The organism is Paracoccus indicus, assembly GCF_003056335.1.
Taxonomy (GTDB): domain Bacteria; phylum Pseudomonadota; class Alphaproteobacteria; order Rhodobacterales; family Rhodobacteraceae; genus Paracoccus; species Paracoccus indicus.
The window spans coordinates 1-54,930 of sequence record NZ_PYWA01000005.1; the positions used below are offsets into that span (position 1 = coordinate 1).

The following is a 54,930-nucleotide window of genomic DNA, read 5'->3' on the forward strand; positions in this document are numbered from 1 at the left end:
CACGGCGATCCTGTCCGTGCAATCCAGCAAATTCCATCAAGAACAACGCGATGGTTGATTGGTTTGCGTCCATTCGGGGCGCGGATGGCCAAGATAAAACGCTCGTGAAACGCCTACTCTTCGTCCGACATCAGGTCTCGTGCCAAGCTGGTCTCCATCGCAGATACCAGCTTGAATCATGATCAGCGCGCCCTGTGAATCCCTTTCGTCAACATGACCTAGGCAATCAAAGCCGCCCTATTCTAGAAATCCCCTTGAGTGATCTGTGACGATTTCTTTCAATTGAAATCACAAGTATGATTTCGACATTCGCCGCGATGTTCTTGCGTCGGTTCTATTTTACATGGAGGTGAGGAGACCCACGCAATTCAACACATAACTTTCGAAGGATGCCAGCAAACTTGTACAAAGGTCGACCGAAGCCTATTGTTATACAATCCTTGGCCTCGGTCATTCAGAACAATCCTCCCGGTATCAAACCTCCGGAAGTTCCGGCTTCATGTTGTCGCGGATAATCCGTTGGCGACCAGCCTCCTGCGGGCGCGTGACAAGACGGGCGCCTTGGCGGCGGGTCAGCCAGGACCAGCACCAGTTTAAATAGACCGACAGCCGATTGCGGAAGCTGACCAGCAGGCCCAAGTGCACGATGGACCAGATCAGCCAGGCCACAAAGCCCTTCAGCTTGACCGTCCCAAAATCGGCGACCGCCTTCGACCGTCCGATCACGGCCATGGAGCCCCAGTTGCGATAGCGAAACGACTTCCCCTCGGGTCGGCCTTCGATGCGGTTGCGGATCAGCTTGGCCACATAGCGGCCCTGTTGTTTTGCCACGGGCGCAAGCCCTGGCAGCAGCGATCCGTCCGGCTGGCGGAAGGAAGCGACATCACCGATGGCGAAGACGTCCTGCAGGCCGGGCACCGCGCAATCCGGGCCGACGACGATGGCACCGTTGCGTGCCATCCCTGCCCCAATCCATTCACCCGATTTGCGCGCCTCGGTCCCCGCGCACCAGATCACGCAGGCACAGTCGATCCATTCATCGCCTGCCTGCAACCCCTCGGTCGTGATGTCGCGCACCGGGGTCTCAAGAACGACCTCTACGCCATGACGCTCCAATGCCTTCAGCGCGTATGCGGACTGTCTGGGGGTGAAGGTTCCAAGGATCTTGGGACCCGCCTCGATGAGCTTGATGCGGATCTCATCGGCGCGTATGTGGCGGAACTGGCCCGCTGACGACCGGGTCAGTTCGGCGATCGATCCTGCCATCTCGACGCCCGTCGGACCACCGCCGACGACGGCGAAGGTCAGAAGACGGCGACGCTCTGCCTCGTCCATGCAGTGTTCGGCGGCTTCCAGGCTGCTCAGCAACTTCTCGCGGACGCGCAATGCATCGTCCAACGTCTTGAGAACGGGCGCGACATCCGCCCATTCGTCATGCCCAAAGAAGCTGTAGTCGGCCCCTGCTGCCAGGATCAGGAAATCATAGTCGATCCCCTGCCCCGTATCGGTTCTGACCTTCCGTGCCGCGGTATCGACGCCTGTCACCTCGGCCATCAGGACGGTGACGTTCTCTGCCTTCAGCACGGACCGCGTGGTTTCGGCAATATCGGCCGGCGACAGGGCCGCGGTTGCAACCTGATAAAGCAGCGGCTGGAACAGGTGGTGATTGGTCTTGTCGATCAGGGTCACATCGTGCCCCGAGTTCTCCAGACCCTTGGCCGCTTCCAATCCGCCGAACCCCGCACCCACGATCACGATTTTCTTGCGCTGACTCATTGGACCCTCGTTCTTTGCGGCTGTGACACTAAGAGTGCTGCGCTACGCCCAATGCAAGGCATTGTAAAAGAACACCATTGTGACTGCTCAAACAGAAAGCAGACTGGCCGGGTCCGGGAAATCGGTGATGAATTATCGGGAAGAAATGGTAGCCCGTGACAGATTCGAACTGCCGACCGACCCGGTGTAAACGGGACGCTCTACCACTGAGCTAACGGGCCATACACATTGGCTTTTGCCATCAACATTGCGAATGATCAATGCCAGAAAATTGCAGGATCCGGAATCGACGTCCGGTCAGATGCAGGACGATTCCCTGACGCATAATCTCAGGGCCGATGGTGGCGAAATTTCGTCCGGTCCGGATGGCGAACAGCATCGCCAGGGTCACACCATGTGTCACGACGATCGTCGGGGCGCGATGTTCCTTCAGAAAGTCCCGGCATCGCTCCTGCAGGGCTGCCAAGCCTTCACCTCCGGGGCAATGGTCGTACCAAGACAGGTTTCCATCCCTGAAAAGTCGGGGATTTTCGGCCCGCAGCTTTGCCGCATCTTGTCCGGCAAAACTGCCGATGCCGATCTCGGATAAACGCGGGTCGCTGTGCCACGCCCGGCCCTCGAATACGATCGCCGCCGTTTGTTCCGCCCTGCCCTGCGGACTGCTGACGCGTACAGCCTCGATGTCACGCGTCAGTTGCGCCTGACACCGTGCCTGAGAAACACCCGTGTCGGTCAGCGGCGAATCAAGCGCCCCCTGCAGACGCCCCGCGACATTCCAATGCGTTTGACCGTGACGCATCAGGTAAAGATCGGGCAACGTCACCATGACGGCGCGCAAATCATCATTAGTCGTGGGATTGGAGCGGGTGAAGGGAATCGAACCCTCGTCGTAAGCTTGGGAAGCTTCTGCTCTACCATTGAGCTACACCCGCCTTGCCCTTCCGGTACCCCAAGCCGCCAGCCGCGTCAAGCACCGCTCAGCGAAGCCCCATTTCGGCCAGTACAGCGGCAATGGACGGGGGCAAGGCCTCCTCAGCCTGACGCCCTTTCGGCAGATCGGCGGGGGCATCCTCGGGCTTGAGGTAGCGCCAGCCTTGAAAGGCGCGACGCGGAATGGCGGCAACGCGGATCAGGTCGCGGTCCAGCACCAGGCCGCAGCGGCGGATGCCATCCTGACCGATGACCTCATCCAGCGACAAGATGCGCTGGCGGGCCAGCATGACGCCCTTGAACACCCAGAAGATCGAGCCACCGTCCAGCAGCTCCGCCTCGCGCTTGGGCCACATGCGGGTCACATGCATCGCCGCGGCCTTGCCAAAGCGCTGCTGCTGCCATGCGGCCAGATCGTCGGGCCCTTCGGCGCCGACGCAAAGTTTCATCAGGTGAAGTTTCGCATCCATGTGATGCAGTTAGTATCGCGCGCCGGCCAACTCAAGTAATGGGATGCAGGTGCGGCAAAGATGCTTGCGCCCATGAAAAAGGGCCGCATCGAAATGCGGCCCCATTCAGGTTTCAGATGTGACGGATCACAGCTGGTCCAGTGCCTCGACGGCCTTTTCCAGCTCTTCCTTGGTCACGGTCTTGGTCGAGGTATCGGCCTTGTCCGCAATGTGGTCGACGACCTTGTCTTCGAAGATCGGCGCGCGCAGCTGCTGCTGCGCCTGCTGGTTCTGCTGGATGAACTCGAAGAAGGCGCGTTCCTGACCGGGATACTGACGGGCAGCCTGCATGACGGCCTGGGTCATTTCCTGGTCGTTCACGGTGATCTCGGCTTTCTGGCCGATTTCTGCCAGCAGCAGGCCAAGGCGAACGCGGCGTTCTGCCAGGGTCTTGTGCTCTTCCGTGGTCTCGATCTCACCGTGGTTGTGATCGTGAACCTCGGGGTGCTCTTCGTGCCACAGCTGGTGGGCGATCTGCGACGCTTCCGCTTCAACCAGCGAGGCGGGCAGGTCGAACTTGACCTTCTCGTCCAGCTGGTCCAGCAGGCCGCGCTTCATCACGGCGCGTGCGGCACCGGCGTATTCGGCTTCCAGACGCTCGGCGATCTGCTTCTTCAGACCATCCAGATCCTCGGCGCCGAATTTCTTGGCCAGCTCGTCGTTGATCTCGGCGTCGACGGGGGCCTTGACGGCCTTGACCTTGCATTCGAAGGTCGCGTCCTTGCCTGCCAGATGGGCGGCGCCGTATTCCTCGGGGAACTTGACTTCGACCTTCACGTCTTCGTCAACCTTCACGCCGACCAGCTGATCCTCGAAACCGGGGATGAAGCTGTTGGAACCCAGAACCAGCGGATAGTCCTCGGCCTCGCCGCCTTCGAATGCTTCGCCGTCGACGAAGCCCTTGAAGTCGATCGTCACCTGGTCGCCGCTCTTGGCCTTGCTGTTCTTCTTGCGGTCCTCGAACGCCTGCGAGGATTTCGCCAGGTTTTCCAGCGCCTCGGTCACGGCGGCTTCTTCGGCCGGAACGGTCAGCTTTTCCAGCTTCAGGGTCGACAGGTCGACCTCGGGGATCTCGGGCAGGTTTTCGTAGGTGACGTTGACGACGACGTCATCGCCCTCTTTCCACTGCTCGCCGTTCTCCATCTCGACCTTGGGCTGGACGGCCGGACGGTCGCCCGAGGTTTCCAGGTGATCGCGCAGCGCGCCGTCGATGGCTTCCTGCATCGCATCGCCAAGGACGCGGGGGCCGAACTGCTTCTTCAGCATGGCCATCGGGACCTTGCCCTTGCGGAAGCCCTTCATCTCGACTTCGGGCTGGGCTTCTTTCAGCTTCGCATCGACGGCGGCGGCCAGTTCGGCGGCGGGCAGCGTGAACTGGTACCCACGCTTCAGGCCGTCGTTCAGGGTTTCCTTGACGTTCATCATCGTCCTCATAGCAAGAAGGGCCACCGATAAGGCGGCGGCCGGAAAATTTGGCCTGTTCTAATCTTCGCGCCCTTCGCCTGCAAGCAGATAGCGGGGGCGCTGGAACATGCCCCCCTTGCCGGTCTATGTTGCGCCCCGAAACGGCCGCCACAGGAGCGATGCAGATGACCCAAGACACCCCCGCCACGCCCGAACCGCGCCTGACCTCGCTTGCCCATGGCGGCGGTTGCGGCTGCAAGATCGCGCCCGGCGTCCTGTCGGGCCTGCTGCGGGGCAGCGCCGCCCTGCCCGTCCCGCCCGAGCTGCTGGTCGGGATCGAGACTTCGGACGATGCCGCGGTCTATCGGCTAAACGAACACCAGGCGCTGGTCGCCACGACCGACTTCTTCATGCCGGTCGTCGACGATCCCTTCCACTTCGGCCAGATCGCCGCGACGAACGCGATCAGCGACGTCTATGCCATGGGCGCGACGCCGATTCTGGCGCTGGCCGTGGTCGGCATGCCGATCAACGCCATCTCGCATGACACGATCGCCAAGGTACTGGATGGCGGGGCCGACATCTGCCGACAGGCCGGCATCCCCATCGCGGGCGGCCATACCATCGATTCGGTCGAACCGATCTATGGCCTTGTCGCATTGGGCCTGATCGATCCGGCCAAGCTGAAGAAGAACGCCGATGCGCAGACCGGCGATCTGCTGGTCATGGGCAAGCCTCTGGGTGTCGGCGTCATGTCCGCGGCCCTGAAGAAGGGCCAGCTGGACGATGCCGGTTACGCGCGCATGGTCGAGGTCACGACCAGGCTGAATCGCCCCGGACCCGACCTGGCCTCGGTCGAGGGCGTCCATGCCATGACCGACGTGACGGGCTTCGGCCTTGGCGGGCACGCGCTGGAAATGGCACGCGGATCGGGCTGCGACCTGCATATCGACTGGAACGCGGTGCCAAAGCTTCAGGGCATCCAGGCGATGATCGAGGCCGGGCATGTCACCGGCGCCTCGGGTCGCAACTGGGATAGCTATGGCCAGAGGATCACGCTTCCCGCAGGCTTCGGCGATGATGCGCGGGCGCTGCTGACCGACCCGCAGACCAGCGGCGGCCTGCTGGTCGCCTGCAGCCCCGATGCGCTGGAGCGGGTGATGGCCTGCTTTGCCGATCACGGCTTTGGCGATGCCAACGTCATCGGCAAGGTCGGGGATGCCAGCGATGCGCCGCGCGTGATTGTCGGCTAGAACCGCAAGCCGAAGTCGAAGGAGGCTTCCTCGCCCCCGAAACCGAAGCTGGCCGCGCCGAAGCTGATCCCGATCAGCGACCCGGCCAGCACCTGCGCGGGCGTATGTTCGCCCGCGTGGACCCGGCTGGCCGCCGTCAGCCCCGCCGCGCCATAGGCGGCCGCGCCCAATGCAGAGTCGTCGAAGCATTTGCCGGCCAGATCACCCGCGCCGAAACCCGCCGCCGCCGAATGCCCCGAGGGGAACCCACGACCCGCCCCCGAGGGTCGCATCCCGATATCGGTTCCGTCGAAGACTGCTTTCAGCCCCAGAACGAACACCGCCTGCGCTGCGCCCCGGATGGCAAAATCCTCGAACCGGCCCTGATCGACGGCACAGACCGCCGCCGCTAGCGGCAGCCCGTATTTCATCGTCGTCCCGAAATCCTCGAAGGGATCGGCGGTGGCAGGGGTCGCCAGCAGCGCCGCCGCGACCAAGGCCGCTGGCCGAAGCATCAGCGCTGAAGGCCCTGCAGGTAATCGGCCAGCGCCACCACCCGCGCGGGCGTCGCCACGGCCTGACCCGAGCCGTCGTCGAACATGACCGTGGGTCCATCGCGCAATTCGTCGAAGATCGGCATATGCGCCTCGCTGCGACCCATGGTGTTGCCGATCAGCTGACCCATGACGCGGGCCTTGGGAAAGATGCCCTCGTTCTGGCTGGCCAACAGGGTCAGGTCGGGCGGCGGCGGCGTCATGCCCACGGCTGCCGGACCGTTGCCGCGCCCGGCGGGGCCGTGACAGGCCGCGCAGTTTTCTGCGTAATCCTTGGCCGCGCCCGTCATGCGCTGTTCCGGCGCACAGGCCGCAACCAGGGTCGCCGCCCCGATGCCACCTGCCAAAACCATAAGTATTCCGCGCATTCTGCCCCCCGTTGCATCATCTTGCGGGACAAGGATGCAACGCCGCGCATGACCGTGCAATGGCGTTCAGCTGCGCGCCAGCCGAACGACCCGGTCCATGCGGTCGGCCAGCGCGTGGTTATGCGTTGCGATCAGCGCCGAAAGCCCCGTTTCGCGCACCAGCGACATCAGCACCTCGAACACCCGATCCGAGGTTTCGGGGTCCAGATTGCCCGTCGGCTCATCCGCCAGCAGCAGCGACGGGCCATTCGCCAGCGCCCGACAGAAGGCCACCCGCTGCTGTTCGCCCCCCGACATCTGCGCCGGACGGTGCGAGGCGCGATGCGACAGCCCCACATGGCCCAGCAGCATCTCGGCCCGCGAAGCCGCATCACGCGCCGAAACGCCATTCGCCAGCTGCGGCAGGATGATGTTTTCCGCCGCGCTGAATTCCGGCAACAGGTGGTGGAACTGATAGATGAAGCCCAATTCCTGCCGCCGGGCCTCGGTCCGGTCGCGATCCGGCAGTCCGGTCATGTCGCGACCGTTCAGCAGGACCTGCCCCGTGTCGGGCGTGTCCAGCAGCCCCGCAATATGCAGCAGCGTCGATTTGCCCGCACCGGATGGCGCGACCAGCGCCACGACCTCGCCCCGCGCGACGGTCAGGTCCAGCGCGTCCAGGACGGGCACCGGCGCGGGCCCCGCCTTGTCATAGGTCTTGCCCACGGCCTTCAGGTTCAACACGTCATTCATAGCGCAGCGCCTCGACCGGGTTCATGCGCGCGGCACGACGCGCGGGGAAGATGGTAACGATAAAGGACAGCGTCAGCGACAATCCGGCCGCGCGCAGGATGTCCCAGGCCCGAAGCTCCGCCGGCAGACGATAGATGCCGCGCACCTCGGGCTGCCATGCGCCGCCATTGGTCAGCGCATTCAGCGCCGCCATGATGTTGTCGACGTTCAGCGCCAGCAGGACGCCCAAGGCGACGCCCGCGATGGTCCCGATGATGCCCGTGAAGGCCCCGCAGAGGAAGAACACCCGCAGCACCGACCCTTCTGTCAGCCCCATCGTGCGCAGGATGCCGATGTCGCGGCCCTTGTTCTTGACCAGCATGATCAACCCGCTGGTGATGTTCATCGAGGCGATCAGAACCAGCACCGACAGGATGACGAACATGACGCCGTCTTCCATGTCCAGCGCCGAGAGGAACGACCCCGAGGCGTCCCGCCAGCTCCAGACCTGCGCACCCTCGCCCATGGCACGCATCAGCGGCAGCGCCCATTGATCGACGTTTTCGGGGTCGTCGACAAAGACCTCGATCTCGTCGGCGACGCCCTCGCGGTTGAAATAGCTCTGCGCCTCGGCGATGGGCATATAGATGCGCGTCCGGTCGATGTCATAGCGCCCGGCGCTGAAGATGAAGGTCACCTCATAGGCGTTGACACGCGGCGTGGTGCCGAATGCGGTCCGCGCTCCCTCGGGGGCGATCAGGCGGACCTTGTCGCCCAAGCCCACGTTCAACTCGCGCGCGATGCCCTGCCCGATGGCGATGCCCTTGTCGAAATCGGCCAGATCACCCTGCGAGGTCTCGGGATCGACGATCCGCGGCATCGCCTTCAGATCGTCCGCGGAAATACCGAACACCTCGGCCACATTGTTGCTGTCGTTGGCCGAGGCCATGACCTGCCCCTTGACGACCGCCGCCGCCCGCGTAACGCCGGGGATTTGGGCCAGCCTTGCGGCGGCATCCTGGTAATCCTCGATCTTGCCGGGCACGACATAGACGTCGTCGGTATATTCGTTCGTGACCTGACGGGGCGCCATATAGACGGTGGTATGGGCATTCGCCCCAAGGATGGTATCCACGAATTCGGCCCGGAACCCGGCCCGCACGGCCAGCGTGGCGATCAGCGCCATCACTCCAAGCGCGATGCCGATCAGGCTGATCCAGGTCATCACGCTGACCCCACCCTCGGCCCGGCGGGCGCGCAGGTACCGCCATGCGATCATGAATTCGAAACGGGAAAACGGTCTGGGGCTGGACATGTTCTGGGCCTGCTGGAAATCCGCGCAGACCCTGACCCCGCACCGTTCAAAGATCAAGCCGACAATGGCGTGAGGATTTCTCGGTTGCGCAAATACCCAACTTGCGACGGGTGATCCCAAGTGTCACATATCGGCGCATGGCAAAGAACTCCTCCGCTTTCACCTGCACCGCCTGCGGCGCCGCCCACAAGAAATGGGCCGGACGCTGCGACGCCTGCGGCGCATGGAACACCATCATCGAAGAGGCCCCCCTGTCCCAAGGCCCCGGTCGCGGTCTGGGCGCGCACAAGGGGCGTGCGGTGCCCCTGTCGGGCCTGTCCACGACCGAACCGCCCCCGCCCCGCAGCCTGTCGGGGATGGAGGAGATGGACCGCGTCCTTGGCGGCGGGCTTGTCCCCGGATCGGCCCTGCTGGTCGGCGGCGATCCGGGCATCGGCAAATCCACGCTGCTGCTGCAGGCGGCGGCGGCGTTTTCAATGCGCGGCCTCAACGCCATCTATTTCAGCGGCGAGGAAGCCAGCGCGCAGGTCCGCATGCGCGCCGTCCGCCTTGGCCTGGCCGAGGCTCCAATGCGTCTTGGCGCCGAAACCAACCTGCGCGACATCCTGACGACGCTGGACGCCGAACGCCCCGACGTGGTGGTGATCGACTCGATCCAGACGCTCTGGTCCGACACGGTCGAGGCCGCGCCCGGCAGCGTGGCACAGGTCCGTGCCGCCGCGCATGAGCTTGTCACATTTGCCAAGCGGCGCGGCGTGGCCGTGATCCTGGTCGGCCATGTTACCAAGGAAGGCCAGATCGCCGGACCCCGCGTCGTCGAACACATGGTCGACACCGTCATCTATTTCGAGGGCGAACGTGGCCACCAGTTCCGCATTCTGCGCAGCGTCAAGAACCGCTTCGGCCCCTCGGGCGAGATCGGCGTCTTCGAGATGACGGGCAGCGGCCTGGCCGAGGTCACGAACCCCTCGGCCTTGTTCCTTTCCGAACGCGGCCAGCCCATCGCCGGCAGCGCGGTCTTTGCGGGCATCGAGGGCACCCGCCCCGTCCTGACCGAGATTCAGGCCCTTGTCGCCCCATCCACCCTCGCCAGCCCGCGCCGCACGGTGGTGGGTCTCGACAGCGGCCGCGTCAGCACCATTCTGGCGGTTCTCGAGGCACGATGCGGCATTCCCTTCGCGGGCCTCGACGTCTTTCTGAACGTGGCGGGCGGCATGAAGGTCGTCGAACCCGCCGCCGACCTTGCCATCGCGGGCGCGCTGCTGTCCGCGCGCGAGGACAATCCCCTGCCCCCCGAGGCCGTACTTTTCGGCGAAATCAGCCTCTCGGGTGCGCTGCGCCCGGTGGCGCAGGCCGAAAACAGGTTGAAAGAAGCGCGGAAACTTGGTTTTTCACAAGCGATTTTGCCGGAGGGCCAGAAGGTCGAGGCCGGCGACGACACAAAGGGCGGCACGACGCTTCGGCGCGTGACCGACCTGACGGGATTTGTGGGTGACATTTTCGGCGCCGGCTGAAGCACCTGTAATACATGAACAACCGGCGCAAGGGGCAGGTCAATGGACGGATTTACGATCATCGATGCGGTGGTGGCGGGCGTCATCATCCTTTCGGCAATATTGGCGTGGTCGCGCGGCTTCGTTCGCGAATCGCTGGCCATCCTGGGATGGATCGCCGCCGCCGTGCTCGCCTTCCTTTTCGCGCCGACCGTGCGTCCGATGATCGCCCAGGTCCCCGTCCTCGACCGTTTCATGGGCGACAGTTGCGAACTGGCAACGATCGCCGCTTTCGCAGTCGTCTTTGCGCTGGCGCTGGTGGTGTTTTCCATCATCACGCCCTTGTTTTCGTCGGTCGTGCAGCGTTCGGCCGTGGGCGGCATCGATCAGGGTATCGGGTTTCTGTTCGGCGTGGCGCGTGGCGTCCTCTTGGTGGCCATCGCCTTCATTGTCTATGACCGTGTTATGACAAGCCAGACGGTCGCCATGGTCGAAAACTCGCGTTCGGCGCAGGTTTTCGAACGCATGCGCACCCAGATGGACGAACAGATCCCCGCCGATGCGCCGGGCTGGATCGTCAACCGCTATGAACAGATGGTCATGGCCTGCACTTCGTCCGGGGAAACGGTCAGCCCGGCTGCGACCAACTGAGGCAACGACGCCCGATTGCGACAGGCTGATGACGAAAAAGCGCCCCCGCAGGTTTGCGGGGGCGTGACTTTATGCAAGGCTGGGTCTAGATAGCCCCCCATATGCCCCCAGACCTCAGGACGTGCCCATGAAACCCTTCCTGGCCCATCCGTTCGATTCGGACCGACTGCATGAAGAATGCGGAGTCTTCGGTGTGATCGGCGTGGCCGATGCCTCCAATTTCGTGGCTCTTGGATTGCACGCCTTGCAACATCGGGGCCAGGAGGCCGGCGGCATCGTCGCACATGATCCCGAACACGGCTTCAACAGCGCCCATCGCTTCGGCTATGTCCGCGACAACTTTACCAAGCCCGAACTGATGGCCACCCTGCCCGGTTCGCTGGCCATCGGCCATGTGCGCTATTCCACCGCCGGGACCAAGGCCGCGACCGCTATCCGCGACGTACAGCCCTTCTTCGGCGAGTTTCACATGGGCGGCTCGGCCATCGCCCATAACGGCAATATCACCAATGCCGCCGCCCTGCGCCGCGAACTGATCGAGCGTGGCAGCATCTTCCAGTCCAGCAGCGACAGCGAATGCATCATCCACCTGATGGCGCGTTCGATCCAGCGCAACATCCCCGAACGCATGAAGGACGCCCTGCGCCGCATCGAGGGTGCCTTCAGCGTCATCGCCATGACCCGCACCAAGCTGATGGGCGTGCGCGACCCCTTGGGCGTTCGCCCGCTGGTCCTGGGCCGCGTAGGCGAGGATGGCTATATCCTGTCCTCGGAAACCTGCGCCTTGGACATCATCGGCGCCGAGTTCATCCGAGAGATCGAGCCGGGCGAGATGGTCGTCATCTCGAAGGGCAAGATCGAAAGCTCGCGCCCCTTCGGGCCGTCCAAGGGCCGGTTCTGCATCTTCGAGCATGTCTATTTCTCGCGTCCCGATTCGATCATCGGCGGTCGCTCGGTCTATGAAACCCGCCGCCAGATCGGCGTCGAACTGGCCCGCGAAGCCCCCATCGAGGCCGATCTGGTCTGCCCCGTCCCCGACAGCGGCACCCCCGCCGCCATCGGTTACGCGCAGGAATCGGGCATTCCCTATGGCATGGGAATCATCCGCAACCAGTACATGGGCCGGACCTTCATCGAACCCTCCGAGCAGATCCGCAACATGGGCGTGCGGCTGAAGCTGAACGTGAACCGCGCCCTGATCGCGGGCAAGCGCGTGGTCTTGGTCGACGACAGCGTTGTGCGCGGCACCACCAGCCGCAAGATCAAGGACATGATCCTGGACGCAGGCGCCGCCGAGGTGCACTTCCGCATCGCCTCGCCCCCCACGGCCTGGCCGTGCTTCTACGGCGTCGACACGCCCGACCGCGACAAGCTGCTGGCCGCGAACATGACCCCCGACGAAATGCGCAAATGGATCGGCGTCGACAGCCTGGCCTTCGTCTCGCTTGACGGTCTCTATCGCGCCGTGGGCGAGGCCGAGGGGCGCGACAGCAAGTGCCCGCAATATTGCGACGCCTGCTTCTCGGGCGATTATCCGGTCGCGCCCTTCGACCAGCTGGAGCGTGGCTTCCAGATGAAGCCGGGGTCGGAAACGGACATCCAAGCTGCCGAATAAGCGAAAAGGGCGCGCCGGATCGGCGCGCCCTTCTCACATGATGATCGCCTCGAGCGGATCATAGATGGCGGCATTCTGCCCCCAAACCGCATTGGCCAGCCCATCGGGCTTGTGCCGCAATTGTGCCAACTGATCGCGCGTGACCCAATGGAAACGGTTCACAACGCCCTCGGGGTCGGCCAGCGTGATGGTGTCGGGACCGGTCAAAGTCGCGCGAAAATGCAGCTCGACCTGATGGAAGCTGCCGCGCGGATCGTGGAATTCGTTGATCAGGATCGGATCGCCCACCTGAACTGACAGACCGGTTTCCTCTGCAACCTCGCGCTGCAGGTTCTGGGGCAGTGATTGCGCGGGCTCGACCCCGCCACCGGGAAGGCACCACAGATCGGACTTCTGCCCCGGATAGGCATTCACCATCAGCAGCCGGTCGTTGTGGAGGATGGCGGCGCGAACCGCCAACCTCGGACGTGTGGGCCTCATGTGCCGATCCGGTTGACGTGGCCCATCTTGCGACCGGGGCGCGGATCGCCCTTGCCATAGAGATGCACCTGCACACCCGGCGTCGACAAAAGTTCGGGCACCCGATCCATGTCGTCGCCGATCAGGTTCTCCATCACCACATCGGCGTATCGCTTGCCGTCGCCCAAAGGCAAGCCCGCGACGGCGCGGATGTGCTGTTCGAACTGATCGACGGCACAACCCGCCTGCGTCCAGTGACCCGAATTGTGGACCCGCGGCGCGATCTCGTTCACGAGCAGGCCGGCGGGGGTCACGAACAGCTCGACCCCCATGACGCCGACGTAATCCAGCGCATTGGCGATGCGCGCGGCGCAAAGAACCGCATCGGTCGTAACGCGCGACGGCAGCCCGCAGGGAACCGTCGTCGTCCGCAGGATGCCCTCGCGGTGGACGTTCAGACCGGGATCGAAGGCCGCGACCTGGCCGTCTCTGCCGCGTGCGATGATGACGCTGATCTCGGCGGTGAAATCGACGAAGCCTTCCAGAACGGAAGGAGCCCCGGTCCATTCCGCAGGGCCGTCACCAATCCGCACCTGACCCTTGCCGTCATAGCCCATGCGGCGGGTCTTCAGGATCGACGGGCGCCCGATGCGCTCGATCGCCCCGGCCAGGGCATCCTCATCCGGGACATCCGCAAAGGGGGCCGTGGTCAGGCCGATCTCGTTCAGGAAGGTCTTCTCCGTGACCCGATCCTGCGACACGGAAAGCGCCTTGCGGTTAGGGTGAAGAGGGCAAATTTTTTCCAGCAGATCCAATGCCGAAGTCGGCACATTCTCGAATTCATAGGTGATGACGTCGACGGATTCCGCGAAGGTCCGCAGCGCGTCCTGGTCGTCATAGGGGGCATGGGTCACCCGCCATGCGACATCGGCCGCCGGTGAAGTGCCGGGTTCATAGATGTGGCAACGGATGCCAAGGCGGCTGGCGGCCACGGAGAGCATGCGGCCCAACTGCCCGCCGCCCAGAATGCCGATGGTACGAATATCACTCATCGCGCGGCTCCTGCGGGATCGACGCCGACAGCGCCTCGCGCCAGTCGTCCAGCCGTTGCGCCAGTTCCGGATCGCTGACCGCAAGAATGCCTGCCGCCATCAACCCGGCATTGGCGGCACCGGCCGCGCCGATGGCCATGGTGGCGACCGGATAGCCCTTGGGCATCTGCAGGATCGAATAAAGGCTGTCGACACCCGACAGCGCCTTGGTTTGCACCGGAACGCCGATCACCGGAACGCGCGTCTTGGATGCCATCATGCCGGGCAGATGCGCTGCGCCGCCTGCACCCGCAATGATCACCTTCAACCCGCGATCAACCGCCGTCTTGCCGTATTCCCACAACCGGTCGGGTGTGCGATGGGCGCTGACGATCTTGGCCTCGTAAGGGATGTCCAGCTGATCCAGAATGGCCGCAGCCTCGCGCATGGTGGGCCAGTCCGACTGGCTGCCCATGATGATTCCCACCGGTGTTTCCATCGCTTGCCCCCAAGTTTATGCTGGCCATCGCATAGCGTGCCACGGGGCCGGTCGCAATCAGGCGATGATGTCGGGCGTCAGTTCGTCTTCAAGCCGCGCGATGCGATCCTTCAGCGACAGCTTCTGCTTCTTCAGGCGCTGCAGCGCCAGCGAGGGCGGCACTTGCTGCCCGTGCAGGGCGGCGATCGCCTCGTCCAGATCGCGATGCTCGCAGCGCAGCGCCTCGAGGCGCGCGCGGCAGATGTCGTCATGGTTCATGGAGTGCTGGATATTCATGGGATCGAAGATGCCGTTGTTTTCATCCTTATAGCCCGGAATGCCGCCCTTGTTAACAAAATCATGCGCCGAAGGGTCGAGTTTCCGCAGCTGAACGGGCGAAGTTCTTGCAAGATCGCCGGCGGGTCCACATATTGGAGCCATGACCCCGGTCGCCGATGATCGGGACCGGGGGTCGGTACAGTCGCTTGAAAGCAAAGGGCTGAGATGACGAAGATTTCACTGGGGTCGCACCCCTACCTGCTGGGCTTCGACCAATTGGAACGCCTGGCCGAACGCGCCGCCAAGGGCGGTGAGGGATATCCTCCCTATAACATCGAACATATGGCGCCCGACGGTTTCCGGATCACATTGGCCGTCGCAGGGTTCCGCGAGGAAGATTTGGGTGTCACCACCGAGGATCGCCAATTGGTGATCCGCGGTCGAATGCCCGAGACCGAGGGAGACCGTGTCTTCCTGCATCGCGGTATCGCCGCCCGTGCCTTCCAGCGCAGTTTCGTGCTGGCCGACGGGGTCGAGGTCATCTCGGCCACGATGGAAAACGGCCTTCTTCATGTCGATCTGCGCCGGGTTCAGCCCGAACAGGTCGTTCAGACCATTCCGATCAGCCGCAAGTAAGGGGATCACCATGGATACCAAATTCGATTTCGGCGACAGCCAACTGGCGCAGACCGTCTATGTCCGCAAGGTCGCCACCAGCACCCTGCCGCAGGATGTTCAGGACAAGCTGGATGGCATCAGCGCGATGTATGCCGTCCACGACGTCGAGGGCGAGCGTCTGGCCCTGGTCCGCGACCGCAACCTTGCCTTCACCATTGCCCGCCAGAACGAGCTGAAGCCCGTCAGCGTTCATTGAACCTGACATAGGCGAATGCACTTCCATCAGGTGACCAGCAGGGCACGTTCATCGTGCCCTGCCCACCATGCAGCGCCAACAGCTTGCGTCGTTTGCTTCCGTCCGGCGACATCGCGTGGATCTGGACGGACATATCGGCCGGATGACCCGCGGTTCCGGGCGGATAGACCAGATAGATGACATGCCGCCCACAGGGCGATGGATGCGGGAACCAGTTTACGTTTTCGTCGCGAAAGACGGGTGCGGCCTCGCTGCCAGCGCGGCGCATTCGCCAGATCTGGGCGTGGCCTGTGGCATCGCTGTTGTACCAGATGAACGCCCCGCAACTGGAAAAATCCGGACCGTCGTGATGGGCAGTGTCCGGCGTCAGTATTCTCTCGGTTCCCGTATCCAGATCATAGGTGGCGATGCGCACCACCCGGTCGCCGCCCCGAACACAGGCATAGGTCAACAGCGACCCATGCGCCCCATGCCACCAGCTTGGCCGAGGCAGTCCGACCGGACGACATTCCCGCCCATCAAACAGATGCATCCCCGCGCCTGTCCCGTCATGGGCCGAAAAGACGATGCGCCCATCCGACAAAAATCCGTGGTCGTTGTTGCATCGTTCATTCGAACCGGTCGGCAGGGGATGCAGTCCCTTGTCATCCGCCCGGAAAAGTCGCCCGCCGCTGTTGACCAGAAACCACCCCTCGGGGTGCCAGTTCGGGGCCTCGAAAACATCATGGCTGCGGCAGATGACGCGGACATCACCGGATGCCATATCGAAAACTTCCAGTGAAGAGCGCCACATGCTCAGGCCTCCATGGCGGGGCCACGACGGCGCAGGACGATGGCGCGCGTCAGCAGGATCAGCAGGATCGTCGAGAAGACGATGACTTGATATGTCAGCGCATAGTGGATCGCACCGGCATAATCCCCCTGTCCGTCCTGAAGCTGAACGAAGAACAGGCTGGATGCGATGGCGATGCCTATGGCGGCGCCGACCTGCTGGAACGCTTGCATCCCGCCGGTGGCAGCACCCGCGATCTTGCCCGGAACGCTTTGCAGCACCATCTGGAACAGCGGCGATATGGCAAGCCCCATGCCAAAGCCGTTCACCGCCAAGGGCAGTGCCAGCGTCGTCAGTTGCAGCCCCGAGGGAGGGTTGCCCGCGACATGGCGCAGGAACAGCATGCCCATGACCAGAAAACCGGCTCCGATCGCGATGCGGGTGGTCAGCAGACGTGTTCCGAAGCGGCCCGTGATCCAGCTGCCCAGCATGATCCCCAAGGGAAACGGAGCCGTCGCCAGTCCCGACTGCAGCGGGCTGAAGCCGAAACCGGTCTGGAAATAGATGGCTAAGATCAGGAACATCCCCGGAATCGCCGAGAAATGCAGCATGACGATGGTGATGCCCGACAGGAAGCCACCGTCCCGCATCAGCAATGCAGGCAGCAGCTGTTCGCGGCCCGCATCCTCAAGCCCGAACTGACGGCGGACGAACATGATGCCCATCGGCACCGAAAACACCAAAAGCGCCAAGCACCATAAAGGCCATCCCAGCAAGGGTCCTTCGACCATGGGCAGTACGATCAGCGTGATCGTCAGGGCGAACAGCATCACGCCCCACCAGTCGATCGCCAATGTCCGCGACGATGACAGGCGCGGGATCAACTTCCAGCCACCCAGAACCACCAACGCCCCCACAGGCAGGTTAACCAGGAAGATCGGACGCCACCCCAGGCCATAGATGTCGGCGGTGATCAGCAGGCCACCCAGCAACGGCCCCATGACCGCACCAAGACTGACGATGACACCGGCCAGTGCAAAGGCCTTGGCCTTTTCCTCGGGGGCGAAGATGACATGCATGATTGCCATGACCTGAGGCACCATCATGGCCCCGCCGATCCCCTGAAGGGCGCGGGACCCGATCAGCACACCGATCGACGGCGCCAATCCGCAGAAAACCGAAGCCAGCGTGAACAGCGACACGCCCATGATGAACAAACGCTTGCGCCCCAGCTTGTCCCCAAAGCGGCCGCAGGGCAGCAGCCCCGCCGCAAAGGCCAGCACATAGGCCGCCGAGACCCATTCGATCTGCGTTTCGCTGGCGGAAAGGTCGCGCTGGATCGAAGGCAGCCCCACGTTCACGATGCTGACGTCGATCAGGTTCATGAAGTTGCCCATCAGCAGCAGCACGGCTGTGACCCAAGGGTTGATGGTGGGTTTGGTTTCTTGGCTGTTCTGCATGGGATCCTCGTGGGGGCGGGCTGCTGACGAACAGGAACGGGGCGTAAAGGTTCCGAATGCGAAACGGCCCCGGTGTCGCACCGGGGCCGTTCCATCACATGGCGGTCGCTCAGCTGAGGCCGATCAGGCCCATCGCCTCCAGCTTCAGCAGCACCTGGTGGGCTGCTCCGTCGACGTCGATATTGGTCGTGTCGACGGTCAGCTCGGCGTTCGTGGGTTCTTCATAAGGATCGGAAATCCCGGTGAATTCCTTGATCTTGCCTTCGCGAGCCAGCTTGTAGAGGCCCTTGCGGTCACGACGCTCGCATTCCTCCAGCGGGGTCGAGACGTGGATCTCGACGAAGGCGCCACCGGCCTCGACCATCTCGCGCACGGCGCGGCGGGTCGCGGTATAGGGGGCGATGGGCGCACAGATCGCGATGCCGCCGTTCTTCGTGATTTCCGATGCGACATAGCCGATGCGCTTGATGTTGATATCGCGGTGCTCCTTGCTGAAGCCCAGCTCGGACGACAGGTGCTTGCGGACCACGTCGCCGTCCAGCAGCGACACGGGACGACCGCCCATCTCCATCAGCTTGACCATCAGCGCGTTGGCGACGGTCGACTTGCCCGATCCCGACAGGCCGGTGAAGAACACCGTGAAGCCTTGCTGGGCGCGCGGGGGCGAGGTGCGGCGCAGCTGCTGCACGACCTCGGGGAAACTGAACCATTCCGGAATGTCCAGACCTTCGCGCAGGCGGCGGCGCAGCTCGGTGCCGCTGATGTTCAGGACGGTCACGCCTTCCTCGATCTCATCGGCGGGCTCGTATTGGGCGCGCTCTTGCACATAGACCATGTGCTTGAAGTCGACCATCTCGACGCCGATCTCGTCCTCGTACTGGCGGAACAGATCCTGGGCGTCATAGGGGCCATAGAAATCCTCGCCGGCGCTGTTCTTGCCGGGGCCGGCGTGGTCGCGGCCGACGATGAAGTGCGTCACGCCGTGGTTGGCGCGGATCAGGCCATGCCAGACGGCCTCGCGCGGGCCGGCCATGCGCATGGCAAGGTTCAGCAGCGACAGGTTGGTCGTGGCGGCCGGATATTTGTCCAGCACCGCCTCATAGCAGCGCACGCGGGTGAAGTGATCGACATCGCCCGGCTTCGTCATGCCGACGACCGGATGGATCAGCAGGTTTGCCTGGGCTTCGCGTGCGGCACGGAAGGTCAGTTCCTGGTGGGCGCGGTGCAGCGGGTTGCGCGTCTGGAAGGCGACGACACGGTTCCAGCCCAGCTTCTTGAAGAAGGTACGCAATTCGTTCGGCGTGTTGCGGCGGGCGCGGAAGTCGTAATGCGTCGGCGTCTGCAGACCCTTGACCGGGCCACCCAGATAGACGGGGCCGGCGGTGTTGTGCAGATAGTTGACGGCCGGATGGGCCAGATCGTCGGCACCGAAGACCTTCTCGGCCTCCAGCGACTTGTTCGGCACCCATTTGTCGGTGACGGACATGACGGCCAGGATGACGCCTTCCTGATCGCGCAGGGCGATGTCGGTGCCGGGTTCAAGCCCTTCGGCGAATTTCTCGGACACGTCCAGGTTGATCGGCATCGGCCAAAGCGCGCCCGAGGTCAGGCGCATGTCGTTGACGACACCATCGTAGTCGGCCTCGGTCAGAAAGCCCTTCAGCGGGTTGAAGCCGCCGTTCATCAGCAGTTCCAGATCGCAGATCTGGCGGGGCGTCAGGTCCCAGCTGGGCATGTTGCCCGCTTCATCTTTCAGTGCGGCTGCAGCGTCGGCCGAGACGTAAAGCTCGGGGATCGGGGTCTGGTTCGGATTGGTCATGTGCGAAACCTGCTGATTACATGAGACAAATGACCACGCAGACCCCTTGGGACCGCGTGACTTGCGACGGGCATACAAGTCTCGAAAGCGATATTCAAGTCTGGGAAAACGCTTTTGTCAGTCGGTCGGCGGCTTCTTGCACCGTATGGTAGAAATGCAACGGGGCAGAGACGGCTAGACCGTCCCTGCCCCGCGAATTCACACAGCGTGCCTTGGAAGGCTCAGACGGTCCCGACGACCAACTGCTCAGGCGCCACCTCGACCCCGTCCTGGGCGGCGAGGAAATGCTCGGCGTCCAGTGCCGCCATGCAGCCCATGCCCGCGCTGGTCACTGCCTGGCGATAGATGTGGTCGGTCAGATCGCCCGCGGCAAAGACGCCGGGGATCGAGGTTCGGGTGCTGCCCGCCTCGACCTTGACATAGCCGCCGTTGTGCAGCTCCAGCTGATCCTTGACCAGCTCGCTGGCGGGGGCATGGCCAATCGCCACGAAGACGCCATCCGCCGCGATTTGACGTGTGCTGTCGTCAACGGTAGAGCGCAGCGTGGCACCCGTCACGCCCATCGGCGTGTCGACGCCCGTCACCTCTTCCAGCTGATGATTCCAGATGACCTCGACCTTGGGATGGTTCAGCAGCCGGTGCTGCAAGATCTTCTCGGCGCGCAGGCTGTCGCGGCGGTGGACCAGCGTGACCTTGCTGGCGAATTTGGTCAGGAACAGCGCCTCCTCGACGGCGGTGTTGCCGCCACCGACCACCACGACCTCGCGGTTGCGATAGAAAAAGCCGTCACAGGTGGCGCAGGCGCTGACGCCGAAGCCCTTGAACTTCTCCTCGGAGGGCAGGCCCAGCCAGCGGGCCTGTGCGCCCGTGGCAAGGATGACCGCATCGGCCGTCACGACGCGACCGCTGTCGCAGGTGGCGGTGAAGGGGCGCTTCTGCAGGTCCAGCGAGGTGACCATGTCGGTCACGATCTCGGCGCCCATGGCGCGGGCGTGGGCCTCCATCTTGACCATCAGTTCGGGGCCTTGGATCTCGGTCTCGCCGGGCCAGTTCTCGACCTCGGTGGTGATGGTCAGCTGGCCGCCGGGCTGCATGCCCTGGATCAGCATCGGCTCCAGCATGGCCCGCGATGCATAGACAGCAGCGGTATAGCCGGCCGGACCCGATCCGACGATCAAAAGTTTCACATGCGTGCGTTCGGTCATCTTGCGCCCCAATCTTGGTTTGTGCATGAGGTAGTCGCTTCGAAGCCCGACTGCAACGCATCCCGGCGCACCCGCAATCCCAGAAAGATTGTTGCGCATTCGCGGGCCGCATTGTAGTTTCCGGTAACGCCAAGACCCTGTTAAAGAAAGACCACCATGGCCGGCGCCAAACTCGACGACATCGACCGTAAGATCCTTGCCGAATTGCAGGCCGATGGCCGGATGACCAACGTGGAATTGGCCCGCCGGGTCGGGATCTCGGCACCGCCCTGCCTGCGCCGCGTCCGCACGCTGGAGGAGCTTGGCTACATCCGCGGCTATCACGCCGATATCGACGCCCGCGAGCTGGGCTTCGAGGTGCAGGTCTTCGCCATGGTGCGCCTGAATTCGCAATCCGAACGCGACCTGTCGGCTTTCGAGGCGCTGGTCCAAGACTGGCCTCTGGTCCGCGAGTGCCACATGCTGAACGGTGAAATCGACTTCATCCTGAAGTGCGTCTCGCCCGATCTTTCGACTTTCCAGCGCTTCCTGACGAATGCGCTGACGGCGGCACCGAACGTCGCCTCGGTAAAGACCTCGCTGGTGATCCGCGGCGCCAAGGACGAACCCTCGGTTCCCTTCGAGATCGTCGAGGAACGCATCCGCGAAGCGGGCTGACCGACGAAACCCGACAGCCCTGGCCGACGTTCCCTGCCCCATACGCAAAGGAGCGAACGCAATGGCACATATTTTCATCGTCGGCGGCGCGGGCCAGATCGCCCGCCTCATGACCCCGCAGCTGATCGCGAACGGCAATCGCGTCAGCTCGCTTTACCGGCATGACGAACAGCATGATCAATTGGCAGATCTGGGCGCCACGCCGGTCAAGGGCGACCTGACGCAGATCAGCGTTCAGGACATGGCCGCGATGATGGAAGACGTCCAGACCGTGGTTTTCGCCGCAGGTGCCGGTGGTGCCGGGCCGGAGCTGACCAAGGCGGTTGATGGTGAGGGCTTCGAAAAGACCGTCGCCGCCGCCAAGGAGGCCGGCGTCAAGCGCATCTACCTGATCTCGGTCTTCCCCGAGGCGGGGCGCACCGCCGATCTGGGCGAGGGTTTCGAAAACTACATGCGGATCAAGAAGATGGCCGATGTTCATTTGGTCCGCAGCGGGCTGGAATTCGTCATCATCCGCCCGGGCACGCTTGGCGAAGATGAAGCCACCGGCAAGGTCGCGGCCGGGTTGGCCGTTCCCTATGGTACGATCCAACGAGCCGATGTCGCCAGCTTTATCGCCGAAACGATCGCCACGCCGCAGATCGTCAACACCATAATCGAGCTGGCCCCCGGCGAGGATCCGATCCCCGTCGCCGTCAGTGCCTTGGCGTAAAACGGTCTTATCAGCGCGCGATCGCGCTGATCAAACGCCCATAATCGACCTGACCTTCATGCGTCGCGCGGCGATAGCTGAAGAACTTGGCGGGGTCGGAATAGGTGCAATGGCGCGACCATTCCGCCTCGACCCCGGCCTCGCGCAGGCGCATCAGACCGAAGGAGGGCAGATCGAACATCGGCTTTCCGTTCGGGCCGCCGCTGAAAAACCGATCGAAGTCAGGGTCTTCCGCAAGGAAGTTGTCCATGAAATCCTCGCCGACCTCATAGGCGCTTTGGCTGATACTGGGTCCGATCACGGCCCTGATGCTTTGCGCACCAAGGGCCTGCATCGCCTGAACCGTCGCCTCGATCACGCCACCCAAGGCACCGCGCCAACCTGCATGGCAGGCACCGATGACGCCCATGTCGGGATCGGCCAGCAGGATCGGCTGGCAATCCGCCGTCAGCACCGCCAAAGCAACGTCGTCGCGGGCCGTCACGATACCGTCCGCGCATATATCGCGCGTGGCCGCGATGTCGTCATCCAGATCCAGCGTCACGACATCGGGCGAATGCACCTGCTTGACCGTCGCCAGACATGAGGGTTTCACCCCCATGGCGGTCGCTACCCTTGCCCGGTTCAATTCGACCATGTCCCGTTGATCGGTGGACCTGCGCCCGCAGTTCAGACCTGCGAACAGGCCCGATGACGCGCCGCCCTTGCGCGTGAAAAAGCCGTGCCGGACATCCGACAGCAGCGAGTGGGTCAGGATCTCAAGTGTCGTCTGCATGTATCTCCAGCGCCTCGAAGCCGGGGACGGGGGTGGCCCCCTTCGGCCAAATGGCGATTGCCTTGAACAGGTGACCCATTTCCGCAGGGTCGGTCAAGCGCGCAAGCGCTGGCATCGCCCCCGCATCGCCCGCAGCCGCCAATTTGCGGGCACGCGCCTTGGCCCCAAGCGACAGCAGCCATTCGCCTTGGTGCAACGGGCGCGACACGACCGCACCCGCCCGCAACACGGCTGCGGCAAGGGGGGCGAAATCCACATGGGCCGTCAGGTCGGCAAGGCCCGGATTGGCCAAGGGGTCTTCGGGGACATGGTTGCGAAGTGCCTGAAACGTATCGCCGAAACCGTTCCATCCGCCGTAATCAATGATGATCGCCGCCCCGCCATGGGTGGCGATCTTGCGGGCGATCACCTCGACCGAGGCGACGGCCTCGGCGCAATCCTCGACCACGTCGCCGGGCTTGCCATCGCGCGGATAGGGCACGACCTGCCCCAGCCCCATCTGCAACTCCCCTGCCGGTGACAGCCCGACCATACGCTCGCGCCAGCCGTCCGCGGTCATCTGGTACTGGCGGATCGGCAGGGCGTCCGCAAACTCATTCGCGATCAGGAACAAGGGTTTGTCTGGCAACTCCTCTAGTGCGTCCAAATGGCGGGGCGACCCCAATCGCTCGGCTTGGACTTTGCGCAGGAAGGGTGACGCCTCGATCAGGCAGACCTCTGCAGCGTCGCGCATACCGGGGGCCACTGCGATCGCGCGCAGCATGTCGGCCATCAGGATGCCGCGACCCGGCCCGGGCTCTGCCAGGGTGAAGGGCGCAGGGCTGCCCTGATCCATCCAGGCCTGCGCCAGCGCCAGGCCGCAAAGCTCACCGAACATCTGGTGGATCTCGGGGGCGGTGATGAAATCGCCCGCCCGCCCGAAGGGATCGCGCGTCACGTAGTAGCCGTGGCGGCTGTCCAACAGGCAGATCTGCATGTAATCTGCCAGCGTGATCGGCCCCGTCGCGCGGATGCGGGCGGCGATGATGCGGGCCAGGGGCGTCATGCGGTGCGGTCCACCGCCGGGCGCAGCGCGGCTCGCAGGATCAGCGCCAACCCGATCAGCAGCATCGGCAGCGACAGGACCTGCCCCATGGTCAGCCCGATGACGGGTCCGCCCACGACATGCCCAAGCGGGTTGTCGGGGGTGATGAACTGGGCGTCCGCCACCCTGAAGAATTCGACGAAGATGCGGGCAAGTGCATAACCTGTCAGGAAAATCCCGAACTGCGCGCCCGGGCGACGCAAGGCACCCATGCGCAGGGCGACCAGCAGGATCAGCCCCAGAAGCAAGCCTTCAAGTCCCGCCTCGTAGAGCTGGCTGGGGTGGCGGGCGCAGATGCCGGTGACGCCTTCGCAGGTCTGGGCGGCCTGTCCGGGGAAGGCCACGCCCCATGGCATGTCCGTGGGGCGGCCCCACAGCTCGGCGTTGATGAAATTCGCGATGCGCCCGAAGAACAGGCCTACCGGGGCCACCACGGCCATCGCATCGGCCAGACGCAGCGCGGGGATGGCGTTCAGGCGGCAATAGATTGCGGTGGCAATGATGACGCCAGCGAAGCCGCCGTGAAAGCTCATCCCGCCCTGCCAGACCTTGATGATCTCAAGCGGATTGGCAAGATAATAGGCTGGTTCATAGAACAGCACGAAGCCAAGCCGCCCGCCCAGAATGACCCCCAGGATGACCCATGTGAGCAGGTCGTCAACCTTGTCGGACCGCATCGGCGCCCCGTCGCCCCAGATCGAGGGCCTGCGCATCATCAGCGCGATCAGCTGCCAGCCGATGATCAGCCCCGCCAGATAGGCCAGCGCATACCAGCGCAGCGACAGGGACAGACTGCCGATGTTGATCGTGAAGATCTCGGGGGCGATGTCGGGAAAGGGGATCATGATGCCTCGGGCTTGCGATTGGCGCGCACGCTAGCCAGCAAACCGGCCGTGTCAACATTGAACCCCGGCGACAGCCGGACCATATAGGATCCGACCAAGCTTGAAGGACAGGCAGACATGAGCACCGAAAACCGCTTCTTCGACGACATCTCGAAAATGATGACCAATGCGATGGGCGTGGCCCAAGGCGCCCGGTCCGAGGCCGAGAACGCAGTGAAAGGCTGGGTCGACCGCTGGTTGGCCGACCGCGATTTCGTCACGCGCGAGGAATTCGAGGCCGTTCGCGAGATGGCTATCAAGGCACGCACCGAAAATGCCGAACTGAAGGCGCGCCTGGACGCGATGGACACCACCCGTCAGGGCGACTGAACCTCGATCGTGCGCGCCAGCGTGCCGTTTCGATCATAGACCAGCACCTGCCCGTCATCCGTGACCACCAGGATCCAGTCGGGCGCGAAGGTCACGGCATGCACCTGAACGTTGTCCGGCAGCTTGATGTTGCCGGGCAACTCGGGCAGCACGGGCTGACCCAACCGCATCCACAGCATCGCGACCACCGCGACCATCCCCAACCCCATCACCAGCGTCAGACCGGTGACGAGCGTCTTCAGGAACCGCAGTTCCGGAATCGCTTTCGCCGCTGCCTTCCAATCGGTATCATCTTCCGCCATGTCGAACCTTATCGTGATCATCCAGGCCAACCCGCCCGAACGGCTTGATAAGGCGCTTGCGCTTGCCGTGCCAGAGGAAGCCGCCCTTTCCCGGTCGCGCCTGTCGCGGATGATCGCGGATGGCGACGTCAGCGGCCCCGAAGGCGTGGTCCGCGACGTCAAGGCAAAGGTGGCCGAGGGGCAGGAATACCGCATCACCCTGGCCCCGCCCGAATCCGTCGAGACCCTGCCCGAGGCCATTCCCCTGACCATCGTTCACGAAGACGATGACCTGATCGTGATCGACAAGGCGGCGGGAATGGTCGTCCACCCTGCCCCCGGATCGCCTTCCGGCACGCTGGTCAACGCGCTTCTGGCCCATTGCGGCGACACGCTGTCGGGCATCGGCGGCGAGAAGCGTCCCGGCATCGTGCACCGGATCGACAAGGACACCTCGGGGTTGCTGGTTGTGGCGAAATCCGACCGCGCCCATCACGGCCTTGCGGCGCAGTTCGAGGCGCATAGCGCGCAGCGACGCTATCTGGCCTTGGCGCATGGGGTGATCGATCCCGCCGACCCGCGCCTGCGGGGCACCCCCGGCATCAGCTTCGAGGACGGGTTGGTGATGAAGATCACCTCGCGCCTTTCCCGCCATCCGACCGACCGCCAGCGGCAGGCGGTCTATTTCGACAAGGGCCGCCATGCCGTCACCCGTGCCAAGCTGCTGGAACGCTTTGGCACGCCGCCCTCGGCCATGCTGGTCGAATGTCGCCTGGAAACCGGGCGCACCCATCAGATCCGCGTGCACATGGCCCACGCCGGGCTGGGGCTGATCGGCGATCCCGTCTATGGCGGGGCGCGCAAGGCATCCGCCAAGGCGCTTGGCCCTGCGGCGGCAAGCGTGCAGGCCTTTTCGCGCCAGGCGCTGCATGCGGCGCATCTGGGGTTCGATCATCCCGTGACCGGCGAACAGATGTCCTTCGACAGCCCCCTGCCCGACGACATGCAGCACCTTCTGGACGATCTTCGACAATCGGCCACTTGACGGGATCGTGACCGATGCACAGGTTACAATCCCCCGCGAAGGGCGCAGACTGACCCCGTGATCGGACGATCGACGGCGCGCCTGCGGCATTCTGTCCGGAACCCGCTGGCGCAAACCCGCGTTCGTCGATCTCTGCGAAAGGCAATCATCATGGCGACATACGGCAACCTTCCCGCTCCCAGTCCCGAACAGGGTTTGAACCGCTATCTGCAAGAGATCCGCAAGTTTCCGCTTCTGGAACCGGAAGAGGAATACATGCTGGCGAAAGCATGGGCCGACCACGAAGACAGCGAGGCCGCGCACCGCATGGTGACAAGCCACCTGCGTCTGGCCGCCAAGATCGCAATGGGATACCGCGGCTATGGGCTGTCGCAGGCCGAGGTCATCAGCGAGGCCAATGTCGGCCTGATGCAGGCGGTCAAACGCTTCGATCCCGAACGCGGCTTCCGCTTGGCGACCTATGCGATGTGGTGGATCCGCGCCTCGATCCAAGAATACATCCTGCGGTCGTGGTCGCTGGTCAAGATGGGCACCACCAGTGCGCAGAAGAAACTTTTCTTCAATCTTCGCAAGGCCAAGTCAAAGATCGGCGCGCTCGAAGACGGCGACCTGCGCCCCGAGAACGTCGCCCAGATCGCGACCGAGCTGAACGTGACCGAGAAAGAGGTCATCGACATGAACCGCCGCCTGTCGGGCAGCGACGCGTCGTTGAACGCGCAGGTCGGTTCGGGAGACGGTGAATCCTCGGCGCAATGGCAGGACTGGCTCGAGGATACCGATGCCAATCAGGCCGAAGCCTATGCCGAGAGCGAGGAGCTGGACACCCGTCGCCAGATGCTGATGTCGGCCATGGACGTGCTGAACGACCGTGAACGCGATATCCTGATGGAGCGGCGCCTGCGCGACGATCCGATGACGCTGGAGGATCTGTCCAGCCGCTATGACGTGTCGCGCGAGCGGATCCGCCAGATCGAGGTTCGCGCCTTCGAAAAGCTGCAGGAGCGGATGCGCATCCTGGCCCGCGAAAAAGGCATGCGGATCAGCGAAGAAGTCGAATAATCATCCAGCGCCGCATTGACGCGATGCGGCGCTGCTTTATGGTCGGGCAGACCCTGACCACCACCCCGAAAGCGTCCCCCGGCCATGACAGCGTTGACCGAATTTCGACGTCTCGAGGCGCAGGGATCCTGGAAGGAATTCCCCACATCGGAACCGCGCGAGGTCGTCGTCTCGATTGGCGAGGCGACCTTGACGCTGATGGACCCCCGAACCGATCGGCCCCTGTCACATTGGTCGCTGCCCGCCGTCGTCCGGCTCAATCCGGGTCAGATGCCTGCCCGCTATACCCCGACATCGGAAACCCCCGACGAAACCGTCGAGATCGACGACCAGCTGATGGTCGACGGGATCGAGCGCGTCCAGACCGCGATCGCGCGCCACCGCGTCAAGCCGGGGCGCCTGCGCGGCGTGGTGACGGGGCTTGTCGCTTTGGGGCTTTTCGGTGCGCTTGTCATGTGGCTGCCCGACGCCCTGATCCGCCACGCGGCAAGGATCGCCCCACCCGCCCAGTTGCGCACCATCGGCAAGGCCGTTCTGGCCGACCTGGAACAGGGCACCGGCCCGATCTGTCATCGCAACTCTGGCCAGCAGGTGCTGGATTGGATGACCCCGCGCGTGCTGAATCGTCAGGCCTTGGTGCAAGTGGTTCCCGGCCCCCTGAACGGAGCACTGCGGCTGCCGGGGGACATGTATCTGCTGGGAAACGACCTGCTTGTCTCGACACCCGGCCCCGAGGCTGCTGCCGGCCATCTGATCGCTGCGGAAATCGCGCAGGATGAACGGCAGGTGACATTGCAGGCGCTGGAATATGCCGGGGCCCTTGCTTCCGTAAGGCTGATGACGCTTGGAACGCTGCCCCGCAATGCCTTGGTCGGATACGGGGAAAAACTGCTGGATCAGCCGTTGGTCCGCCCCGATGTTTCGGCACTGCCCGTAGCTTTTGGCGACCACAACCTCTCGACCGAGCCTTATGCCCGCTCGATCGATCCGACGGGGGCCTCGGTCCTGCCGCTTATCGACAACGACCCGATGCGCGACCGGACAGATGTGCGCCCCTTGCTGACCGACGAACAATGGCTGGCCTTGCAGCAGATCTGCGCAGGCTGAAAGCCATCAGACGAACTGTTCGCGCAGCAGGCGTTCGTCCAACCCGTGCCCATCGTCGAACATCAGCCGGTGGCGGATATCCGATGCGCTGCGGATCTGAACCTGCGTGACATGGCGGAAGGACCGGCTGTCGGCATCGGCCATGACGGGGCGGCGTTCGGGGTTCAGGACCTCGATCACCACCTCGGCGGCCTTGGGCAGCAGCGCACCGCGCCAGCGACGGGGGCGGAAGGGGGCGATTGCGGTCAGGGCCAGAACCTCGGACCCGATGGGCAGGATCGGGCCGTGGGCCGAATAATTGTAGGCGGTCGATCCGGCGGGCGTGCTGACCAGCGCGCCGTCGCAGACCAGCTCCTCCATCCGCATGCGGCCATCGACATGAATGCGCAGCTTGGCGGCCTGCGGGCCTTCGCGCAGCAGGCTGACCTCATTGATGGCCAGGGCCTCGTGGCAGGTGCCGTTGGCACATGTGGCGCGCATCCGCAGAGGGTTGATGACCGCTTCCTCGGCTGCGGCAAGGCGTTCGGGCAGATCGTCGGCGGAATAGCTGTTCATCAGGAAGCCCACCGTTCCACGGTTCATCCCATAGACCGGCATGTCGCGCCCCTGCATCGCGTGCAGCGTCTGCAGCATGAAGCCGTCGCCGCCCAATGCCACGACGACCTGCGCCTGATCCAGCGGGGTATCGCCGTATCGCGCGGTCAGTTCGGCATGTGCCGCGCGGGCCGGTTCGGCCTGGCTGGCGGTAAAATGAATGCGTGCCGTCATAAGGCGGTCGTTCCCCCGTATCAGGCGCGCAGCATTGACCGCAGCCGCGCCGATGACAAGCCCCGCCCGAAAACCCGCGTCGGGCGGCCCCTGCGTCGCCAAGGCCCCCTGGCGGGTCGTTTTGTCACTTTCCGCAATCATCTTGTTACGTTAGAACGCCCCCATCCTCTGCCGCCCCAGCCATAAAAGGACGCGAGACCGATGAACGCCCCCACCCGCGACAACGGCTTTTTCACCGAAACCCTGGCCAGCCGTGACCCCGACATCGCCAAGGCCATCACCCAGGAACTGGGCCGCCAGCGCGACGAGATCGAGCTGATCGCCTCGGAGAACATCGTCAGCCAGGCCGTCCTCGAGGCGCAGGGTTCCGTCCTGACCAACAAATACGCCGAAGGCTATCCGGGCAAGCGCTACTATGGCGGCTGCCAATACGTGGATATTGCGGAAAACCTGGCGATTGAACGTGCCAAGGCGCTGTTCGGCTGCGAATATGCGAACGTCCAGCCCAATTCGGGCAGCCAGATGAACCAGGCCGTCTTCCTGGCACTGCTGCAGCCGGGCGACACCTTCATGGGTCTGGACCTGAATTCGGGTGGTCACCTGACGCATGGTTCGCCGGTCAACATGTCGGGCAAGTGGTTCAACGTCGTCAGCTATGGCGTGCGCCAGCAGGACCAGATGCTGGACATGGAGGCGATTGCCGAAAGCGCCCGCCAGCACAAGCCCAAGCTGATCATCGCGGGCGGCACCGCCTACAGCCGCACCTGGGACTGGGCCGCCTTCCGCAAGATCGCGGATGAGGTCGGCGCCTATCTGATGGTGGACATGGCCCATATCGCGGGCCTGGTCGCGGGCGGGCAGCACCCCTCGCCCATCGGTCACGCGCATGTTGTCACCTCGACCACGCATAAATCGCTGCGCGGCCCGCGCGGCGGCCTGATCCTGACGAACGACGCCGACATCGCCAAGAAGGTCAACAGCGCCGTCTTCCCCGGTCTTCAGGGTGGCCCGCTGATGCATGTGATCGCCGCCAAGGCCGTCGCCTTCGGCGAGGCGCTGCGCCCCGAGTTCAAGACCTATGCGGCGCAGGTCGTGAAGAACGCGCAGGCCATGGCGGATGAGCTGATGAAGGGCGGCATCGACATCGTGTCGGGCGGCACCGACAACCACCTGTGCCTGGCCGACCTGCGTCCCAAGGGCGTGACCGGCAAGGCGACCGAAGCTGCCCTGGGCCGTGCCCATATCACCTGCAACAAGAACGGCGTGCCCTTCGATCCCGAAAAGCCCTTCGTGACCTCGGGCATCCGTCTTGGCGCACCGGCAGGCACCACCCGCGGCTTCGCCGAGGCCGAGTTCCGCCAGATCGCCCGCTGGATCGTCGAGGTCGTCGATGGCCTGGCCGCCAACGGCGAAGAGGGCAATTCCGAGGTCGAGGCCAAGATCCGGGACGAGGTGTCCCAGCTCTGCGCCCGCTTCCCGCTCTACGCCGACAAGTGATCGGTCGTTGAGTTTTCGAACCCCCGCCGCGCAGCCCGCGGCGGGGGTTTTTTCCTGGCCGTCAGCTCATCCAGGCGGGCTTGCGCTTGTCGAAGAAGGCGGCGATGCCTTCGGGTGCCTCGGTTCCTTCCCAGACCGCCACCAGACGGTCGATGCTGTCCTCGATGACGGCATCGTCGATGCGCATGCCCAAGGCACGGCATTGCGCCTTGGCCGCCGCCACCGCGCTGGGGGCGGCCTGCAGATAGGGGGCGATTTCGGTCTCGATCGCGGCGTCCAGATCGGCGGCGGGAACGCAGCGGGCGGCAAGGTTCAGATCGACGGCCTCGGGGGCACCGAAGAGGCGCGCGGAAAAGAACACGCGCCGCGCCCGATCTTCGCCCATGCGGGCCAGAACATAGGGGCCGATGGTCGCGGGGATCAGGCCCAGCTTGACCTCGGTCAGGCCGAAGCGCGCGGTATCGGCGGCAATGGCGACATCCGCGACGGCCATCATGCCCACACCGCCACCGAAGGCATTGCCATGCACCCGCGCGATCAGCGGCTTGGGCAGCAGGTTCAGCGATTGCAGCATGCGCGCCAGAACCCGCGCACCCGCCCGGCGCGTTTCTGCATCGGCCGTCATCTGCGCCTTCATCCACCCCAGGTCGCCGCCCGCGCAGAAACTGGCCCCCTCGGCCGCCAGCACGACGACGCGGACGGCAGGATCGGCACCAAGCGTGGCGCAGGCCTCGATGATCTCATCCATCATCTGGCGGGACAGGGCGTTGTGCTTGTCGGGGCGCGCCAGCCACAGGGTGGCGACGCCGCGGGCGTCGGTGTCAATGCGGATCGTCTCAGGCATGGGTCCCCTCCCGCAGGGTGCGTGCGAATGTGGCGGCGCGTTCGACGGCCTGCATGTCCAGACCGTGGTCAAACCCGCAATCGCTCAGGAAGCCCGCCAGCGTTTCGGTCGCGACATTGCCCGCAGCACCGGGGGCATAGGGGCAACCGCCAAGTCCCCCAACCGCCGCATCGAAGACCCGCAGACCCCGCGCCAGGCTGACATCGACGTTTTCAAGCGCCCGACCGCCGGTGTCGTGGTAATGGCCCGCCAGCCGATCGGCGGGCATTTCGTCCAGAACCGCGCCCAGCATGGCGTCGATGGTCTCGGGGCGTCCCTGCCCGATGGTGTCGCCCAGGCTGACCTCATAGCAGCCCATGTCGCGCAAGGCCGCCACGACGCGGGCGACATTGTCGGGGGGCGTCGCGCCGTCGAAGGGGCAATCGGTCACCATGCTGACATAGCCGCGGACCGGCAGGCCATCGGCCCGCGCCTCGGCGGCGACGGGGCGGAAGCGTTCAAGACTTTCCGCGATCGAGGCGTTCAGATTGGCGCGGCTGAAGCCTTCGGAGGCGCTGGCAAAGATCGCGACCTCGGACACGCGGGCGGCATGGGCGGCTTGATAGCCCTTGAGGTTCGGTGTCAGCGCCGCATAGCGCACACCGGCCTTGCGGGTGATCCCGGCCATGACCTGCGCGGCATCACCCATCTGCGGAACCCATTTTGGGCTGACGAAGCTTGTCGCCTCGATCCGCCGGAAGCCCGCCTGCGACAGCAGATCGATCAGCGCGATCTTGTCGGCGGTGGGGATCATCCGCTTTTCGTTCTGCAGCCCGTCGCGGGGGCCCATCTCGAAGATCTCGACCTGCGGCATCATTCCGGCACCTCGTCCAGCCGGATCAGTGCTGCGCCTGCCTCGACCTGATCGCCCTCGGCTGCCAGAACCTCGGCCACGATGCCGTCGCGGGCGGCCAGCAGGCTGTGTTCCATCTTCATCGCCTCGAGGACGCATAGCCGGTCGCCTGCGCTGACCTGCTGGCCTTGCGCGACATGCACTGCCTTGACCAGCCCCGGCATGGGCGAACGCGTCAGCCCGTCGCCACCGTCATCCGCAGCCTTGCGCGCCAGCGGGTCCAGCGCCGTCAGATGCACCGTGCCTGCGCCGAAGACGCTGACCCCTGCATCATGGAGGACCACGCGATGGCGGCAGAGGTTACCATCCACCCACCAGCGGTTGCCCTGCCAGCGCACATCCAGATCGGTGCCATCGACGCAGACCCGCGCATGTCCCGGCCCCATGACCTGCAACACCGCCTGCCCGCCGTCCCACGCAATGGTGCGGCGCAGAGGCTGCCACAGGGTCATACCGCCCAGAGTTTCAGGTTCCGAAAGCCCCGCCAGACCGATCACCCCAAGCGCGATGGCCGACGGTTCGGGCGTCGCGGTGGCGGTCAGGGCCTCAAGGTCGCGTTCGATCAGGCCGGTATCGACCTGCCCCGCACCAAAGCCGTCATGCCGCATCAGCGCGATGAGGAAATCGAGGTTCGTCACCGATCCCGCGACGTCGGTGTCCACCAGCGCCCGTTCCAGCGACCGCAGCGCGACGGCGCGCGTCGTCCCCCAGGTCACCACCTTGGCGATCATCGGGTCATACCAAGGCGAGATCACATCCCCCTGCCGCACCCCGGTTTCGATGCGCGCCCCGTCGGGAAAGCCCAGATGCGCCAGACGACCCGTGGCGGGCAGGAAGCCCGCGGGGACATCCTCGGCATAGAGCCGCGCCTCGAAGGCATGGCCGGTGATGGTCAGATCCTCCTGCCGGGCGGGCAGGTCTTCGCCGCTGGCGACGCGCAGCTGCCATTCGACCAGATCGATGCCGGTAATCGCCTCGGTCACGGGGTGTTCGACCTGCAGGCGGGTGTTCATCTCCATGAACCAGAAGCGGTCGGGGCGCAGGCCGTCGCTGCCGTCGACGATGAATTCGATGGTGCCCGCGCCGGAATAGCCGATCGCCTCGGCGGCGCGGACGGCGGCATCGCCCATGGCCTTGCGCATCTCGGCGGTCATGCCGGGGGCCGGGGCTTCCTCGATCACCTTCTGGTGGCGGCGTTGCAGGGAACAGTCGCGTTCGAACAGATGCACCGCGCGGGTGCCGTCGCCGAAGACCTGAACCTCGATATGGCGGGGTTTCAGGACGTATTTCTCGATCAGCACGTCGGGGTTGCCGAAGGCCGTCTGCGCCTCGGAGCGGGCGGATTTCAGCGCGTCGGCGAATTTCGCAGGGTCATCGACACGGCGCATGCCCTTGCCGCCCCCGCCCGCGACTGCCTTGATCAGCACGGGATAGCCGATGTCGGCGGCCATCGCCGCCAGATGCCCCGCGTCCTGATTGTCACCGTGATAGCCGGGCACCACGGGCACGCCCGCCTTTTCCATCAGCGCCTTGGCCGCATCCTTGAGGCCCATCGCGCGGATCGCATCACCCGAGGGGCCGATGAAGACCAGCCCCGCCGCCTGTACCTGATCGACGAAACCAGGATTTTCCGACAGGAAGCCATAGCCCGGATGGATCGCCTTCGCCCCCGTCTTCAGCGCCGCCGCGATGATCGCATCGCCGCGAAGATAGCTGTCGGCAGGCGCGGACCCGCCCAGATGCACGGCCTGATCGGCCATCTGTACATGGCGTGCCGTGCGGTCGGCGTCGGAATAGACCGCCACCGTGGCCACCCCCATGCGGCGGCAGGTGTCGATCACGCGGCAGGCGATCTCTCCGCGGTTGGCGATCAGGATCTTGTCGAACATCGGCGACCTTTCGTGTCAGGGCTTGGCAGTCGGCGTCACATGCGGAAGAGGCCGAAGCGCGTCGGCTCGATCGGGGCGTTCAGGCTGGCACGCAGGGACAGGGCCAGCACCTGCCGCGACTTGCGCGGATCGATGATCCCGTCATCCCAGAGCCGCGCCGAGGCATAGAGCGGATGCGACTGACGCTCGAACATCTCGACCGTGGGGCGCTTGAAGGCGGCCTCCTCCTCGGGGGACCAAGTGCCGCCCTTGCGCTCGATACCGTCGCGGCGGACGGTGGCAAGGACGCCCGCGGCCTGTTCGCCGCCCATGACGCTGATGCGGCTGTTGGGCCAGGTCCACAGGAAACGCGGCGAATAGGCGCGGCCCGACATGCCATAGTTGCCCGCGCCAAAGCTGCCACCGACCAGCATGGTGATCTTGGGAACATTCGTTGTGGCGACCGCGGTGACCATCTTGGCACCGTGACGGGCGATGCCCTCGTTTTCATATTTGCGACCGACCATGAAGCCGGTGATGTTCTGCAGGAAGACAAGCGGGATGTTGCGCTGGCTGCACAACTCGATGAAATGCGCGCCCTTCTGGGCGGCTTCGCTGAACAGGACCCCATTGTTGGCGACGATGCCGACGGGGCAGCCCTCGACATGGGCAAAGCCCGTGACCAGCGTTTCACCGAAGCGTGCCTTGAATTCGTCGAAGCGGCTTCCGTCGACGATGCGGGCGATCACTTCCCGGATGTCATAGGGGGTGCGCAGGTCGGCGGGGACGACGCCGAACAATTCGTCGGGGTCGTAGGCGGGGTCTTCAGGGGTCTGCCACAGGACCGTATCCGGGCGGCGGCGGTTCAGGTTGGCGATGGCGCGGCGGGCCTGCGCCAAGGCGTGTGCGTCATCCTCGGCCAGGTAATCGGCGACACCGGACAGGCGGGTATGGACATCGCCGCCGCCCAGATCCTCGGCGGTAACGACCTCGCCCGTCGCAGCCTTGACCAGGGGCGGGCCTGCCAGAAAGATGGTGCCCTGATCGCGCACGATGATGGTGACATCGGACATGGCGGGCACATAGGCGCCACCCGCCGTGCAGGACCCCATGACAACCGCGATCTGGGGAATGCCCTGCGCGCTCATCCTGGCCTGGTTATAGAAGATGCGGCCGAAGTGGTCGCGGTCGGGAAAGACCTCGTCTTGGTTGGGCAGGTTCGCGCCACCGCTGTCGACCAGATAGACGCAGGGCAGATGGCAGTCCTGCGCAATCTCCTGCGCGCGGAGATGTTTCTTGACCGTCATCGGGTAATAGGTGCCGCCCTTGACCGTGGCGTCATTGGCCACGACCATCACGTCCTGCCCGTGGACGCGACCGATGCCCGCGATGACGCCCGCGCCGGGGGCTGCGCCGTCATACATGTCATGCGCCGCCGTCGCACCGATCTCCAGAAACGGGCTGCCGGGGTCCAAAAGGTTCGCCACGCGTTCGCGCGGGGGCATCTTGCCGCGACCGACGTGGCGTTCCACCGCTGCCGCACCGCCACCCGCGGCGGCATGATCGGCAGCGGCCCGGACAGTCTCCAGCAGGTCCAGATGCGCCTGCCGGTTGGCGCGGAACTGGTCGGATGAGGGCAGGACCTGACTGGACAGTTTCATACGGAGCTCTCTGACTGGGGGCATTCGGTTTCCGACAGCGCGCGCAATTCGCGGCGCAGGACCTTGCCGGTGACGGTCATCGGCAGGCTGTCCAGAAACGCGATCTCGCGCGGGTAGGAATGGGCCGCGGATTGGCGGCGGGCGTGGTCGCGCAATTCACGCGCCATCTCGTCGTCCGGGGCGAAACCGGGGCGCAGGACGACATAGGCCTTGACGATCTGCGTGCGCAGCGGGTCGGGCTTGCCGATGACGCCGACCTGGGCCACGGCGGGATGGCGCAGCAGGCAATCCTCGATCTCGGAGGGGCCGATGCGGTATCCGGCGGATGTGATCACGTCGTCGTCGCGCCCGACGAAGCGGATGTGGCCGTCGCGGATGACGCCCTTGTCGCCGGTCACCAGCCAGTTGCCGCGAAACTTCTCGGCGGTGGCATCGGGGCGGTTCCAATATTCCAGCATCATGCTGGCGGCCCCGCGGCGAATGGCGATGTCACCATCCTGACCGTCCGGCAGAGGGTTGCCAGCCTCGTCGATCACCGCGACCTCGAACCCCGGCACCGCCTTGCCGATGGCACCCGGTTGGGCGGCAAACATCCGCCCCGACCCCGAGGCGACCATGTTGCATTCGGTCTGGCCGTAGAATTCGTTGATCTGCAGGCCGAAGGCACCCTGCCCCCAGTCCAGCATCGGCGCGCCAAGCGTTTCCCCACCCGAGGCGACGCTGCGCAGCCCCGGAATACGGACATCGGCAGCCTTCAGCATCTTCAGCGCGGTCGGCGGGAAGAAGATGTTGCGGATCTTGCAGTCGGCCACCAGCTGCGCCACGCTGGCGGGGTCGAACTTAAGCATCCGCGCCGCGACCACCGGCACCCCAAGCGCCAGCGCAGGCATCGCCACGTCGAACAGGCCCCCGATCCAGGCCCAATCCGCAGGCGTCCAGATAACGTCGCCCGGCTGGCCCAGCAGATCGTGGCTGACCTCGACGCCCGGCAGGTGGCCGGTCAGAACGCGGTGGCCATGCAACGCACCCTTGGGCGCCCCCGTCGTCCCCGAGGTATAGATGATGACCGCCGGATCATCCGGCCCCGTCGCCCGCGTGTCAAAAGGCGCCGCGTCATCCAGACCCTCTTCGGGGACGATGACCCGCAGATGGGGGAAGTCGCGCAGCATCTCGCGGCCCTCGGCATCGGCGATGACGGTGCGGATGCCTGCATCGTCCAGACGCAGGGCCAGCGCTTCGGGGCCGAACAGCTTGAAGAGCGGGACCGAGATCGCCGCCGATTTCCAGACCGCCAGATGCGCCGCCGCCGTCCAGGACGATTGCGTCCGTAGCACGCCGACACGCTCACCGCGCGGCACCGCAAGCGCATGGGCCAGCCTGTCGGTCATATCGTGCAGTTGGCCGAAGGTGACGGGCTGCGGGCTGCCGTCGTGGTCGATGATGGCCACCGCGTCTGCATCATGGGCCAGGCATTGGTCGGCCATGTTCAGGCGCGCGGGCAGGTTCCACCGGAAATCCCGACGCAGGGCGTCATGATCGTTGTGGGTCAGCATCCGCACGGCTCAGCGACCGTCGTCCAGATAGGCATCCAACCAGAGGTATTGCCGCGCCGTCTGGATCATCATGCACTGCGTCCCCGCAGGACCCGCACCCGTGCCGCCAGCCCAACGGCTGCCCTCGTATGAACAGGCGGCGTCGCGGAAGGCGATCCACTCGCGCTGCATCTGTTGCAGCAAGGGCGCCTGTTTAGGGGCGGCCGACCCAAGATCGTCCATTTCGGCGTCCGCGGCCTTGGATTGTGCCAGCAACTTGCCATAGGCATCGTTCAACAGACCGTCCCAATGGTCCAGTTCCTGCGCAAGGCAATAGCCCATGCCGACGGTCGAATAGCCGCCCTCGGTATCCATGCAGGCGTCTGACGCCTTTCCCGCACAGCTCTGGGGCGCATCCGGGTTCTGGGCCAGACAGGCATCGACCAGATCCGCATCGAAGCTGGGCTTGCCGTCCTGCGCCATGGCGGGTCCCGCCAAGGCCAACGCAAGGATCACCACGGCGCGCATCAGACCAGCCCCATCAGTTCACGGCCGATCAGCATGCGGCGGATCTCGCTGGTGCCGGCGCCGATCTCCATCAGCTTGGCGTCGCGGAACAACCGGCTGACCACGCTGTCGTTCAGGAAGCCCGCGCCGCCCATGGCCTGCACGGCCTGGTGCGCCTGCACCATCGCCTGTTCGCTGGCATAGAGCACCGCGCCCGCCGCATCCTGCCGTGTAACGGTCCCCTTGTCGCAGGCCCGAGCGACCTCATAGACATAGGCGCGCGATGTGTTCAGCGCGACATACATGTCGGCGATCTTGCCCTGCATCAGCTGGAAGGACCCGATGGGTTGGCCGAACTGGCGGCGCCCGGCCACATAGGGCATCACCTGATCCAGGCAAGCCGCCATGATACCTGTGCCGATGCCGGACAGGACCACGCGTTCATAGTCCAGCCCCGACATCAGCACCCGAACGCCCCGGCCCTCCTCGCCCAGGACGTTCTCGAACGGGATCTCGACATTGTCGAAGATCAACTCGCCCGTGTTCGATCCGCGCATCCCCAGCTTGTCGAAATGCGGGCTGGTGGTAAAACCCGCCATGCCGCGTTCGACGATGAAGGCGGTGATGCCCTTGCTGCCCGCATCCGGGTCGGTCTTGGCATAGACGACCAGAGTATCCGCATCGGGCGCATTGGTGATCCAGTATTTGCTGCCGTTCAGCACATAGCGGTCGTTCTTCTTCTCCGCCCGCAGCTTCATGCCGACGACATCGCTGCCCGCGCCCTCCTCGGACATGGCCAGCGCGCCGACATGTTCGCCGCTGCACAGCTTGGGCAGGTATTTCGCCCGCTGTTCGTCGGTGCCGTTCAGCTTGATCTGGTTCACGCAAAGGTTCGAATGTGCGCCATAGGACAGGCTGACGCTGGCGCTGGCCCGCGCGATCTCCTCGACCGCGATGACATGGGCCAGATAGCTCATGCCCGAACCGCCCCATTCCTCGGGGACGGTGACGCCCAGCAGGCCCAGATCGCCCATCTCGGTCCAAAGTTCGTTCGGGAAGGCGTTGTCGCGATCGACCTGGCCCGCGATGGGGGCGATGCGGTCCTGCGCCCAACGGTGCACCATCTCGCGCAGCGCGTTCACATCCTCGCCCAGATCGAACTCCATGCCCTTGTTGAACATCGCGATCCCCCCCTCCCCGGTTATTGAACGCTTGTTCATTTCCTTTACCGCAGCGCGCAGGCTTGCGTCAAGCCAGCCTGCGCCCAAGCACCCGCTTGCGTCAATCGAGGTCTTGCCCTGCGCGCCGCGCCGCGTCACTAAACCGCCAGATCACCGCCCACGGGGTTGCCCATGCGCCTTTCCATCCTGCGTCACGCCCCTGCCCTGACCGAAGGTCGGCTGGCCGGTCGCCGCGACGTCCCTGCCGATTGCAGCGACCATGCGGCCTTGGCCCGCGTCAAGGCGCGGATCGGCGTGGCGGATCAGGTCGTATGCAGCCCCGCGCTGCGCTGTCGACAGACCGCGACCGCCCTTGGCCTGACGTGGGACAGCACCGACCCCGCACTGTGGGAACAGGATTTCGGCGCGTGGGAGGGGCTGCCCTTCGACGCCCTGCCCGACCTTGGCCCGCTTGATACCACGCAACTGGCCCACCACCGCGCGCCCGGAGGCGAGAGCTTCGCCGACCTCTGCGCACGCGTCACGCCCGCCCTTCGTGCGCTTCAGCGTGATACATTGATCGTGGCCCATGCAGGGACGGCGCGCGCGGCGCTGTCGATGGTCGTGGGGGATGGGGCGCTGTCCTTTGCTGTCGCACCGCTGTCGCTGACCGTGTTGCATCGGCACGGCGATCAATGGTCGGTCGAGGCCACCAACCTGCCCATCTTCGAAAGCTGACCCCATGGCATCCGTCGCCCTGATCGCCCTGATCCTTGATGCGCTGATCGGCTGGCCCGCCTGGCTGTTCCGCCACATCGGTCACCCTGTCACATGGCTGGGCAGGCTGATCGCCGCGCTGGATCGTCGCATGAACCGGGGCGGATGGCGGCGTGCCAAGGGGGGCGTTGCGGTGGTGCTGGTGATCGCTGCGGCGGTGATTCCGGCGGTGATCCTGCAGGCGGCGCTTGGTCCTTGGACTGCGGTGCTGGCCTGGCCACTGGTCGCGGCGCGGTCGCTGGATGAGCATTTGCGCGCGGTGGTCCGGCCCCTGCTGGCGCGCGACATCGGCGGTGCGCGGCAAGCGGTCGCCATGATCGTTGGCCGTGACGTCAGCACCGCCGACGAGGCCGCCATCAGCCGCGCCGCCTTGGAGAGCCTTGCCGAAAACGCCAGCGACGGGGTGATCGCGCCGCTGTTCTGGGCGGCGGTGGCGGGCTTGCCTGGGATCGCAGCCTACAAGGCGATCAACACGCTGGATTCGATGATCGGCCATCGCACCCCGCGACACGAGGCCTTCGGCAATGTGGCGGCGCGGCTGGACGATGCGGTGAACCTGATCCCCGCGCGGCTGACGGGGCTGTTGATCGCGGCGGCGGGCTGGTCCCGCGCGGCCATCACCTGCGCGTGGCAGGATGCCCCGGGGCACCGTTCCCCCAACGCCGGCTGGCCCGAGGGCGCGATGGCCGGTGCGCTTGGCGTGCGGCTGTCCGGCCCGCGTACTTATGGCGACCGCATCAGCCCCGAGCCTTGGCTGAACGCGCCCGCGCCGGATCCGACCGCGCAGGACCTGCGCGCGGGCATCACGCTCTATCGTCGGGCGGTGGCAATTTGCGCGGCCTTGCTGCTGGCGCTGATCGCGGCCTAGATCTGCCGCACGTTCACGGTCTGGTTGCGCAGCTCGGCCATGCTGGTCGTCGTCAGGAAGGCCGCATCGGCCGCATCACGCCCCACCGCCACCATCGCCATGGTATCGGCCTGCGCCATGCCGGTCGGATCGACCAGATGCCAGGCGCCGTCCAGATAGACCTCTACCACGGCATGGAAATCGGGCGGCGTCACCGAGGGCGCATAGACGCTGGCGAAACGGGTCGGGATCTGCGAGGCGCGGCAGAGCGAGATCATCAGATGCGCGTAATCGCGGCAGACCCCCTGACGGTCCAGGAAAGTGTCGGCCGAGGTCGTCTCGGCGTTGCTGGCGCCCGCGACATAGCTGAGGTTCTCCTCGACCCAGTCACGCAGGGCGGCGACTCGGGCACCGCCCCTTAGGCCGTCGAAATGGGTGTTGGTGAAGTTCACGAAGCGGTCCACCGGGCAATAGACCGAGGGCAGCAGATAGCGCAGGGCATCGCCCGACATATCCTCGACCTCGACCTGCCGCAGGGTCTGAAGGTCCGGGCGCGGACGCGTGACCTGGACCTCGGCGGTGTACTTGCAATAGAGGCGATCGCTGGCGCGCACGATCAGACGTTCGCCGATGCCTTCCTCCGCGGGGACGCGGGCGGTGCGTTCGGGATCGCCCAGATCGATCGCGCTGTGGATGATCTCCTGTCCCATGGCGCCCGCGGCCTCGATCACCAGAAGCGCCGTCCCGGGCGATTGCAGGGCGTAATCAAGAAGAACGTCGATCTGCATCCGCATGGGCTGGCTCCTGTTGCGAAGGGGAAGAAACGGGCGTCGGCCATAACGCCTGTGCTCGCGGTGTCAATCGTCCTGAACCGATATGGTTCCGTGGCGCGGACCCTAGGTAAAGCCGACCGAGGTCGCATCCCGCAGGATATCGACGTCAAAGGCGGCACCGCCTGCCGGGGATGCACCATGGGTCATGCTGCCGCCCATCTGCTGGGCGTAGATCTGACAGATCTGCATGCCCAGCCCGCTTGCATCGTCTGGATCAAAATCGGCGGGCAGGCCCGGCCCGTCGTCCATCACCCGAAGCCGCAGACGCTCACCTTGGGCCGAGGCCTCGACCCAGACCGTGGTACGCCGATCCTTTCCGCCATGCTTGACCGCATTGCCGATCAGTTCCGCCAGCAACTGCCCGATGGCCGCCGCCTGCGAGGGGTTGACCCGCACCGCATTCGGCACATCGTTCGCAAATTCCACCTGCGCATTCAGCGCCTGTCCCAGATCCTGCGTCAGCGCAGCGACGTAATGGGCCAGCGTCACGAAGCCCGACTCCGGGTCCAGATGCAGCTGTTCATGCACGCGCGACAAGGTGGTGATGCGGTTCGCGGCATCACCGATCAGGGCGCCTGCCTCGACATCGGCATGGATGCGCGCCTGCATCCGCAACAGCGCGATGACCGAGGCGAAGCTGTTCTTCACGCGGTGATCGATCTCGCCCAGAAGGACCTTCTGGCGGGCCAGGGCCGCATTCTTCAGCGCGACCTCGGCCCGCAGCAGGGCGGCCTGTTCGCGCAGCTGTTCGCGGGCGGTGACGATATCGGTCACATCGCGTGACGCGGCCAGGATGCGCGCGACCGTTCCATCCGCCAGACGCACGGGCGAGACGGTGACATCCCACCAGCGCGGCGTGCCCTTGGCGGTCGGGCAATAAGCCTCGAACCGCTGGGTTCTGCCGGAACGCGCCTCGGCCATGGCGTCGGCCAAGGCGTCGTGACTGTCCTGCGGCCACATCACCGGCCATGAGGCGCCTCGGACCTGATCGAAATCGTCGATCTCCATCGCGCACATGCCGTTGCTGTTCATGAAGCTGAGCGTGCCGTCCAGTTCAAGAAGCTTGATGCAATCGGGCGAACTGTCCAGCACCGACAGGGTGAAACCCTGTTCGGCGCCATCCAGCAGGTCCAATGCGGCAAGGTTGTCGTCACGGTCGGGCATGGTGTCCGGATCACCTTTCACATGGGTGCTGCGCAGTGGCGTGTTCATGATTTGCACTCGCAAGACACGGCCCTTGGTGTCAAGACAAAAGGGGCTATGCCTTGCGTCATCCGGCCAGGGGTTGAAGGCGTGAAAGGTCACGGGCCTGCCGTGAAAGCCCCGGCGCCAAGGGCAGCAGATCGGCCTGCAACGCGTGATAGATGTCGGGCTTGCCCTGGAACTGCGTCATGACGGGCCGATTGTCGGGCCCCAGTTCATGGTGCCAGCCACCGTATCGGGCATCGATCAGATGTTGCGTGGCAAATTGCCACAGCTTGCGATACCAACCGTCGAATTCCGGTGTCGGTTGCAGTTTCAGCAGCGCCGCAAGGGCGCCGATCGCCTCGGTCACGGGCCACCAATAGCGCGAGGCGTTGTCGACGCCCCCCTTGCGGTTCAGCGTATAGGCCAGCCCCCCGAGGTCATCGTTCCACGCATCCGCCAACCCCTGGCGCACCAGCGCTGTGGCCTGTTCAGGGGCATCCCCTGCGGGTCGTCCCGCCAGGTCCCACCATTGCAGCAGCAGGCGCGCCATCTCGAAGCTGTGGCCGGGGGTGGTGCCAGCGGGGCGGAACATCGGATTGCCGGAATAGGCGTGATCGGGCCGCCAGCCGGCATCGTAATGTTCGGGGATGCGCCAGTCGTTTTCCGCTGCCTGCCCCGCGATGAAGAAGCGCAGGATGCCGCCCGCGCGGGTCAGGTATTCGGCCTCGCCCGTGGCCTCATGGGCGGCCAGCAGCGCCTCGACCCCGTGCATGTTGGCGTTCATGCCGCGATAGGTGGAAAAGACCTGCCAATCGCGGGTGAATTCGTCGCGGAAAAGCTCTGCATCCGCGTCCCAGAAATGCCGGTCAAGGACATCGGTGATGTCGGCCAGCAACCGGTCGGCATCGGGATGCCCCACCATCTTGGCGCTGGAGGCCGCCAGCAGGACGAAGACATGCCCATAGGCCAGCTTGGTGCCATCCACGGCGCCCTGCCCGTTCACCGACCACAGGTAACCGCCGTGGTCTGCATCCCGGTGGCCGTTCCACAGAAAATCCATGCCTCGGTCGATGATCCCCGCCTGGTCCGGTCGCCCCGCCAGCTGGGCCAGCGCATAGGAATGCACCAGCCGTGTCGTGCTGTGCAGTTCCTGCGTATCGGCGGGCAGAGGCTGCCCTGTTGGGTCCAGCCCATGAAAGCCACCGCCAACGCGGGGGCTGGCGTCGAAGAAGGCAAGCGCACGCAGAGCGTCCTGGGCCAGAAAGGCGCGGTGGTCGCGGTCGTCCAAGAGGGTCATGATCGTTCCTTCACCGTTTGCGCAGAGCATCGGCCAGCGCCGATCCGAAGGCGCCTTGCGATTGTGCAGGTCCGGCCGAGGTCACGGGCTTGCCCCGCGGCTTGTCCGCCTTGCGCTTGTCGGGGGCGGGTTGGGTCGCGTTGTCCTTGCGCATGGTCAACCCGATGCGCTTGCGGGGAACATCGACCTCGGTCACGCGGACGCGGACGACATCGCCGGCCTTGACCACCTCGTGCGGGTCCTTGACGAAGCGGTCGGCCAGCTGGCTGACATGCACCAGGCCGTCCTGATGCACGCCGATATCCACGAAGGCACCGAAGGCCGCGACATTGGTGACGGTTCCTTCCAGCGACATGCCGGGGCGCAGATCCTTGATGTCCTCGATGCCATCGGCAAAGCTGGCGGTAACGAAGCCGGGGCGCGGGTCGCGGCCAGGTTTTTCCAGCTCCGACAGGATGTCGCGCACGGTGGGTAGGCCGAAATCCTCGGTCACGAAATCCTGCGCCCTGACCGACTTCAGCGCCGCGCTGTCGCCCATCAGGGAGCGCAGGTCACGCCCGCAGGCGGCCACGATCTTACGGGCGACGCCATAGGCTTCGGGGTGGACGGCCGAGGCGTCCAGCGGTTCGGACCCTTGGACGCGCAGAAAGCCTGCGCTTTGCTGGAAGGCCTTGGGGCCAAGCCCCGCGACCTTCTTCAGGGCGGCGCGCGACGGGAAAGCCCCGGTCGCGTCGCGATGCGCAACGATCGCCTGCGCCAAGGCCGGCCCCAACCCCGCGACGTGGGCCAAAAGCGGCGCCGACGCGGTGTTCAGATCGACGCCCACGGCGTTCACAGCATCCTCGACCACGGCCTCCAGCGATTTCACCAGCTGGCGCTGGTCGACATCGTGCTGATACTGCCCCACGCCGATGGATTGCGGCGGCACCTTGACCAGTTCGGCAAGCGGGTCCTGCAAGCGCCGTGCGATGGACACCGCGCCGCGGATCGACACATCCAGATCGGGAAACTCCTTCGCCGCCAGTTCCGAGGCCGAATAGACCGAGGCACCGGCTTCGGAAACGATCACCTTGGTCGGCGCCTTGGCGCCCTTGGGCAGGCGCTTCAGCACATCGGCGACCAGTCGTTCGCTTTCGCGGCTGGCGGTGCCATTGCCGATGGCGATCAGGTCGACGCCGTGCTTCGTGATCAGCGACAGCAGGGTCGCCTCGGCCCCGCGCAGGTCGTTTTTCGGCTGGAAGGGATAGATGGTGGCCGTATCGACCAGCTTGCCCGTCGCGTCGATCACCGCGATCTTGCAGCCCGTGCGGATGCCGGGATCGATGCCAAGCGTGGTCCGCGCCCCCGCAGGTGCCGCCAGCAGCAGGTCGCGCAGGTTGCGGGCAAAGACGCGGATCGCCTCGTCATGGGCGCGTTTGCGCAGATCGGTCAGCAGATCGATATACATGGTGTTCGACAGGCGGACCCGCCATGCCCAGCCCGCCACGCCGCGCAGCCAATCAGCCCCCGGCCCCGCCGCCAGCGGTCCAAGACCCCGCGCGACGATGCCTTCGGCCCGCGCCACGCCGGTTTCGGGGTCCGGAGAGATGTCGATGGTGACGATCTCCTCCTTGGCGGCGCGCAGGATCGCAAGCGCGCGGTGGCCGGGAATGTCGGCCCATTTCTCGCGATGATCGAAATAGTCGCTGAACTTGGCGCCGGCTTCCTCTTTGCCCTTGGCGACGCGGGCCGCGATGAAGGCATCGCGCTGCATGAAATCGCGCAGCCCGCCCAGCACCTGCGCGTTTTCGGCCAGTTCCTCGACCAGGATGTCGCGCGCACCGTCCAGCGCGTCCTTGGGGGTGGCAACATCACCGATGACGTAACCGGGGGCCAGCTTGGCGGGATCAAGGGACGGATCGGCCATGATCTGGCGCAGCAGCGGCTCCAGCCCCTTTTCGCGGGCGATCATCGCCTTGGTGCGACGCTTGGGCTTGAAGGGCAGATAGATGTCTTCCAGCGCCGATTTCGTGTCGGCCTGCGCGATGGCGCGCGCCAGATCCTCGGTCAGCTTGCCCTGATCGCGGATCGAGCCAAGGATTGACGTCCGCCGCGCCTCCATGTCGCGCAGATAGGTCAGGCGGTCGGACAGGGTGCGCAGCTGCGTGTCGTCCAGCCCGCCCGTCACCTCCTTGCGGTAACGCGCCACGAAGGGGACCGTCGCGCCCCCGTCCAGCAATTCGGCCGCGGCCACCACCTGCTTCGGGTCCGCCCCGATTTCCGAGGCGATCTGACGGGCAATGCGAAGCGCGCTGTCCATGGCGGAACCTTTCGTCTTGTTCTTCGGCCGCCGTTCTAGCCCGTCGCCTCGTCCCCGCCAAGCGGCGCATCGACCTGCAGTTCCGGCAGGCGCAGAACCTCGGCGGCGGTGGATTTGCCCTTGGCACTGTCGCGGACGACCTGACGCAGCGCGGCCGAGCGTTTCAGCAGACGCCGGAAGCCGGTTTCATCCAGCGCCAGCAGGCTGGTCGGCGTGATGGCCCGGACCTCGGCGCGGCGGATGCGGCTGGTCAGGACGCCCATCTGGCCGAACATGTCGCCGCGACCCAAACGGGTCGTCTGCCCAGCCACCAGCTGTTCGACAGCCCCCGAGGCCACGAAGTAGACCGTCCGCGCGGGCGTATCCTTGCGCGTGATGATGTGGCCCGCGTTGATGTAACGGGTGCGGACCTCCTTGCTGAGGCGCTTCAGCTCGGCGTCGTCCAAATCGGCGAACAGCGGGAACTGGCGGACCAATTCGTTCTTGCGCAGGGCAAGGTCCAGCTTGGGGCGGGTCTCGGACCGGCTGCGGCGGATGGCCAGGTCGTTCATCAGCTGGGTGTGCACCTCGGCGCCGATCAGCCCGTCGTCGCGCATGGTGTTGTATTCGCGTTCCTCAAGGCGCAGGGCGGTGCGGCGGATGAAGCGGCGCTCCAGCTCCTCGGCATAGCCGGGGTATTGCAGGCGCAGACCCTCCAGCGCAGTCTCGACGGCCTCGATCCGGCGGTTCAGCAATTCGTGAAGCAGCTCGGCCACGCGACGGCCATGGATACGGCGGATGCGGCGGTCGATGAAGCCGTGAAGATCGCGCAGGATCAATCGCTTAGCCAGCAACATCTCGAACCGGTCGGCGGTCAGGGCGCCCAAGGGGCCCGGCACGCCGAAGCGATTGCGCAGGATGGCCGCCATGCGGAAGGTCGGCCCGTATCCCAGACTGCTGCGCGAGGCCCGCTGATAGCCGGTCCGCCCGCTGCTGCGCGCGCCCTCGATCAGGCGATCCACGTCGAAGAGCGCCTGTTCCGACAGCCTGGCCGAGATGGCACGTTCGCGGAAGCGTTGCAGGATCACCTCCCTCTCGTGGCCGGCCAGTGCGATCAGGCCAAGGGTGATGCGGTCGCGGTCCAGGATCTCGGCGTTGTCCTCGGCCTCGGCGCGTTCGACGGCGGCGTCCAGACGGGCGGCAAAGCGCTTGGCCTCGGATCGGACGGTGTCGCGGGTCAGGTCATAGTTCTCGGTCGCTTGGGCCACGCCTTCGCGCACCGACTGCAGGGCAACGGCGACCACCTGGTTGGACAGCGCCCGATCCAGCGGCGACAGCTTGTCCAGACCCAGCAGGCTGATGACGCTGCGCAACGTCGTCCCCTGGACGATCAGCGTGAACAGGGTAAAGCCCGTGGCCAAGATGCCGACAAGGCGCTTGGTCTCGACCGGCACGCGCAGGCTTTCGGTGACGGCCAGCGCCAGCGCCAGCGTGACCGCCCCGCGCAGGCCGCCCCACATGATGGCGATGCGGTAGGGGCGCTGGATCTTGGGCGACAAGCCAAGTGCCGTCAGCAGCGGCAGCACCCCGAAGAGGATGATCGCGCGGGCCAGGAAGGCTGCAAGGATCACCACCACCACAAGGAACAGATCGGTCAAGCGCACGTCGCCCAGCAGACGCGGGATCAGCAAGGCGGCAAGGATGAAGATCATCGCGCCCGCCCAATGCGCCAACAGACCCCAGACCTCGCGCAGGTTGACCCAGAAGGCGGGGGCAAGCCGACCCGGCCCCATGAAGTTCAGGGTCAGCCCTGCCGCCACGACGCCGATGACGCCCGAGGCACCCAGCAGCTGTTCCGCCCCGATATAGGCCAGATAAGGCACCGCGACCGAAACCGAGATCTGAGCCGTCTCGAACCGCGAGAACAGCCCCATCAGCATCAGCGCCACCCGCGCCGACAGCCAGCCCGACAGGATGCCGCCAAGGATCAGGCCGGGGAACTTGCCGAAGGCCTCGGCCAGGCTGGGGTTCGGGACGCCCAGCATCACATAGCTCATGAACAGACCGAAGAGCGCGATGGCGGCGGCGTCGTTCAGCAGGCTTTCGCCCTCGATGATGCGGGCAAGGCGCTTGGGGGCGGAAAGCGACCGGAAGATGCTGACGACGGCGGATGGGTCTGTAGTCGAGACGATGGACCCCAGCAGCAGGCAGACCATCAACGGCAGCCCGCTGATCCACGACAGCGTATAGCCGATGGTCAGCGTCGCCACCACGACCGCCACCACGGCCAGCGTCAGGATCGGCACCCAGTCATCCAGCATGCGCCGGATGTTCATCTCCAGCGTGGCCTGGAAGATCAGGGTCGGCAGGAAGACATAGAGGAAGACGCTGGACCGGATCGGCAGCGCCAGGATGCCCTGCGCAAGGGTGTTGAAGGCATCCGTCATCTCGGTGTTCAGCAGGAAGATCGCGCCGCCGCCGATCAGCGTCCCGACCGCCGCCAGCATCACGCTGAAGGGCAGCGACAGGCGTGCAGCCAATGGCTCGGCCACGGCGATCAGCAGGAACAGGAAGGCGGTGAACGAGGTCAGAAGCACGATATCCATGTCTTTCGGAATAGTGCCAGATGTCGTCGTTGGAAAGACCGACGCACGCCATATCTGGCAGTGACACTATCCTGTGACGTCGAATTCAGCGATCGCCCGGGGCGGTGCTTGAATTGGCTTCGCGCAGCACACACCTGTCGTTGCCACGGGTCGCAGGACCCGAACGATCAACAAGACCCATGGAAAGGAGGACGCCATGTCCTCGATGTTCGAACCCCTGACGCTTGGCGCAGTGACGCTGAAGAACCGTCTGGTGATGGCCCCCCTGACGCGCAGCCGCTCGGGTCAGGACCGCATTCCAAACGACATGATGGCGGAATATTATGCGCAGCGTGCCGGTGCCGGGCTGATCCTGTCCGAGGCGACCAGCGTCATGGCCATGGGCGTCGGCTATGAAGCCACCCCCGGCATCTGGAACCAGGCCCAGGTCGAGGGCTGGTCCAAGGTGACGAAGGCCGTCCATGAACGCGGCGGGCTGATCTTCCTGCAGCTGTGGCACGTCGGGCGCATCTCTCACCCCGATCTGCTTGACGGCGAGACGCCGGTGGCACCATCCGCGATCCAGCCCGAAGGTCACGTCAGCCTGCTGCGCCCCAAGCGCGCCTATGTCACGCCGCGCGCGCTGGACATTGAAGAAATCCCCGCCATCGTCGAGGCCTATCGCCAAGGCGCCGAGAACGCCCGCCATGCGGGGTTCGACGGGGTCGAGATCCACGCCGCGAACGGCTATCTGATCGACCAGTTCCTTCAGGATGCCAGCAACACCCGCGACGACGCCTATGGCGCTTCCATCGAGAACCGCGCCCGCCTGCTGGATGAGATCACCGATGCCGTCGCGGGTGTCTGGGGCGCGGACCGCGTCGGCGTCCATTTGGCCCCGCGTGGCGACGGTCACAGCATGGGCGACAGCGACCCCAAGGCGCTGTTCACCCATGTCGCCCGCCAACTGGGCCGGAAGGGCGTGGCCTTCATCTGCCTGCGCGAACATCTGGGCGACGACAGCCTAATGGGCGACATCCGCGCCGCCTTCAACGGCCCGGTCATCGCAAACGAGGGGCTGACCAAGGAGGTCGCCGAGAAACTGCTGGCCGAGGACAAGGCCGATGCCGTGGCCTTTGGGCGCGATTTCATCGCCACGCCCGACCTGCCCGAACGATTCCGCCGGAACCTGCCCCTGAACGAGCAGGATCCCTCAACCTTCTATGCCGGCGGTGCCGAGGGCTATGTCGATTATCCCATTCGCACCGGGGTCGCTGCGGAGTAAGTATCAAGCCACCGAACAAAGGAAAGGCCGGGCGATTGCCCGGCCTTTTGACTGTGTCGAAGCCTGTTGTGATCACATGCGATCGCGGCTGCTGTCGTCGAGGCGGTTGCCACTGGGGAAGGACGACACCGACACGACGTCGTTTGCCATCAGGTTGCGGTTCTCCAACTCGCGGTCGCTGAAGATGTCGCCGGCACGACGGTCGACCTGCTGCATCTGGACCTGGCGGAAGTTGTTCATTTCAGGCTTTTCTTTCATGCCCATCGAACCTGCGGCGGCGGGCACGGTGGCGAGGGCGGTCATGGCGGCGGCGATCATGGCAAAACGGGTCATGTCTGTATCTCCTGTGATTGGGTTTATCTGTCGTTCGTGGTTGCAGTTACGTTTGCCGCCACGGGTTTGTTGCACCCCACACGTCACCGTGAACGGGCGTGATCACATTCGACGTCGCCCCAAACCGAAAAAGGCGGCCCCGAGGGGCCGCCTTTTCCGTTCCGTCGATCCTGTCGGATCAGACGCTGTAGTACATCTGGTATTCGACCGGATGCGGGGTGTGTTCGTAGGCGTAAACCTCTTCCCACTTGAGCGCCATGTAGCCTTCCAGCTGATCGCGGGTGAAGACGTCACCGGCCAGCAGGAAGTCCATGTCCTTGTCCAGCTCCTCCAGCGCCTCGCGCAGCGAACCGCAGACGGTCGGGATCTCGGCCAGCTCTTCCGGCGGCAGATCGTAGAGATCCTTGTCGGAAGCCGCGCCCGGATCGATCTTGTTCTTGATGCCGTCGATGCCGGCCATCAGCAGGGCTGCGAAGCACAGATAGGGGTTCGCGGCCGGATCGGGGAAGCGTGCCTCGACGCGCTTGGCCTTCGGGCTTTCCGTCCACGGAATACGGACGCAGCCCGAGCGGTTGCGTGCCGAATAGGCGCGCAGCACGGGGGCCTCGAAGCCCGGGATCAAGCGCTTGTAGCTGTTGGTCGAGGGGTTCGTCAGCGCGTTCAGCGCCTTGGCGTGCTTCAGGATGCCGCCGATGAACCACAGGGCCTCCTGGCTCAGGTCGGCATATTTGTCGCCTGCGAACAGCGGCTTGCTGTCCTTCCAGATCGACATGTTCACATGCATCCCCGACCCGTTGTCGCCCTTCATGGGCTTGGGCATGAAGGTGGCCGACTTGCCATAGGCATGGGCCACGTTGTGGATGATGTACTTGTACTTCTGGATGTTGTCGGCCTGCGCGGTCAGCGTTCCGAAGATCAGCCCCAGCTCGTGCTGCGCGCTGGCAACCTCGTGGTGGTGCTTGTCGACCTTCATGCCCATGCGCTTCATCGTCGTCAGCATCTCGCTGCGGATGTCCTGCGAGGCGTCCGTCGGGTTGACCGGGAAATAGCCGCCCTTGTGACCGGCGCGATGGCCGGTGTTGCCCATCTCGTATTCGGTGTCGGTGTTCCATGCGGCGTCGGCAGCGTCGATCTGGAAGGCGACCTTCTGCGGCGTCACGGAATAACGCACGTCGTCGAACAGGAAGAATTCGGCTTCCGGCCCGAAGTAGGCGGTGTCACCGATGCCCGAGGACTTCAGATAGGCCTCGGCCTTCTCAGCCGTTCCGCGCGGGTCGCGGCTGTAGGGTTCGCCGGTATCGGGCTCGACCACGTTGCAATGCACGCAGAGCGTCTTTTCGGCATAGAACGGATCGATATAGGCCGATGCCGGGTCCAGGATCAGCTTCATGTCCGACTGATCGATCGACTTCCAGCCCGCGATCGAGCTGCCGTCGAACATGAAGCCTTCCTCGAAGAAGTCTTCGTCGACCAGATCGCGATCCAGCGTCACGTGCTGAAGCTTGCCCTTGGGATCGGTGAAGCGGACGTCGACATAGGCGACATCTTCGTCCTCGATCAGCTTCAAGACATCCTTGGTTTTCATCTCTTCCCTTTCTTCGTGGTAACGGCCCGGCGGCTTTCAGGCCGGGCCGAGAGATATCGGGTTGTTTCGCCTGCCGCGATCAGACCGCGTCGTCGCCGGTTTCCCCGGTGCGGATGCGGATGGCCTGCTCGACCGGCATGACGAAGATCTTGCCGTCGCCGATCTTCTCGGTGCGGGCTGCGCCCACGATCGCCTCGACGGCGGCCTCGACCTGGTCGTCGGGCAGCACCATCTCGATCTTCACCTTCGGCAGGAAATCGACAACGTATTCAGCGCCGCGATACAGTTCGGTATGCCCCTTCTGCCGGCCGAAACCCTTGACTTCGGTGACAGAGAGCCCCTGAACACCGACTTCCTGCAGGGCTTCCTTCACATCGTCCAGCTTGAACGGCTTGATGATCGCCTCGATCTTCTTCATCGCTCTAGATCCTTCCTCGCGGCTTGCCTGCAGATTGATTGGCGCGTTTGTTGGATGGCGTAAATGCAGCAGGATGATCTTGGAAGGCCGGAAACGGTTTGTCACGGGGTGCTGCACATATTATCGGCAACAAGATCAAAATACAGGCAAATGCTATGCTGCAAGGGACCGAAATTCTGACCTCCGCCCAAATGCGCGCCACCGAGGCCGCTGCCATCGCCAGCGGCACCGTCACTGCCGCTCAACTGATGGAACGGGCGGGACGCGCCGTTGCAGACCAGATTCGGCTGCGCTGGCCGGTGCCGGGGAACGCCACGGTGCTTTGCGGTCCGGGCAACAACGGCGGCGACGGCTATGTGATCGCGCATCATCTGCACCGCGCGGGCTGGCGGGTCAGGGTTTGCGGGATGCGCGGCAAAGCGGCAACGGCCGAGGATGCCGCCCGTCGTTGGCTGAAATCCGGTCCCATCCACCTGTTGCAGGCGGTCGAGGCGGTTCCCGAACAGGGCGTCATCGTCGATGCGATCTTCGGAACGGGTCTGACCCGCGCCCCCGAAGGCGACCTGGGGCGCATCGTGAACCTGCTGTCGAATGATGCGCTGCGCGATCGGATCGTGGCGGTCGATTGCCCAAGCGGGCTCGATCTCGATACGGGGACCTTCCCCGGCGAGGGCGCGCAGGCTGGGCTGACCGTTGCCTTCGACAGCCCCAAGCCCGGCCATCTGATCGCCGAGGGTCCCACCGGTTGCGGGCAGCTTGTCGTGGCCGACATCGGTCTGCGGGCATGGCGTCAACGTGACCCAGCAGGTGTTCACGCGACCGCCGCGCCGGACGAAGGGACGGGGCGTTGGCTGGCCAAGCTGCATGGCAAGGGGCACAAGTTCGCCCATGGATTCGCCTTAGTGGTTGCCGGCGGTCGGGACAGCGGCGGGGCGGCGCGTCTCTCGGCCCGGGCCGCACTGCGGATCGGGGCGGGGCTGGTGACCATTTGCCCGACGCGCGAAGCCATGCCCAAACATGCCGGTCCCCCCGATGCTCTGATGCGCAAGTCGGTCGATGGCCCCGACGACCTGCACCGCCTGCTGCAGGATGACCGCATCGGCGCCATCTGCATCGGTCCGGGCTGCGGAGTGTCACGCGCGCAGGCCCTGCTGAGGCCGCTGCTGGCCAGCGGACGTCCTGCGGTCCTTGATGCCGATGCCATCACCGCCGTTGCCAAGAACGGCACCCCTGCCCTGCACCCCGACTGCGTCCTGACCCCGCATATGGGCGAATTCGCCCGCATTCAGCCGGAGCTCGCCAAGCGCCTGAACGCAGGGTCCGGCAGCGATGCCCTTTCCAAGCCCGAGGCCGCCCGCCGTGCGGCACAGGCCATGAACGCCGTGATGGTTCTGAAAGGGCCCGACACCATCATCGCCGCGCCTTCGGGGCAGGTCTCGGTCCATTCGGCCTATGACATTCCATGGCTGGCTACGGCAGGCGCGGGCGATGTCCTTGCCGGTATCATCACCGGCCTGCTGGCGCGCGGCCTGCCCGCCTTTCAGGCCGCCTGCCTTGGTGTCGATCTGCACGCCCGCGCCGCCCGCCGCTTCGGCCCGGGTCTGATTGCGGATGACCTGCCCGAGCAGCTGTCGGGCGTGATCCGCGATCTGATCACCTGATGCTCTGGTGGGACCCGAGCAGGCGCCCACCATCCAGCATGCCACGCACACGCGGCGTCAACCTGCGCAACGCCGTCAGGGTGGCAGTCGTCAGAACTGCCGCAATGATCCAGATCGGCAGGCCGGCAATGCCATCGGTCGAAAGCCTCATATCCCGCGCCAGCACGCTTGCGACGGCCAAGACCGCCAATGGATGATAAAGGTTATACCCAGGCTTTCGCGCCGCCCCAGTTCTGCAAGCCATT

55 protein-coding genes, 2 tRNA genes and 1 pseudogene (1 of these 58 only partly in view) are annotated in these 54,930 nt (G+C 64.9%); 18 read left to right on the forward strand and 40 right to left on the reverse strand.

All coding sequences use genetic code 11. The features are described 5' to 3' along the window. The 7 genes and pseudogenes from DDE75_RS09170 to tig form a co-directional block, all read right to left on the reverse strand. Nucleotides 1-158, reverse strand: a pseudogene (locus DDE75_RS09170) (IS5/IS1182 family transposase); the annotation flags it as partial. A gap of 316 nt (nt 159-474) precedes the next feature. Next, the gene (locus DDE75_RS09175) at nt 475-1,776 is read right to left on the reverse strand and encodes an NAD(P)/FAD-dependent oxidoreductase (protein WP_108502102.1); all 1,302 of its coding nucleotides are present in this window, start codon (nt 1,774-1,776) and stop codon (nt 475-477) included. A gap of 146 nt (nt 1,777-1,922) precedes the next feature. Beyond that, nucleotides 1,923-1,997 (reverse strand) — tRNA-Val (locus tag DDE75_RS09180). Between the two features lie 20 nt (nt 1,998-2,017). Beyond that, nucleotides 2,018-2,602: a histidine phosphatase family protein gene (locus DDE75_RS09185; protein WP_108502373.1), complete on the reverse strand. Its 585-nt coding sequence runs from the start codon at nt 2,600-2,602 to the stop codon at nt 2,018-2,020. Nucleotides 2,603-2,634: 32 nt separating this feature from the next. Further along, nucleotides 2,635-2,708, reverse strand: a tRNA-Gly gene (locus DDE75_RS09190). 45 nt (nt 2,709-2,753) lie between these two features. Then, entirely contained in the window at nt 2,754-3,176 is a 423-nt protein-coding gene (locus DDE75_RS09195) for a DUF1489 family protein (RefSeq protein ID WP_108502103.1), read from the reverse strand. A gap of 126 nt (nt 3,177-3,302) precedes the next feature. Continuing rightward, nucleotides 3,303-4,637 (reverse strand): trigger factor, encoded by a 1,335-nt coding sequence (tig, locus tag DDE75_RS09200; protein ID WP_108502374.1) that lies wholly within the window; start codon nt 4,635-4,637, stop codon nt 3,303-3,305. 167 nt (nt 4,638-4,804) lie between these two features. Between tig and selD the strand changes: the two genes are divergently transcribed. Then, the gene (gene selD, locus DDE75_RS09205; RefSeq protein WP_211659322.1) at nt 4,805-5,872 is read left to right on the forward strand and encodes a selenide, water dikinase SelD; all 1,068 of its coding nucleotides are present in this window, start codon (nt 4,805-4,807) and stop codon (nt 5,870-5,872) included. On the opposite strand, the gene DDE75_RS09210 is transcribed toward selD, so the two are convergent. From DDE75_RS09210 to DDE75_RS09225, 4 genes are all read right to left on the reverse strand, one after another. After that, on the reverse strand, nt 5,869-6,366 hold the full coding sequence (locus DDE75_RS09210) for a phosphatase PAP2 family protein (RefSeq protein ID WP_245894681.1): 498 nt from the start codon (nt 6,364-6,366) through the stop codon (nt 5,869-5,871). The genes selD and DDE75_RS09210 overlap by 4 nt on opposite strands. Continuing rightward, nucleotides 6,366-6,773 carry a c-type cytochrome gene (locus tag DDE75_RS09215; RefSeq protein WP_108502104.1) on the reverse strand — a complete coding sequence of 136 codons (408 nt, stop codon included), beginning with the start codon at nt 6,771-6,773 and terminating at the stop codon, nt 6,366-6,368. The genes DDE75_RS09210 and DDE75_RS09215 overlap by 1 nt, the downstream gene beginning before the upstream one ends. A gap of 66 nt (nt 6,774-6,839) precedes the next feature. Continuing rightward, entirely contained in the window at nt 6,840-7,505 is a 666-nt protein-coding gene (locus tag DDE75_RS09220; RefSeq protein WP_108502105.1) for an ABC transporter ATP-binding protein, read from the reverse strand. Further along, the gene (locus tag DDE75_RS09225) at nt 7,498-8,799 is read right to left on the reverse strand and encodes a lipoprotein-releasing ABC transporter permease subunit (protein ID WP_108502377.1); all 1,302 of its coding nucleotides are present in this window, start codon (nt 8,797-8,799) and stop codon (nt 7,498-7,500) included. The genes DDE75_RS09220 and DDE75_RS09225 overlap by 8 nt, the downstream gene beginning before the upstream one ends. Before the next feature lie 137 nt (nt 8,800-8,936). Here DDE75_RS09225 and radA point away from each other — a divergent pair, with 137 nt between their 5' ends. The 3 genes from radA (at nt 8,937) to purF (ending at nt 12,558) form a co-directional block, all read left to right on the forward strand. Further along, nucleotides 8,937-10,313, forward strand: a complete 1,377-nt coding sequence (radA, locus tag DDE75_RS09230; protein ID WP_108502106.1) for a DNA repair protein RadA — start codon at nt 8,937-8,939, stop codon at nt 10,311-10,313. 42 nt (nt 10,314-10,355) lie between these two features. Further along, nucleotides 10,356-10,943, forward strand: coding sequence for a CvpA family protein (locus DDE75_RS09235; protein WP_108502107.1), 588 nt, complete (start codon nt 10,356-10,358; stop codon nt 10,941-10,943). Between the two features lie 127 nt (nt 10,944-11,070). Next, nucleotides 11,071-12,558 carry an amidophosphoribosyltransferase gene (gene purF, locus DDE75_RS09240; protein ID WP_108502108.1) on the forward strand — a complete coding sequence of 496 codons (1,488 nt, stop codon included), beginning with the start codon at nt 11,071-11,073 and terminating at the stop codon, nt 12,556-12,558. A gap of 33 nt (nt 12,559-12,591) precedes the next feature. Here purF and DDE75_RS09245 read toward each other — a convergent pair whose 3' ends face one another. From DDE75_RS09245 to DDE75_RS09260, 4 genes are read right to left on the reverse strand one after another with little or no spacing between them, the layout of a single operon-like run. Next, nucleotides 12,592-13,038: an NUDIX domain-containing protein gene (locus tag DDE75_RS09245; protein ID WP_108502109.1), complete on the reverse strand. Its 447-nt coding sequence runs from the start codon at nt 13,036-13,038 to the stop codon at nt 12,592-12,594. Further along, a complete protein-coding gene (locus DDE75_RS09250; protein ID WP_108502110.1) occupies nt 13,035-14,069 on the reverse strand; it encodes a 5-(carboxyamino)imidazole ribonucleotide synthase in 1,035 nt (344 codons plus the stop codon). Before DDE75_RS09250 ends, DDE75_RS09245 begins: the two co-directional genes overlap by 4 nt. Continuing rightward, entirely contained in the window at nt 14,062-14,547 is a 486-nt protein-coding gene (purE, locus tag DDE75_RS09255; RefSeq protein ID WP_108502111.1) for a 5-(carboxyamino)imidazole ribonucleotide mutase, read from the reverse strand. The genes DDE75_RS09250 and purE overlap by 8 nt, the downstream gene beginning before the upstream one ends. A gap of 57 nt (nt 14,548-14,604) precedes the next feature. Then, the gene (locus DDE75_RS09260) at nt 14,605-14,823 is read right to left on the reverse strand and encodes a YdcH family protein (RefSeq protein ID WP_108502112.1); all 219 of its coding nucleotides are present in this window, start codon (nt 14,821-14,823) and stop codon (nt 14,605-14,607) included. 207 nt (nt 14,824-15,030) lie between these two features. Between DDE75_RS09260 and DDE75_RS09265 the strand changes: the two genes are divergently transcribed. Next, nucleotides 15,031-15,441, forward strand: a complete 411-nt coding sequence (locus DDE75_RS09265; protein WP_108502113.1) for an Hsp20 family protein — start codon at nt 15,031-15,033, stop codon at nt 15,439-15,441. Between the two features lie 10 nt (nt 15,442-15,451). Further along, complete coding sequence (locus DDE75_RS09270; RefSeq protein ID WP_108502114.1) at nt 15,452-15,679, forward strand: DUF1150 family protein; 228 nt, start codon at nt 15,452-15,454, stop codon at nt 15,677-15,679. Here DDE75_RS09270 and DDE75_RS17260 read toward each other — a convergent pair. Then, nucleotides 15,666-16,094: a TolB family protein gene (locus DDE75_RS17260; protein ID WP_162798965.1), complete on the reverse strand. Its 429-nt coding sequence runs from the start codon at nt 16,092-16,094 to the stop codon at nt 15,666-15,668. The genes DDE75_RS09270 and DDE75_RS17260 overlap by 14 nt on opposite strands. A 135-nt stretch (nt 16,095-16,229) precedes the next feature. On the opposite strand from DDE75_RS17260, the gene DDE75_RS17265 reads away from it, so the two are divergent. Then, nucleotides 16,230-16,460: a hypothetical protein gene (locus DDE75_RS17265; protein WP_162798966.1), complete on the forward strand. Its 231-nt coding sequence runs from the start codon at nt 16,230-16,232 to the stop codon at nt 16,458-16,460. A gap of 14 nt (nt 16,461-16,474) precedes the next feature. Here the strand turns inward: DDE75_RS17265 and DDE75_RS09280 are convergent, their stop codons facing one another. From DDE75_RS09280 to trxB, 3 genes are all read right to left on the reverse strand, one after another. Next, nucleotides 16,475-17,911, reverse strand: a complete 1,437-nt coding sequence (locus DDE75_RS09280) for an MFS transporter (RefSeq protein ID WP_108502116.1) — start codon at nt 17,909-17,911, stop codon at nt 16,475-16,477. Nucleotides 17,912-18,020: 109 nt separating this feature from the next. Further along, on the reverse strand, nt 18,021-19,730 hold the full coding sequence (locus tag DDE75_RS09285; protein ID WP_108502117.1) for a bifunctional sulfate adenylyltransferase/adenylylsulfate kinase: 1,710 nt from the start codon (nt 19,728-19,730) through the stop codon (nt 18,021-18,023). Between the two features lie 221 nt (nt 19,731-19,951). Continuing rightward, nucleotides 19,952-20,935: a thioredoxin-disulfide reductase gene (gene trxB / locus DDE75_RS09290; RefSeq protein WP_108502118.1), complete on the reverse strand. Its 984-nt coding sequence runs from the start codon at nt 20,933-20,935 to the stop codon at nt 19,952-19,954. 156 nt (nt 20,936-21,091) lie between these two features. Here trxB and DDE75_RS09295 point away from each other — a divergent pair, with 156 nt between their 5' ends. Beyond that, a complete protein-coding gene (locus tag DDE75_RS09295; RefSeq protein ID WP_072297221.1) occupies nt 21,092-21,592 on the forward strand; it encodes an Lrp/AsnC family transcriptional regulator in 501 nt (166 codons plus the stop codon). A 61-nt stretch (nt 21,593-21,653) separates the two neighbouring features. Beyond that, on the forward strand, nt 21,654-22,304 hold the full coding sequence (locus tag DDE75_RS09300; RefSeq protein WP_108502119.1) for an NAD(P)H-binding protein: 651 nt from the start codon (nt 21,654-21,656) through the stop codon (nt 22,302-22,304). A gap of 10 nt (nt 22,305-22,314) precedes the next feature. Here DDE75_RS09300 and pgeF read toward each other — a convergent pair whose 3' ends face one another. The 3 genes from pgeF to lgt are packed head-to-tail and all read right to left on the reverse strand — an operon-like array spanning nt 22,315 to nt 25,008. Then, nucleotides 22,315-23,079, reverse strand: a complete 765-nt coding sequence (pgeF, locus tag DDE75_RS09305; protein ID WP_108502120.1) for a peptidoglycan editing factor PgeF — start codon at nt 23,077-23,079, stop codon at nt 22,315-22,317. After that, nucleotides 23,063-24,124 (reverse strand): class I SAM-dependent methyltransferase, encoded by a 1,062-nt coding sequence (locus tag DDE75_RS09310; RefSeq protein ID WP_108502121.1) that lies wholly within the window; start codon nt 24,122-24,124, stop codon nt 23,063-23,065. Before DDE75_RS09310 ends, pgeF begins: the two co-directional genes overlap by 17 nt. Next, on the reverse strand, nt 24,121-25,008 hold the full coding sequence (gene lgt, locus DDE75_RS09315; protein ID WP_108502122.1) for a prolipoprotein diacylglyceryl transferase: 888 nt from the start codon (nt 25,006-25,008) through the stop codon (nt 24,121-24,123). Before lgt ends, DDE75_RS09310 begins: the two co-directional genes overlap by 4 nt. A 117-nt stretch (nt 25,009-25,125) precedes the next feature. On the opposite strand from lgt, the gene DDE75_RS09320 reads away from it, so the two are divergent. Continuing rightward, nucleotides 25,126-25,377 (forward strand): accessory factor UbiK family protein, encoded by a 252-nt coding sequence (locus DDE75_RS09320; protein WP_108502123.1) that lies wholly within the window; start codon nt 25,126-25,128, stop codon nt 25,375-25,377. On the opposite strand, the gene DDE75_RS09325 is transcribed toward DDE75_RS09320, so the two are convergent. Then, nucleotides 25,365-25,679, reverse strand: coding sequence for a DUF6476 family protein (locus tag DDE75_RS09325; RefSeq protein WP_108502124.1), 315 nt, complete (start codon nt 25,677-25,679; stop codon nt 25,365-25,367). The two genes, DDE75_RS09320 and DDE75_RS09325, sit on opposite strands and share 13 nt — an antisense overlap. Here DDE75_RS09325 and DDE75_RS09330 point away from each other — a divergent pair. The 3 genes from DDE75_RS09330 to DDE75_RS09340 all read left to right on the forward strand — a co-directional run bounded on the left by DDE75_RS09330 (nt 25,678) and on the right by DDE75_RS09340 (nt 28,869). Next, complete coding sequence (locus tag DDE75_RS09330) at nt 25,678-26,703, forward strand: RluA family pseudouridine synthase (RefSeq protein WP_108502125.1); 1,026 nt, start codon at nt 25,678-25,680, stop codon at nt 26,701-26,703. The genes DDE75_RS09325 and DDE75_RS09330 overlap by 2 nt on opposite strands. A gap of 150 nt (nt 26,704-26,853) precedes the next feature. Continuing rightward, nucleotides 26,854-27,762 carry an RNA polymerase sigma factor RpoH gene (gene rpoH, locus DDE75_RS09335; protein ID WP_108502126.1) on the forward strand — a complete coding sequence of 303 codons (909 nt, stop codon included), beginning with the start codon at nt 26,854-26,856 and terminating at the stop codon, nt 27,760-27,762. 84 nt (nt 27,763-27,846) lie between these two features. Continuing rightward, on the forward strand, nt 27,847-28,869 hold the full coding sequence (locus DDE75_RS09340) for a hypothetical protein (RefSeq protein ID WP_162798967.1): 1,023 nt from the start codon (nt 27,847-27,849) through the stop codon (nt 28,867-28,869). 6 nt (nt 28,870-28,875) lie between these two features. Here DDE75_RS09340 and DDE75_RS09345 read toward each other — a convergent pair whose 3' ends face one another. Next, a complete protein-coding gene (locus DDE75_RS09345; protein WP_108502378.1) occupies nt 28,876-29,637 on the reverse strand; it encodes an NAD kinase in 762 nt (253 codons plus the stop codon). Nucleotides 29,638-29,838: 201 nt separating this feature from the next. On the opposite strand from DDE75_RS09345, the gene glyA reads away from it, so the two are divergent. Then, a complete protein-coding gene (glyA, locus tag DDE75_RS09350; RefSeq protein ID WP_108502128.1) occupies nt 29,839-31,134 on the forward strand; it encodes a serine hydroxymethyltransferase in 1,296 nt (431 codons plus the stop codon). Nucleotides 31,135-31,195: 61 nt separating this feature from the next. Here the strand turns inward: glyA and DDE75_RS09355 are convergent, their stop codons facing one another. Genes DDE75_RS09355 through DDE75_RS09385 form a run of 7 tightly spaced genes read right to left on the reverse strand, consistent with a single transcriptional unit; the run spans nt 31,196 to nt 39,619 of the window. Continuing rightward, the gene (locus tag DDE75_RS09355; protein WP_108502129.1) at nt 31,196-31,978 is read right to left on the reverse strand and encodes a crotonase/enoyl-CoA hydratase family protein; all 783 of its coding nucleotides are present in this window, start codon (nt 31,976-31,978) and stop codon (nt 31,196-31,198) included. After that, nucleotides 31,971-32,834, reverse strand: coding sequence for a hydroxymethylglutaryl-CoA lyase (locus DDE75_RS09360; RefSeq protein WP_108502130.1), 864 nt, complete (start codon nt 32,832-32,834; stop codon nt 31,971-31,973). Before DDE75_RS09360 ends, DDE75_RS09355 begins: the two co-directional genes overlap by 8 nt. Continuing rightward, nucleotides 32,831-34,759 carry an acetyl-CoA carboxylase biotin carboxylase subunit gene (locus DDE75_RS09365; protein ID WP_108502131.1) on the reverse strand — a complete coding sequence of 643 codons (1,929 nt, stop codon included), beginning with the start codon at nt 34,757-34,759 and terminating at the stop codon, nt 32,831-32,833. The genes DDE75_RS09360 and DDE75_RS09365 overlap by 4 nt, the downstream gene beginning before the upstream one ends. A gap of 35 nt (nt 34,760-34,794) precedes the next feature. Beyond that, entirely contained in the window at nt 34,795-36,399 is a 1,605-nt protein-coding gene (locus DDE75_RS09370) for a carboxyl transferase domain-containing protein (RefSeq protein WP_108502132.1), read from the reverse strand. Next, nucleotides 36,396-37,952, reverse strand: coding sequence for an AMP-binding protein (locus DDE75_RS09375; protein WP_108502133.1), 1,557 nt, complete (start codon nt 37,950-37,952; stop codon nt 36,396-36,398). Before DDE75_RS09375 ends, DDE75_RS09370 begins: the two co-directional genes overlap by 4 nt. A 9-nt stretch (nt 37,953-37,961) precedes the next feature. After that, nucleotides 37,962-38,459, reverse strand: a complete 498-nt coding sequence (locus tag DDE75_RS09380; RefSeq protein WP_108502134.1) for a lysozyme inhibitor LprI family protein — start codon at nt 38,457-38,459, stop codon at nt 37,962-37,964. Then, nucleotides 38,459-39,619, reverse strand: a complete 1,161-nt coding sequence (locus tag DDE75_RS09385) for an isovaleryl-CoA dehydrogenase (protein WP_108502135.1) — start codon at nt 39,617-39,619, stop codon at nt 38,459-38,461. The genes DDE75_RS09380 and DDE75_RS09385 overlap by 1 nt, the downstream gene beginning before the upstream one ends. A 171-nt stretch (nt 39,620-39,790) precedes the next feature. Here DDE75_RS09385 and DDE75_RS09390 point away from each other — a divergent pair, with 171 nt between their 5' ends. After that, nucleotides 39,791-40,336 (forward strand): histidine phosphatase family protein, encoded by a 546-nt coding sequence (locus DDE75_RS09390; RefSeq protein WP_108502136.1) that lies wholly within the window; start codon nt 39,791-39,793, stop codon nt 40,334-40,336. A 4-nt stretch (nt 40,337-40,340) separates the two neighbouring features. Further along, complete coding sequence (cbiB, locus tag DDE75_RS09395; RefSeq protein ID WP_108502137.1) at nt 40,341-41,243, forward strand: adenosylcobinamide-phosphate synthase CbiB; 903 nt, start codon at nt 40,341-40,343, stop codon at nt 41,241-41,243. On the opposite strand, the gene DDE75_RS09400 is transcribed toward cbiB, so the two are convergent. The 5 genes from DDE75_RS09400 to DDE75_RS09420 form a co-directional block, all read right to left on the reverse strand. Beyond that, nucleotides 41,240-42,016 (reverse strand): transglutaminase-like domain-containing protein, encoded by a 777-nt coding sequence (locus DDE75_RS09400; protein WP_108502138.1) that lies wholly within the window; start codon nt 42,014-42,016, stop codon nt 41,240-41,242. The two genes, cbiB and DDE75_RS09400, sit on opposite strands and share 4 nt — an antisense overlap. Nucleotides 42,017-42,118: 102 nt before the next feature. Continuing rightward, complete coding sequence (locus DDE75_RS09405; RefSeq protein ID WP_108502139.1) at nt 42,119-43,267, reverse strand: sensor histidine kinase; 1,149 nt, start codon at nt 43,265-43,267, stop codon at nt 42,119-42,121. 58 nt (nt 43,268-43,325) lie between these two features. Beyond that, nucleotides 43,326-44,540, reverse strand: a complete 1,215-nt coding sequence (locus DDE75_RS09410) for an AGE family epimerase/isomerase (protein WP_245894682.1) — start codon at nt 44,538-44,540, stop codon at nt 43,326-43,328. A 10-nt stretch (nt 44,541-44,550) separates the two neighbouring features. Further along, entirely contained in the window at nt 44,551-46,839 is a 2,289-nt protein-coding gene (locus DDE75_RS09415; protein ID WP_108502141.1) for a Tex family protein, read from the reverse strand. Between the two features lie 35 nt (nt 46,840-46,874). Then, nucleotides 46,875-49,424, reverse strand: coding sequence for a cation:proton antiporter (locus tag DDE75_RS09420; protein ID WP_108502142.1), 2,550 nt, complete (start codon nt 49,422-49,424; stop codon nt 46,875-46,877). A gap of 196 nt (nt 49,425-49,620) precedes the next feature. Here DDE75_RS09420 and DDE75_RS09425 point away from each other — a divergent pair, with 196 nt between their 5' ends. Continuing rightward, nucleotides 49,621-50,688, forward strand: coding sequence for an alkene reductase (locus DDE75_RS09425; protein WP_108502143.1), 1,068 nt, complete (start codon nt 49,621-49,623; stop codon nt 50,686-50,688). Nucleotides 50,689-50,760: 72 nt separating this feature from the next. On the opposite strand, the gene DDE75_RS09430 is transcribed toward DDE75_RS09425, so the two are convergent. From DDE75_RS09430 to DDE75_RS09440, 3 genes are all read right to left on the reverse strand, one after another. After that, nucleotides 50,761-51,021, reverse strand: coding sequence for a hypothetical protein (locus DDE75_RS09430; protein ID WP_108502144.1), 261 nt, complete (start codon nt 51,019-51,021; stop codon nt 50,761-50,763). A gap of 178 nt (nt 51,022-51,199) precedes the next feature. Next, the gene (gene glnA / locus DDE75_RS09435; RefSeq protein ID WP_108502145.1) at nt 51,200-52,606 is read right to left on the reverse strand and encodes a type I glutamate--ammonia ligase; all 1,407 of its coding nucleotides are present in this window, start codon (nt 52,604-52,606) and stop codon (nt 51,200-51,202) included. Nucleotides 52,607-52,685: 79 nt separating this feature from the next. Then, nucleotides 52,686-53,024, reverse strand: a complete 339-nt coding sequence (locus DDE75_RS09440) for a P-II family nitrogen regulator (protein ID WP_072297194.1) — start codon at nt 53,022-53,024, stop codon at nt 52,686-52,688. 155 nt (nt 53,025-53,179) lie between these two features. Between DDE75_RS09440 and DDE75_RS09445 the strand changes: the two genes are divergently transcribed. After that, complete coding sequence (locus DDE75_RS09445; RefSeq protein WP_108502146.1) at nt 53,180-54,685, forward strand: NAD(P)H-hydrate dehydratase; 1,506 nt, start codon at nt 53,180-53,182, stop codon at nt 54,683-54,685. 147 nt (nt 54,686-54,832) lie between these two features. Here the strand turns inward: DDE75_RS09445 and DDE75_RS09450 are convergent, their stop codons facing one another. Beyond that, nucleotides 54,833-54,930, reverse strand: the 3' portion of a protein-coding gene (locus DDE75_RS09450) for a hypothetical protein (protein WP_108502147.1). It continues 376 nt past the right edge of the window; 98 of the gene's 474 nt are visible here — the last part of the coding sequence; the start codon falls outside the window, past its right edge; it ends in the stop codon at nt 54,833-54,835.

What these genes read in the sequence shown, in the direction of transcription:
- DDE75_RS09175 (WP_108502102.1), bottom strand. Translation starts at nt 1,776, where the DNA reads ATGAGTCAGCGCAAGAAAATCGTGATCGTGGGTGCGGGGTTCGGCGGA.
- DDE75_RS09185 (WP_108502373.1), bottom strand. Translation starts at nt 2,602, where the DNA reads ATGGTGACGTTGCCCGATCTTTACCTGATGCGTCACGGTCAAACGCAT.
- DDE75_RS09195 (WP_108502103.1), bottom strand. Translation starts at nt 3,176, where the DNA reads ATGGATGCGAAACTTCACCTGATGAAACTTTGCGTCGGCGCCGAAGGG.
- tig (WP_108502374.1), bottom strand. Translation starts at nt 4,637, where the DNA reads ATGAACGTCAAGGAAACCCTGAACGACGGCCTGAAGCGTGGGTACCAG.
- selD (WP_211659322.1), top strand. Translation starts at nt 4,805, where the DNA reads ATGACCCAAGACACCCCCGCCACGCCCGAACCGCGCCTGACCTCGCTT.
- DDE75_RS09210 (WP_245894681.1), bottom strand. Translation starts at nt 6,366, where the DNA reads ATGCTTCGGCCAGCGGCCTTGGTCGCGGCGGCGCTGCTGGCGACCCCT.
- DDE75_RS09215 (WP_108502104.1), bottom strand. Translation starts at nt 6,773, where the DNA reads ATGCGCGGAATACTTATGGTTTTGGCAGGTGGCATCGGGGCGGCGACC.
- DDE75_RS09220 (WP_108502105.1), bottom strand. Translation starts at nt 7,505, where the DNA reads ATGAATGACGTGTTGAACCTGAAGGCCGTGGGCAAGACCTATGACAAG.
- DDE75_RS09225 (WP_108502377.1), bottom strand. Translation starts at nt 8,799, where the DNA reads ATGTCCAGCCCCAGACCGTTTTCCCGTTTCGAATTCATGATCGCATGG.
- radA (WP_108502106.1), top strand. Translation starts at nt 8,937, where the DNA reads ATGGCAAAGAACTCCTCCGCTTTCACCTGCACCGCCTGCGGCGCCGCC.
- DDE75_RS09235 (WP_108502107.1), top strand. Translation starts at nt 10,356, where the DNA reads ATGGACGGATTTACGATCATCGATGCGGTGGTGGCGGGCGTCATCATC.
- purF (WP_108502108.1), top strand. Translation starts at nt 11,071, where the DNA reads ATGAAACCCTTCCTGGCCCATCCGTTCGATTCGGACCGACTGCATGAA.
- DDE75_RS09245 (WP_108502109.1), bottom strand. Translation starts at nt 13,038, where the DNA reads ATGAGGCCCACACGTCCGAGGTTGGCGGTTCGCGCCGCCATCCTCCAC.
- DDE75_RS09250 (WP_108502110.1), bottom strand. Translation starts at nt 14,069, where the DNA reads ATGAGTGATATTCGTACCATCGGCATTCTGGGCGGCGGGCAGTTGGGC.
- purE (WP_108502111.1), bottom strand. Translation starts at nt 14,547, where the DNA reads ATGGAAACACCGGTGGGAATCATCATGGGCAGCCAGTCGGACTGGCCC.
- DDE75_RS09260 (WP_108502112.1), bottom strand. Translation starts at nt 14,823, where the DNA reads ATGAATATCCAGCACTCCATGAACCATGACGACATCTGCCGCGCGCGC.
- DDE75_RS09265 (WP_108502113.1), top strand. Translation starts at nt 15,031, where the DNA reads ATGACGAAGATTTCACTGGGGTCGCACCCCTACCTGCTGGGCTTCGAC.
- DDE75_RS09270 (WP_108502114.1), top strand. Translation starts at nt 15,452, where the DNA reads ATGGATACCAAATTCGATTTCGGCGACAGCCAACTGGCGCAGACCGTC.
- DDE75_RS17265 (WP_162798966.1), top strand. Translation starts at nt 16,230, where the DNA reads ATGGGCCGAAAAGACGATGCGCCCATCCGACAAAAATCCGTGGTCGTT.
- DDE75_RS09280 (WP_108502116.1), bottom strand. Translation starts at nt 17,911, where the DNA reads ATGCAGAACAGCCAAGAAACCAAACCCACCATCAACCCTTGGGTCACA.
- DDE75_RS09285 (WP_108502117.1), bottom strand. Translation starts at nt 19,730, where the DNA reads ATGACCAATCCGAACCAGACCCCGATCCCCGAGCTTTACGTCTCGGCC.
- trxB (WP_108502118.1), bottom strand. Translation starts at nt 20,935, where the DNA reads ATGACCGAACGCACGCATGTGAAACTTTTGATCGTCGGATCGGGTCCG.
- DDE75_RS09295 (WP_072297221.1), top strand. Translation starts at nt 21,092, where the DNA reads ATGGCCGGCGCCAAACTCGACGACATCGACCGTAAGATCCTTGCCGAA.
- DDE75_RS09300 (WP_108502119.1), top strand. Translation starts at nt 21,654, where the DNA reads ATGGCACATATTTTCATCGTCGGCGGCGCGGGCCAGATCGCCCGCCTC.
- pgeF (WP_108502120.1), bottom strand. Translation starts at nt 23,079, where the DNA reads ATGCAGACGACACTTGAGATCCTGACCCACTCGCTGCTGTCGGATGTC.
- DDE75_RS09310 (WP_108502121.1), bottom strand. Translation starts at nt 24,124, where the DNA reads ATGACGCCCCTGGCCCGCATCATCGCCGCCCGCATCCGCGCGACGGGG.
- lgt (WP_108502122.1), bottom strand. Translation starts at nt 25,008, where the DNA reads ATGATCCCCTTTCCCGACATCGCCCCCGAGATCTTCACGATCAACATC.
- DDE75_RS09320 (WP_108502123.1), top strand. Translation starts at nt 25,126, where the DNA reads ATGAGCACCGAAAACCGCTTCTTCGACGACATCTCGAAAATGATGACC.
- DDE75_RS09330 (WP_108502125.1), top strand. Translation starts at nt 25,678, where the DNA reads ATGTCGAACCTTATCGTGATCATCCAGGCCAACCCGCCCGAACGGCTT.
- DDE75_RS09325 (WP_108502124.1), bottom strand. Translation starts at nt 25,679, where the DNA reads ATGGCGGAAGATGATACCGATTGGAAGGCAGCGGCGAAAGCGATTCCG.
- rpoH (WP_108502126.1), top strand. Translation starts at nt 26,854, where the DNA reads ATGGCGACATACGGCAACCTTCCCGCTCCCAGTCCCGAACAGGGTTTG.
- DDE75_RS09340 (WP_162798967.1), top strand. Translation starts at nt 27,847, where the DNA reads ATGACAGCGTTGACCGAATTTCGACGTCTCGAGGCGCAGGGATCCTGG.
- DDE75_RS09345 (WP_108502378.1), bottom strand. Translation starts at nt 29,637, where the DNA reads ATGACGGCACGCATTCATTTTACCGCCAGCCAGGCCGAACCGGCCCGC.
- glyA (WP_108502128.1), top strand. Translation starts at nt 29,839, where the DNA reads ATGAACGCCCCCACCCGCGACAACGGCTTTTTCACCGAAACCCTGGCC.
- DDE75_RS09355 (WP_108502129.1), bottom strand. Translation starts at nt 31,978, where the DNA reads ATGCCTGAGACGATCCGCATTGACACCGACGCCCGCGGCGTCGCCACC.
- DDE75_RS09360 (WP_108502130.1), bottom strand. Translation starts at nt 32,834, where the DNA reads ATGATGCCGCAGGTCGAGATCTTCGAGATGGGCCCCCGCGACGGGCTG.
- DDE75_RS09365 (WP_108502131.1), bottom strand. Translation starts at nt 34,759, where the DNA reads ATGTTCGACAAGATCCTGATCGCCAACCGCGGAGAGATCGCCTGCCGC.
- DDE75_RS09370 (WP_108502132.1), bottom strand. Translation starts at nt 36,399, where the DNA reads ATGAAACTGTCCAGTCAGGTCCTGCCCTCATCCGACCAGTTCCGCGCC.
- DDE75_RS09375 (WP_108502133.1), bottom strand. Translation starts at nt 37,952, where the DNA reads ATGCTGACCCACAACGATCATGACGCCCTGCGTCGGGATTTCCGGTGG.
- DDE75_RS09380 (WP_108502134.1), bottom strand. Translation starts at nt 38,459, where the DNA reads ATGCGCGCCGTGGTGATCCTTGCGTTGGCCTTGGCGGGACCCGCCATG.
- DDE75_RS09385 (WP_108502135.1), bottom strand. Translation starts at nt 39,619, where the DNA reads ATGTTCAACAAGGGCATGGAGTTCGATCTGGGCGAGGATGTGAACGCG.
- DDE75_RS09390 (WP_108502136.1), top strand. Translation starts at nt 39,791, where the DNA reads ATGCGCCTTTCCATCCTGCGTCACGCCCCTGCCCTGACCGAAGGTCGG.
- cbiB (WP_108502137.1), top strand. Translation starts at nt 40,341, where the DNA reads ATGGCATCCGTCGCCCTGATCGCCCTGATCCTTGATGCGCTGATCGGC.
- DDE75_RS09400 (WP_108502138.1), bottom strand. Translation starts at nt 42,016, where the DNA reads ATGCGGATGCAGATCGACGTTCTTCTTGATTACGCCCTGCAATCGCCC.
- DDE75_RS09405 (WP_108502139.1), bottom strand. Translation starts at nt 43,267, where the DNA reads ATGAACACGCCACTGCGCAGCACCCATGTGAAAGGTGATCCGGACACC.
- DDE75_RS09410 (WP_245894682.1), bottom strand. Translation starts at nt 44,540, where the DNA reads ATGACCCTCTTGGACGACCGCGACCACCGCGCCTTTCTGGCCCAGGAC.
- DDE75_RS09415 (WP_108502141.1), bottom strand. Translation starts at nt 46,839, where the DNA reads ATGGACAGCGCGCTTCGCATTGCCCGTCAGATCGCCTCGGAAATCGGG.
- DDE75_RS09420 (WP_108502142.1), bottom strand. Translation starts at nt 49,424, where the DNA reads ATGGATATCGTGCTTCTGACCTCGTTCACCGCCTTCCTGTTCCTGCTG.
- DDE75_RS09425 (WP_108502143.1), top strand. Translation starts at nt 49,621, where the DNA reads ATGTCCTCGATGTTCGAACCCCTGACGCTTGGCGCAGTGACGCTGAAG.
- DDE75_RS09430 (WP_108502144.1), bottom strand. Translation starts at nt 51,021, where the DNA reads ATGACCCGTTTTGCCATGATCGCCGCCGCCATGACCGCCCTCGCCACC.
- glnA (WP_108502145.1), bottom strand. Translation starts at nt 52,606, where the DNA reads ATGAAAACCAAGGATGTCTTGAAGCTGATCGAGGACGAAGATGTCGCC.
- DDE75_RS09440 (WP_072297194.1), bottom strand. Translation starts at nt 53,024, where the DNA reads ATGAAGAAGATCGAGGCGATCATCAAGCCGTTCAAGCTGGACGATGTG.
- DDE75_RS09445 (WP_108502146.1), top strand. Translation starts at nt 53,180, where the DNA reads ATGCTGCAAGGGACCGAAATTCTGACCTCCGCCCAAATGCGCGCCACC.